Origin of the sequence: Methanothermobacter sp. THM-1, from assembly GCF_009914355.1 — an archaeon.
GTDB classification, from domain to species: domain Archaea; phylum Methanobacteriota; class Methanobacteria; order Methanobacteriales; family Methanothermobacteraceae; genus Methanothermobacter; species Methanothermobacter wolfei.
Genome location: NZ_CP044013.1, coordinates 774,842 through 832,512, shown reverse-complemented (window position 1 = coordinate 832,512; position 57,671 = coordinate 774,842). Strand labels below are relative to the sequence as shown.

The 57,671-nt window shown below is 47.1% G+C and carries 44 protein-coding genes and 1 pseudogene (2 of these 45 running past the window's edge); 28 read left to right on the top strand and 17 right to left on the bottom strand.

Annotation, left to right across the window (positions count from 1 at the left end; all coding sequences use genetic code 11):
* The 3 genes in view from FZP57_RS04340 to FZP57_RS09725 are tightly spaced (at most 57 nt apart) and all read right to left on the bottom strand, a layout consistent with a single transcriptional unit that may run on beyond the window.
* Positions 1-315 carry the start of a 2-oxoacid:acceptor oxidoreductase subunit alpha gene (locus tag FZP57_RS04340; RefSeq protein WP_202879481.1) on the bottom strand. It extends 1,359 nt beyond the left edge of the window, so only the first 315 of its 1,674 coding nucleotides appear in the window; the start codon lies at positions 313-315; the stop codon falls past the left edge of the window.
* Between the two features lie 57 nt (positions 316-372).
* Positions 373-864, bottom strand: a complete 492-nt coding sequence (gene msrA / locus FZP57_RS04335; protein WP_074358941.1) for a peptide-methionine (S)-S-oxide reductase MsrA — start codon at positions 862-864, stop codon at positions 373-375.
* Positions 865-867: 3 nt separating this feature from the next.
* On the bottom strand, positions 868-1,434 hold the full coding sequence (locus FZP57_RS09725; RefSeq protein ID WP_074358940.1) for a class III signal peptide-containing protein: 567 nt from the start codon (positions 1,432-1,434) through the stop codon (positions 868-870).
* A 47-nt stretch (positions 1,435-1,481) separates the two neighbouring features.
* On the opposite strand from FZP57_RS09725, the gene FZP57_RS04325 reads away from it, so the two are divergent.
* The 5 genes from FZP57_RS04325 to FZP57_RS04305 are packed head-to-tail and all read left to right on the top strand — an operon-like array spanning position 1,482 to position 7,726.
* On the top strand, positions 1,482-1,709 hold the full coding sequence (locus FZP57_RS04325; protein WP_074358939.1) for a hypothetical protein: 228 nt from the start codon (positions 1,482-1,484) through the stop codon (positions 1,707-1,709).
* Positions 1,710-1,723: 14 nt separating this feature from the next.
* On the top strand, positions 1,724-2,953 hold the full coding sequence (locus tag FZP57_RS04320; RefSeq protein WP_074358938.1) for a Mur ligase family protein: 1,230 nt from the start codon (positions 1,724-1,726) through the stop codon (positions 2,951-2,953).
* Positions 2,954-2,976: 23 nt separating this feature from the next.
* Positions 2,977-5,928 carry a Mur ligase family protein gene (locus tag FZP57_RS04315; protein ID WP_238337999.1) on the top strand — a complete coding sequence of 984 codons (2,952 nt, stop codon included), beginning with the start codon at positions 2,977-2,979 and terminating at the stop codon, positions 5,926-5,928.
* Positions 5,906-7,075 (top strand): hypothetical protein, encoded by a 1,170-nt coding sequence (locus tag FZP57_RS04310; RefSeq protein WP_191216551.1) that lies wholly within the window; start codon positions 5,906-5,908, stop codon positions 7,073-7,075. The genes FZP57_RS04315 and FZP57_RS04310 overlap by 23 nt, the downstream gene beginning before the upstream one ends.
* A 9-nt stretch (positions 7,076-7,084) precedes the next feature.
* A complete protein-coding gene (locus FZP57_RS04305) occupies positions 7,085-7,726 on the top strand; it encodes an NTP transferase domain-containing protein (protein ID WP_191216550.1) in 642 nt (213 codons plus the stop codon).
* Between the two features lie 425 nt (positions 7,727-8,151).
* Here FZP57_RS04305 and FZP57_RS04295 read toward each other — a convergent pair whose 3' ends face one another.
* From FZP57_RS04295 to FZP57_RS04270, 6 genes are all read right to left on the bottom strand, one after another.
* The gene (locus tag FZP57_RS04295) at positions 8,152-8,838 is read right to left on the bottom strand and encodes a DUF169 domain-containing protein (RefSeq protein WP_074358935.1); all 687 of its coding nucleotides are present in this window, start codon (positions 8,836-8,838) and stop codon (positions 8,152-8,154) included.
* A gap of 9 nt (positions 8,839-8,847) precedes the next feature.
* The gene (locus FZP57_RS04290) at positions 8,848-9,030 is read right to left on the bottom strand and encodes a hypothetical protein (RefSeq protein ID WP_074358934.1); all 183 of its coding nucleotides are present in this window, start codon (positions 9,028-9,030) and stop codon (positions 8,848-8,850) included.
* Positions 9,031-9,188: 158 nt separating this feature from the next.
* Positions 9,189-9,647 carry a hypothetical protein gene (locus FZP57_RS04285; RefSeq protein ID WP_191216549.1) on the bottom strand — a complete coding sequence of 153 codons (459 nt, stop codon included), beginning with the start codon at positions 9,645-9,647 and terminating at the stop codon, positions 9,189-9,191.
* A gap of 70 nt (positions 9,648-9,717) precedes the next feature.
* Complete coding sequence (locus FZP57_RS04280) at positions 9,718-10,032, bottom strand: DUF4064 domain-containing protein (protein ID WP_074358932.1); 315 nt, start codon at positions 10,030-10,032, stop codon at positions 9,718-9,720.
* A gap of 10 nt (positions 10,033-10,042) precedes the next feature.
* Positions 10,043-10,453, bottom strand: a complete 411-nt coding sequence (locus FZP57_RS04275; RefSeq protein WP_074358931.1) for a hypothetical protein — start codon at positions 10,451-10,453, stop codon at positions 10,043-10,045.
* 51 nt (positions 10,454-10,504) lie between these two features.
* The gene (locus tag FZP57_RS04270; RefSeq protein ID WP_074358930.1) at positions 10,505-10,711 is read right to left on the bottom strand and encodes a hypothetical protein; all 207 of its coding nucleotides are present in this window, start codon (positions 10,709-10,711) and stop codon (positions 10,505-10,507) included.
* A 464-nt stretch (positions 10,712-11,175) separates the two neighbouring features.
* On the opposite strand from FZP57_RS04270, the gene csa3 reads away from it, so the two are divergent.
* The gene (gene csa3, locus FZP57_RS04265; protein WP_255477830.1) at positions 11,176-11,757 is read left to right on the top strand and encodes a CRISPR-associated CARF protein Csa3; all 582 of its coding nucleotides are present in this window, start codon (positions 11,176-11,178) and stop codon (positions 11,755-11,757) included.
* A gap of 20 nt (positions 11,758-11,777) precedes the next feature.
* Positions 11,778-12,647: an AAA family ATPase gene (locus tag FZP57_RS04260; protein ID WP_191216548.1), complete on the top strand. Its 870-nt coding sequence runs from the start codon at positions 11,778-11,780 to the stop codon at positions 12,645-12,647.
* A 38-nt stretch (positions 12,648-12,685) separates the two neighbouring features.
* Here FZP57_RS04260 and FZP57_RS04255 read toward each other — a convergent pair whose 3' ends face one another.
* Positions 12,686-17,143 carry a cobaltochelatase subunit CobN gene (locus FZP57_RS04255; protein WP_191216547.1) on the bottom strand — a complete coding sequence of 1,486 codons (4,458 nt, stop codon included), beginning with the start codon at positions 17,141-17,143 and terminating at the stop codon, positions 12,686-12,688.
* Positions 17,144-17,347: 204 nt separating this feature from the next.
* Here FZP57_RS04255 and FZP57_RS04250 point away from each other — a divergent pair, with 204 nt between their 5' ends.
* The gene (locus tag FZP57_RS04250) at positions 17,348-20,362 is read left to right on the top strand and encodes an ATP-dependent DNA helicase (protein ID WP_191216546.1); all 3,015 of its coding nucleotides are present in this window, start codon (positions 17,348-17,350) and stop codon (positions 20,360-20,362) included.
* A 52-nt stretch (positions 20,363-20,414) separates the two neighbouring features.
* Here FZP57_RS04250 and FZP57_RS04245 read toward each other — a convergent pair whose 3' ends face one another.
* Positions 20,415-21,197, bottom strand: coding sequence for a potassium channel family protein (locus FZP57_RS04245; protein WP_191216545.1), 783 nt, complete (start codon positions 21,195-21,197; stop codon positions 20,415-20,417).
* A gap of 213 nt (positions 21,198-21,410) precedes the next feature.
* Here FZP57_RS04245 and FZP57_RS04240 point away from each other — a divergent pair, with 213 nt between their 5' ends.
* Together FZP57_RS04240 and FZP57_RS04235 are read left to right on the top strand one after the other, a co-directional pair.
* Positions 21,411-22,436, top strand: a complete 1,026-nt coding sequence (locus FZP57_RS04240; RefSeq protein WP_191216544.1) for a H(2)-dependent methylenetetrahydromethanopterin dehydrogenase-related protein — start codon at positions 21,411-21,413, stop codon at positions 22,434-22,436.
* Between the two features lie 12 nt (positions 22,437-22,448).
* A complete protein-coding gene (locus FZP57_RS04235) occupies positions 22,449-22,796 on the top strand; it encodes a roadblock/LC7 domain-containing protein (RefSeq protein ID WP_191216543.1) in 348 nt (115 codons plus the stop codon).
* 420 nt (positions 22,797-23,216) lie between these two features.
* Here the strand turns inward: FZP57_RS04235 and FZP57_RS04230 are convergent, their stop codons facing one another.
* From FZP57_RS04230 to FZP57_RS04220, 3 genes are read right to left on the bottom strand one after another with little or no spacing between them, the layout of a single operon-like run.
* Entirely contained in the window at positions 23,217-24,923 is a 1,707-nt protein-coding gene (locus FZP57_RS04230) for a DUF2357 domain-containing protein (RefSeq protein WP_191216542.1), read from the bottom strand.
* Between the two features lie 5 nt (positions 24,924-24,928).
* A complete protein-coding gene (locus FZP57_RS04225) occupies positions 24,929-26,218 on the bottom strand; it encodes an McrB family protein (RefSeq protein ID WP_238337997.1) in 1,290 nt (429 codons plus the stop codon).
* The gene (locus FZP57_RS04220) at positions 26,199-27,014 is read right to left on the bottom strand and encodes an MrcB family domain-containing protein (protein WP_191216541.1); all 816 of its coding nucleotides are present in this window, start codon (positions 27,012-27,014) and stop codon (positions 26,199-26,201) included. The genes FZP57_RS04225 and FZP57_RS04220 overlap by 20 nt, the downstream gene beginning before the upstream one ends.
* A 115-nt stretch (positions 27,015-27,129) precedes the next feature.
* On the opposite strand from FZP57_RS04220, the gene FZP57_RS04215 reads away from it, so the two are divergent.
* The 5 genes from FZP57_RS04215 (at position 27,130) to brxL (ending at position 38,395) form a co-directional block, all read left to right on the top strand.
* Positions 27,130-28,488: a hypothetical protein gene (locus FZP57_RS04215; protein ID WP_191216540.1), complete on the top strand. Its 1,359-nt coding sequence runs from the start codon at positions 27,130-27,132 to the stop codon at positions 28,486-28,488.
* Between the two features lie 513 nt (positions 28,489-29,001).
* Positions 29,002-31,257, top strand: a complete 2,256-nt coding sequence (locus FZP57_RS04210; protein WP_191216539.1) for a DUF4007 family protein — start codon at positions 29,002-29,004, stop codon at positions 31,255-31,257.
* On the top strand, positions 31,257-34,613 hold the full coding sequence (locus FZP57_RS04205; protein WP_191216538.1) for a hypothetical protein: 3,357 nt from the start codon (positions 31,257-31,259) through the stop codon (positions 34,611-34,613). The genes FZP57_RS04210 and FZP57_RS04205 overlap by 1 nt, the downstream gene beginning before the upstream one ends.
* Positions 34,610-36,958 carry a BREX-4 system phosphatase PglZ gene (pglZ, locus tag FZP57_RS04200; protein WP_191216537.1) on the top strand — a complete coding sequence of 783 codons (2,349 nt, stop codon included), beginning with the start codon at positions 34,610-34,612 and terminating at the stop codon, positions 36,956-36,958. Before FZP57_RS04205 ends, pglZ begins: the two co-directional genes overlap by 4 nt.
* A gap of 12 nt (positions 36,959-36,970) precedes the next feature.
* Positions 36,971-38,395, top strand: a complete 1,425-nt coding sequence (gene brxL, locus FZP57_RS04195; RefSeq protein ID WP_191216536.1) for a BREX system Lon protease-like protein BrxL — start codon at positions 36,971-36,973, stop codon at positions 38,393-38,395.
* 493 nt (positions 38,396-38,888) lie between these two features.
* On the opposite strand, the gene FZP57_RS04190 is transcribed toward brxL, so the two are convergent.
* Positions 38,889-39,395, bottom strand: coding sequence for a thermonuclease family protein (locus tag FZP57_RS04190; protein WP_238337996.1), 507 nt, complete (start codon positions 39,393-39,395; stop codon positions 38,889-38,891).
* Between the two features lie 225 nt (positions 39,396-39,620).
* Between FZP57_RS04190 and FZP57_RS04185 the strand changes: the two are divergent.
* The 9 genes and pseudogenes from FZP57_RS04185 to FZP57_RS04150 all read left to right on the top strand — a co-directional run bounded on the left by FZP57_RS04185 (position 39,621) and on the right by FZP57_RS04150 (position 51,155).
* Positions 39,621-42,094: pseudogene (locus tag FZP57_RS04185) on the top strand (DEAD/DEAH box helicase).
* 33 nt (positions 42,095-42,127) lie between these two features.
* On the top strand, positions 42,128-43,057 hold the full coding sequence (locus tag FZP57_RS04180) for a ribonuclease H-like domain-containing protein (RefSeq protein ID WP_238337993.1): 930 nt from the start codon (positions 42,128-42,130) through the stop codon (positions 43,055-43,057).
* 30 nt (positions 43,058-43,087) lie between these two features.
* Positions 43,088-43,402 (top strand): hypothetical protein, encoded by a 315-nt coding sequence (locus FZP57_RS04175; protein WP_191216535.1) that lies wholly within the window; start codon positions 43,088-43,090, stop codon positions 43,400-43,402.
* A gap of 135 nt (positions 43,403-43,537) precedes the next feature.
* Entirely contained in the window at positions 43,538-43,717 is a 180-nt protein-coding gene (locus FZP57_RS04170) for a hypothetical protein (protein ID WP_191216534.1), read from the top strand.
* 108 nt (positions 43,718-43,825) lie between these two features.
* The gene (locus FZP57_RS09375) at positions 43,826-46,528 is read left to right on the top strand and encodes a DUF4011 domain-containing protein (protein WP_238338012.1); all 2,703 of its coding nucleotides are present in this window, start codon (positions 43,826-43,828) and stop codon (positions 46,526-46,528) included.
* Positions 46,529-46,557: 29 nt separating this feature from the next.
* Entirely contained in the window at positions 46,558-48,615 is a 2,058-nt protein-coding gene (locus tag FZP57_RS09370; protein WP_238337992.1) for a DUF3320 domain-containing protein, read from the top strand.
* A 4-nt stretch (positions 48,616-48,619) separates the two neighbouring features.
* Positions 48,620-50,578: a histidine kinase dimerization/phosphoacceptor domain -containing protein gene (locus tag FZP57_RS04160; protein ID WP_191216533.1), complete on the top strand. Its 1,959-nt coding sequence runs from the start codon at positions 48,620-48,622 to the stop codon at positions 50,576-50,578.
* Positions 50,579-50,598: 20 nt separating this feature from the next.
* Complete coding sequence (locus FZP57_RS04155; RefSeq protein WP_074358914.1) at positions 50,599-50,883, top strand: hypothetical protein; 285 nt, start codon at positions 50,599-50,601, stop codon at positions 50,881-50,883.
* Positions 50,880-51,155, top strand: coding sequence for a hypothetical protein (locus FZP57_RS04150; protein WP_074358913.1), 276 nt, complete (start codon positions 50,880-50,882; stop codon positions 51,153-51,155). Before FZP57_RS04155 ends, FZP57_RS04150 begins: the two co-directional genes overlap by 4 nt.
* 36 nt (positions 51,156-51,191) lie before the next feature.
* Here the strand turns inward: FZP57_RS04150 and FZP57_RS04145 are convergent, their stop codons facing one another.
* Positions 51,192-51,890, bottom strand: coding sequence for a hypothetical protein (locus tag FZP57_RS04145; RefSeq protein WP_191216532.1), 699 nt, complete (start codon positions 51,888-51,890; stop codon positions 51,192-51,194).
* A gap of 142 nt (positions 51,891-52,032) precedes the next feature.
* On the opposite strand from FZP57_RS04145, the gene FZP57_RS04140 reads away from it, so the two are divergent.
* Positions 52,033-52,302, top strand: a complete 270-nt coding sequence (locus FZP57_RS04140; RefSeq protein WP_074358911.1) for an ATP cone domain-containing protein — start codon at positions 52,033-52,035, stop codon at positions 52,300-52,302.
* A 20-nt stretch (positions 52,303-52,322) separates the two neighbouring features.
* Here the strand turns inward: FZP57_RS04140 and FZP57_RS04135 are convergent, their stop codons facing one another.
* On the bottom strand, positions 52,323-54,944 hold the full coding sequence (locus FZP57_RS04135; protein WP_191216531.1) for an HAD-IC family P-type ATPase: 2,622 nt from the start codon (positions 54,942-54,944) through the stop codon (positions 52,323-52,325).
* Positions 54,945-55,195: 251 nt separating this feature from the next.
* On the opposite strand from FZP57_RS04135, the gene FZP57_RS04130 reads away from it, so the two are divergent.
* The 3 genes from FZP57_RS04130 to FZP57_RS04120 all read left to right on the top strand — a co-directional run.
* Complete coding sequence (locus FZP57_RS04130; protein WP_074358910.1) at positions 55,196-56,071, top strand: substrate-binding domain-containing protein; 876 nt, start codon at positions 55,196-55,198, stop codon at positions 56,069-56,071.
* Positions 56,072-56,216: 145 nt separating this feature from the next.
* Positions 56,217-56,903: an ABC transporter permease gene (locus FZP57_RS04125; protein ID WP_191216530.1), complete on the top strand. Its 687-nt coding sequence runs from the start codon at positions 56,217-56,219 to the stop codon at positions 56,901-56,903.
* Positions 56,904-56,976: 73 nt separating this feature from the next.
* On the top strand, positions 56,977-57,671 hold the 5' portion of the coding sequence (locus FZP57_RS04120; protein WP_074358908.1) for an ABC transporter ATP-binding protein. 358 nt of this gene lie beyond the right edge of the window; 695 of the gene's 1,053 nt are visible here — the first part of the coding sequence; the start codon lies at positions 56,977-56,979; its stop codon lies beyond the right edge, outside the window.

The window sequence follows — 57,671 nt, the reverse complement described above, 5'->3', positions numbered from 1 at the left end:
TGCCCCTTCAATCCCGTACCCATCATCTGTAACTATCAGGGTGTCCCCTATACGGTCCCCGAGGTGCTCCACAGCACCCCTGCTCAGTGCAAAAAGCACATCGATCCTTTCTGTGTAGGCCCTCACGGGCCTGGATGAGACCCTTATGAGGGTTGAGTTCTCACCTCCCCTGACACGTGACATGTACTCCTTTGAGGAGAATATATGGTAACCCGTGGCCTTGAAGGCCCTTATCAGGAGAGCCTCGACCGTCTGGATGCCCTGCCCTGCCTCACCACCAAGGACAAGGGCAGCATCACCTTCTATCTTCATCATAAACACCCCTTTGCATTTCAGATGGAGTTTTTCCCGCATCCCCACAGAACATCCTACCTAGAACATTCTTCTTATGTAGCATCTTCTCTGGGGGTTCTTCTCAAGGTACTGCTGATGGTACTCCTCTGCCTCATAGAAGGTCCCTGCAGGTTCAATGGCCGTGACTATCTCCCTGCTGAACCTCCCTGCCCTTCCAACTTCATCCCTTGACCTCAGGGCCAGCCTCCTCTGCTCCTCATCATGGTAGAATATCACGGAACGGTACTGCTCACCAACATCAGGGCCCTGCCTGTTAAGGCTCGTGGGGTCATGGATGCTCCAGAAAACATCAAGGAGGTCGCTGTAGCTTACAATATCCGGGTCGAAGGTCACCTCAACAACCTCTGCATGACCGGTGAGGCCGGTGCAGACATCCTCATAGGTCGGATCTTCCATGTGACCCCCCATGTAACCAACCCTTGTGGATACAACTCCATCTATCCTTCTGAAGGCATCCTCAACACCCCAGAAGCACCCGGCTCCAAAGGTTGCCTTCCTGAGTTTTCCCATGATTCATCCTCCTGAGACGTTACCCCTGACCCTGAGCTGGTCGGCGCTGAACCTGAATGGAGAACCTTTACCACCGCTTATCGAGAACGACATGATCACACTGCCCGTTGGGTTCTTCCTGTAGTCGTAGGGACCGTTTATTGTCCATGAATATGTCTGGTTGCCTATCCTGAGGGTCCAGAGGCCCCTCTGGCCTATACCCCTGAGGTCATCTGCACCCCGCCTGGGGTCACCCACACCCCCCTCAATGGTGAACGATGTCCCCGCCGTCATCCGGCCAAGGCTGAAGGTGCTGCTGGCACCTGGCTGGAGCAGGAAGAACCTGTTACCAGGGTTGCCTGATGATATATGTCTGCTCCCGCCGCCCGTGGTATTGTTGGCCTCATATATGAATAAGCTCTTCGAGGGACCGGTATTCGTGATGGTGAGGGTAACATCCACCGCTTCATCACCGGAGATCCTGAAGTAGGATACGTATATGTAGAGGGCTGCTATGGCTATTACTATGATGGCTCCAAAAAGAAGTATGTACTCAGCACCTCCCTGACCCCTAAGATCCTTTATTATCATGTAATGTATATATTGTGTTATTATTCATATAAAATTGAGGTGTCAAGATGGGACCCGGTTCAGGTACAGAGGCTCCAGTGGTAAGTATGGAGGTTATCATAACGGTCATCATCCTCACAGCAGCGGCAGCGGCCGCCATATTCATCATCATATCCCTGGGGAAACGTAAAAGGAAGAAGGAAGAGGAGAAAAAACCAGTTAAACCCCAGGTTTCAAGGGATGCTGTGGAGCAGCTCAGGGAGGAGTACGGGGTCAGGGAAGACGAAGAGGACTAGCTGACGGTGAAGCAATGAAGGTTGCGGTTCTGGGACTTGGTGTTGAGGGCTTAAGGGCAGCTGAATCCCTTAAAAGGAGGGGTCACAGTGTATATGCCAGTGACATAAGGGAGGATGTCAATGCTGACCTTGAGGGAGTGGATGTTGACCTTGGATTCCATGACATGGAAAGGATAGAATCCGCGGATGCCGTTGCCCTCAGCCCCTCAATGATGGGGACAGAGATCGCCGAGAGATTCAATAAAAAACTCCTATGCAAGGTACTTGATGACCACAGGAGGATCCCCACGGTACTGGTGACCGGGACCAACGGTAAGACAACAACGGCATCCATGATAGCCCATGTGCTGAGGGAGTCCGGTAGAAGGGTTCTTCTCGGAGGAAACGCAGGCGGAGGTTTCCAGGGCTACACAGAGATATTCCTCAGGGCCTCGGAGGAGAAATTCGACTACATTGTGGTGGAGGTCTGTGACATGACCCTTGAATTCGCATCAAGGTGCTTCAACCCATCCCTGGTTGTCCTTACGAACATCGGCCAGGACCACATGGACTTCCATGACTCCCTTGAGAATTACCGGAGGTCGGTTCAGAAATTTTTAAGTGGTATGAATGTTATAATCAGTGCAGATGAACCCCACCTTGAAGAACTCACGGCGGATGCGTCATGGGTCAGAGAGTACCGTGATTACACCGGCGAACTCCTGCTTGAGGGAAGATTCAACAGAAAGAACGCGGGGGCCGCTCTGGAGGCTCTGAGATTCCTGGGAGTCCCTGAAGATGCCCTGAGGAAGTACCTTGCTAATTTTAAGCCTGTGAAGGGTCGGGTGAGGTCATTCACCATCAACGGTTCAAAGGTCACCATCGGGAAAACAGACAACCCCCACGCCCTGAGGGCCGTCCTCTCAGAGGGACCCTTCGATGTGATGTTCATAGGAACCCCCAGGAGGTCAGAGACATGGAGGTTCAGGATACTGGATGAGGTTCTTTCATCACCACCGGAGGTCCTGGTACTCTTCCCAGGCCTTGAGGACACGGTTGACGAGGCCATGGAGTACCTGGGGGACCCTGGCAGCATGCGGGTCCTGAGGGTGGATGATGCAGGAAGGATCCCTGAAATGATCCTTGAATTCTCAGGAAAGTACAGGAGGATACTTGTGGGTGGGAACGGCCAGGAAAGGATAACGGCCATCCAGGAGGAACTTGAAGGATTAATGGATCATGATCTCCCTTCCAGTGATTGTTAAATAAAGGATGATGGGTGCATAACTTGATCAGGAACATGAACGTGCTTGTACTCGGAGCAGGAAACGCAGGAAGACCAGCAGCAAGATTACTCAGACACCTTGGCAATGAAGTGCTTGTCAATGACATCAGAAGATTCGAGGAGCTACCCCCCAAGGCAAGGAAGAGGATACCTGAAATGGAGGCCGAGGGGATAAGGTTCAGGCTTGGAGGCCACAGCATCCAGGACATACTGGAGGCAGACGCAGTATTCATCTCACCGAACATACCCCGGGATGCCCATGTACATGGACTCATCAGGGAGGCCGAGAAGGAGAAGGACATAATCAGGATCACAACATCGGATATAGGCAGGATCCTCAATGAACTCATAGTCATACCCATGGTTGGAATCGCAGGTACCGACGGGAAGACCACCACCACCAACATGATAGACTTCATACTCTCATCAGAGTACAGGACGGTTTCATTTTCATCCCTCCAGGACTCCCTGGTGATAGAGGGCCTGGTGGACCTTGTTGTGAAGGGTGAAATCACAAGGAGGGACATGGCGGTCTTCGAGTTACCGCACGGGACCATAAGGATGGCTGACGGCCTTGAGCTCTGCTCGGGTGTCGTGACAAACCTGACCCCTGATCATATGGATGAATTCAGGGACCACAACGAGTACATTGAGAGGAACTTCTCAATAAAGGACCTTATAGCCCCTGGCGGGGTCCTGGTGCTCTGCGGCAACGACCCGGTGGTCAGGGAACTCAGCCGCGGCCTTGAAGTGGAACATGTTATCTATGGAATCAGGGGTGATGATGGAGGGGAATTCCAGGTGGAGGCTTCGGACATAGAACTCATGGGCCTGGATGGCTCAAGGTTCACCCTCAAAATCTCAGGGGTCCCTGCAGCCTCCTGCAGTAAGGGAGGGGACCTTGAGGGACATGTCTCAACAGAGATAAGGCTCAGGGTCCCGGGAATATTCAACATAGAGAATGCCCTTGCAGCCATAACGGTGGCCCTGGCCCTTGGCATGGACCTTGAAGATGTTAAGAAACGTATAGAGAACTTCAGGGGGATAAGGGGCAGATTCGAATTCATAGACGAGGTTGATGGCGTCAGGGTCTACATGGACGCAGCCCACAACCCTGAGAGCATGGAGAAACTCCTCGAGGGCGTTGAAACAGGGGGGAGGCTTATAATAAGCCTTGACAACCCCGACACCCTCACCGTGAGGGACAAGTACAGGATAGGGAAGATACTGGGTGAAGGCGCGGATACTGTCATTGTAAGTGGAATGAACGAGACAACCGAGGAACTGGACATGTCAGCCGCCGATGAGGTGGCCCGGGGTGCCGGTGAGGATAAAACCATAAAGACCCGGAGCGTCCATGAGAGCATCCTCAGGGCACTGCAGATGGCAGATGAGGGTGACATAATACTCCACATAGGCCCCGGGGTTGTGAATGCCTACGGTAAGGTCAGGGAAGACGTTGAGAGGGCCATTGACTCCTTCAGGAACTACACGGTTGTCCTCGGCGGATGCGGAAACGTGGGGAGCCTCATGGCAAGGAATCTCAGGGCCAGGGGGAACCGGGTCATCGTGTCAGATATCAGCGACGAAACACCCCTTGAGGGCGTCTTCAGGGCTGAGGGGATTGAACTGGACCTGGGCGGCCATGACCCTGAGGTTCTGAGGAGGGCGGGGACCATCGCAGTGACCCCATCCCTTGAGAATAACAGAAAAATCCAGGGACTCCTTGAGGGATTTGAAGGGGAGGTTATCGGTGTGGAGGACGTCCTCAACCTCTACCCCCCAGAAAAACCCGTTATAGGGATTACAGGGACCAACGGGAAGACAACCACCACAGGGATGCTGAAGTCCATCCTCAGGACAGCCGGCATGGATGTCCCCGAGCACCACCTCAGAATACAGGGTAACACGGAACTCGTCCCCGCACTCCAGGCAAGGCTGCCAGGGGATGTTGCTGTTGTTGAGATAGGCACCTTCGGGAGGAGGGGTGAGATCAGGAATTCAGCCCTCCTATCGGAGGTCTCCACAGGGGTTATAACAAACATTTCACGGGACCACCTCTCCGGCGGCAGGAGCTTTCAGGACTATGTTGAATGTAAGAGGGAGATCCTTGAAGTTGCAGACACATTAATACTTAATGCGGATGACCCTGTGGTGGCATCATTTGCGGATGAACTCCCGGAGGACAGAACGATTCTCTATGGCATCCAGAGCATGGAATCCGACAACGTCATCCCTGAGGGAAGAGAATGCCCCCACTGCGGTAACAAATTAAGGTACCTGAAACGATACATGGGCCACCTGGGCGACTACAGGTGCTTATGTGGATACAGGAGGCCCCAGCCCCAGGTCATGGCCGTGGAGGCGTCCCCTGAAGGATTCAAACTGGTTATAGGGTCCAGGATGAGGGAGGTTAAACTGCCAATTCCTGGCATCTTCAATGTCTACAATGCCCTTGCAGCAGCGGCAGCGGCATGTAGGATGGGCTTGGGGATTGATGAGATCGTTAAGGGCATAGAGTCCTTCAGCGGTGTCAGGGGAAGGTTCCAGGAGATTTCAAAGACTCCAAGGGTCATCCTTGACTATGCACATAACCCTGCCGGTGTGAGGGCGGTCATGCAGACACTTGGTGGAATGGATGGAAGGCTGATCGTTGTTAACACGGTCGCCTCAGAGAGCGGGATTGATGGTGACAGGGAGATAGCATCAATCCTCTCAGATGCAGATATCGTTATCCCGGCCTCATACGCTGCAAGAAGAGCATCAGACATGATTAAAACAGAAACCGTTAACATTGAATCGAGCAGGAGAAGGGCAGGGGCCGGTACACTTGGAGCCAGCAGGGAACAGGTAATTGAGGCTGTGAAGAAGGCCCTTGAAATCGCGGGTCCTGATGATACCGTGCTCATAATCGGTGAAGGAGGATTCAGGTATGCTGAGGAAGCGTTCAGTTAGGTGCCTTTCAATCATAATCCTCATTACTGTACTGGCAGCCGCAGCAGGCCTCTACCTTGAGGATAGTATGGAGCCCCAGAACCCGGAGGAGATAGCGGCCTTCCCTCCTGGCAGCACCGTCCTTGAGGGTGATGATGTCATCGACGAGTCAGGGGTGAGGAGCGTTCCCCTCCTCCTGCACCCCGATTACCTCCTTGACAGCTTCAACTACATGGACCCCGGCAACCTCCTCATGGCGCTCCTCACAGGCGCTGTCCGCACACCGGTCTCTGAGATGACCGGTGGAATAGACCATGAGGGCAGATCAACCGTTAATGGCCCCGGGGTAATCAGGGTCTCGGGGGATAAACTTGTTGTCCAGGAACCCCCCGCATTCCTCTGGGCCTACAAGACGCCCTACACCTATGGTGTCAGGAGAGGGGATGTTCTTGAGATCATTGAAAATGGCAGGAAGATTAAAGAGGTCCCGGCTGACAGTATAAGTAACAGCACCGTCCCCCACAGGTATAAATCGGCTGAAAGGATAAAGAGGTGGTTTAAAAGGGCTGATGATGGGGACAGGATAGTCCTGGACTATCAGCTCTCAGGTTTCACTGATGGGAGGCTTCCAGTACCCCCTGAACGGATAGAGGAGCTCTTCGGTGAGGAGGTAATCACCTACATGGAGAACTATCCATCTGGCTCCCCGGTGATGGTCTACATGAAGGATTACCGTAAGGTGCAGATTTCGAGTGCGGTAAGCTACCTTGGATCCTATCCTGAATACGATGACAACAAGAGGGCATTCAATGCAAGGGCCTTTGCAGCTGCATGGAATGGGACCATAATCCCTCCTGGTACTGAGGGATCCGGGAAGGAGACCGTGAGGTTCACAGCGTCCAGGGACCCTGAGGCCCCCGGTGGCTATGCCTCCCACGGGTCCTGTCCACCCGCAAGGGCCCTCAGGGCCGTTGTTACAGGTGCAGGGATGCCCCTCCCCAGGGGGATGACCTGGGAGTTCCATGCCGTGCTCTTTGGATTCAACCCTGCAACAGGAATAAAGGTGAAGAATACGGGTAAGTACCCTGTCCTCATCGAGATGTGGACCACCGGTTCAGGTGCGGGTACAAAGATATATGCAAGGCTCTATCGCCTTGAACCTGTATGAGGTAACCCCATGATATCGGCGGTTGTAACGGCTGCAGGCCGCGGTAGCCGGATGAAGAGGGATCTGGCTGAACTTGGACTTGAGAGGGTCCACAAGCTCCTCCTGCCCCTCAAAGGGGGGACGGTGATTGAGCATACGTTAGCCGGGGTGCTTGATGCAGGGGTTGATGAGTGCATAGTGGTAACCGGCCACCACTTCAGGGAGGTGGAGGAGCGCATCAGGGGCTTTAACGTTAAAACCGTGAGGAACAGCCCCCCGGACGTGCCCCTCTCCGAGTCCCTCCTCAACGGTGTCAGGGCCTCAGGGGGTGACATGGTGCTCTGCGCAGCAGGGGACCAGCCTGCGGTTTCCAGCAGAACCTACAGACGCTTGATTGAATATTCAGGCGATGACAGAATATCCATACTCGCCAGGAGGGATACAGGGTGGCTTCAAGGTGCAGAGGGCCTTGGAATGCCATTTGCGGCTCCAAGGAGGATCCTTCTGGATTACCTCCCCCATGGTAGCGGTAACATCAACCCCCTCCTCTGGAGGATGGTGGAGGATGGTGTGAGGCTCTACGGTGTTGGGGCTGAAGATCCGGTTGAACTCATAAACATAAACCACTACAACGATTACCTTGAGATAAGGAGATACTTCGGTTCTCGGTGAGGTCTTTGGGTATGGGTTTTTCATAACAAAAAATGGATAAGGAGATACTTCGGTTCTCGGTGAGGTCTTATTCATCAAATGACTGCTAGCAGGTGGGGGACTGCAGTTACACTCCATTAAAAAAATGGATTTAACTGGTTCAGCATGAAGTTCGATAAAAAAAATCCTGTGGCTGAATAGAGGGTCAGCCACGGTATCAGAATTTCTTCTTCTCGATCTCCTCTTCAAGGAGGTCAAGCCTCTCTTCAATTTCCTCGAGGAGCCTGCCAGCACCTTAAGTATTTCAAGGGTGTCGTAGATCCAGTTTATAATGAGTTCCTGGTCTGCTCGTCCTCGTACTTCTTTATCTTCTCTTCAAGGTCGGCCACGTCCTCAAGGATCCTGAAGGTCTTTGTCTCAACCATTCTATCACCCCCCTCATGTTATCAGCTTATTGCCTCAAGGGCATTCACAACACAGCCTATGTTCTCACCATTAAGGCCAACGATGAGTTCATCATCACGCACACCGGCGTACTGCCTTGAGCCACTGCACCCCATGGTTATGTTCGGCCTCTTGCGGAGGTAGGGCCCGGCGACGGCGTCTGCGCAGATTGACTGTATACCCGAGAAGTCGGCCTCCACACGTCCGCCCAGGGTGTAGAGGAGGGCCTGGGATATCTTCATGGCCTGTGCAGGGTTGCAGATGATCACTATGACGTCCGGATCAAAGGTGGCCTTCTCCAGGGGTGCGTAGACTGCAGCGTAGAATTTAAGGTCTATTGATGGTATCTCATCGAAGGTCCTCTTTGCTGATGCGAAGCTTGCAAATCGTCCCAGCTGGTAGTAGAATTCACCTGTCTTCACCTTGGCAGGGGCCTCATCGATTCCAAGGGCATCCGCACCACCTTTACATGCCTGCGAATCTGCCGGCGCATAGAATGATTCGCCTGCAGCGGCCATCTGAACCATTTCACAGTGTCTTGCAGGTTTATCAATCTTCTCAATACCCTCAGGGAGGTCCTCCTCCCTCAGGACGAGTTTAACTGCAACAGGGGACTTTTCAAGGCCCAGAAGGGTCCTGAATTTTTCTGATATCACATCGTATCCATTCACCTGGCATTCATCAGCCATCCAATCACCTCAGTCAATAATCTTAACGGGTCTTCCGTACTGTCTCTTCTCGATATGACCGCAACTGGTGCATCTGTAGAGGACCATGATGAAGTTTCCTGATTCCGGGTAGGTCTCCTCTACCTCCTCGGCCGTACCACCGCATACACTGCACTTAACCCTTTCCGGCTGGTCCATTCTGTAGTGTATCATTGTAATCCAGTAATAATATCTGTGGAAGGGAGTATAAATAACTTTTCAGTTATGAAGGGAGCATTTTTAGCTGCAGGTGGATGCTCTCTACAGGTAATAATCAGCCCAATAAAAAGAAGAAATGTATTAATGAAATATCAGCTCTCAAGGATTGGTATTTAGTTGTAGTAGTCGTAGAACATCATGTCCAGTTCGTACCTGTCAAGGTACCAGTCACCATCTTCATCATAGTTCATGAAGAAATCTGTTATTTCCGCTGCGTCTGAGCTATCCAGGCCTGCTGTAACAGCCCAGGCTATAAATTCTTCCTCTCCATCGGGGTAGTCACTGTCCTCGTCCAGGAATTCTATTTTCCCATCGTAGTTATAGTCATACAGGCTTAGAACTTCCTTTACATCCTCGGGGTACATGAGATCTGAGTAATCATCCGATTCTGAGTATGATGCGGTTTCTGTTTCTTCTGTTGAGTTTTCTGTTTCTTCTGGCACCGTATCTTCAACAGTATTTTCATTATATTCAACGTATTCTGTTTCTGATCCGCCGGTAATTGCACCTGACATGAATAAGATCAATATGAATCCTATCCCAAGGACTGCTATCAGTGTAGATGTATCCATTTATTCACCTCTTTTAATGATTGACATGTTATGCAAGGGTTTTCTTCCAAAAAAAAAATAAAAGGATGAATTATCTTAAGAGGGCCAGGACTCCTGCAAGACCCAGAAATACTGTGCCTGGAATTGCAAAGGCAGATATGCTTATCAGTAGCCAGACTGCACTTACAATGAGCAGTACTCCTCCATTCCGGGGGTTGTTTCTGACATATACTGATCCAACGATTCCCAGAATGGATGCAAGGATGGCGCTGATACCTAACCATAGAATATCCGTGGCGAACACTGAAAACACTAGTGCGGCTAAGCCTCCGAGCAGCCCGAAGACCCCTCCAATTATTCCAAGGACAAGTTCAAGTGTCCTTGATTTCTCTACAGTTTCGCTCATTCTTAATCACCTAGACCTTTATGGTGTTGTTGTAGATCAGGTCGCTTTCACTTCCCCCGAATGGTGTTCCGTATATCAGTATTTCAACCCTTGCGGGTTTCCCTGTGTCAATGTAATCTTCGGCTTTGAATTTAATTGTCTGTCCTGTTTTTGCATTGTTGGTGTTCCATGCAAGTGGGTTTTCATATAGGAGATTCCCCTCTGAGTCGTACCAGTTAAGGTGCATCTCAAGGTAGCCATAGTCCTTTAGCGCTGTTATCTTCCCACTCACGGAGTAGAGGCCATAACCCTCTGAAACGACCTTGAGGTCTGTTACGTTCACCGTCTTCTCTTCCTGTGGGGCTGTGTCTGAGACACAACCTGAAGCGAATACAACTCCTACAAGGAGGAGAAGTATTCCGGCCATGTAGGTCTTTTTCATGTTCTTTCACCTCCTTTTTATTGAAGCGTGATTTCAGATGAGTATCATCGCTCAGTAACCTGTGACTTCAGCCATCTCAATATTATTGCTGTACTCCATGGATGTGTGGGAATCTGGATGATTGCCGCGTTTCTTCAGAGAATATTTTATAATTTCTATGAATACATAACTCCAGATCGTTATTAATACATTTTTAATGTATTCATATACGTTAATTGACATGTATGACCCATATTTTAATGGACCTTTAATTTTCATTCTGAAATCACCATATCCAAACGTAATGTTGGTTATGTATACTATAAATTATCTTCTAATATATAAATGTATATGTTTTTCATTTACAAAAATGGTCTGGTCCGGGATATGCTGGAGGCCAGCCCCAGTAAAATAAATATTTAACCATTTAAGACTTTACCCTGAAATTCATCCAAAATTCCCTGAATCCTTTAAATGATTATCTGAAGATGGACAGGATTCTGTGATCGAACTTTTCTATTTCATATAGAAAACCATGAACCATTGTAATGTAAAGGAGATACTTCAATGAACCGGAACTCCTCCATGAAATAGACACTTAACTCTGGAAAAAGGAGTTTTGAATGGCACAAAATATATATAGAATGGTCAGTAGAGAATACTATTATATTATATGGATTGTTCATCCTGAACAAGTTTTCAGGATGTGAAAATGGGATGGGAGTGATAATATAGATACCACTTTGATATCCACCATATACTCACTTGAACCGGTGATGATCTGCATAACACAGTTCTCACCGAAGAAGGTGGTCTTACTCAAGGAGGACAAGGCTCCGAAGGAAAAGGATCAGGTTGAACAGGTCCTCAGGGACACCCTCGGCAACTTCATGGAGATCACAACATGTGAAACAAGCCTCTATGACGTTGTGACCATTGCAAGGGACATGGTTGAAATCATCGATGAGGAAAGGGCCAAGGGTAGACGTGTGGTTGTAAACATAAGCGGGGGCAGGAAGACCCAGGCCTTGGGGGCCCTCTTCGGGTGCTATGCAAGGAACCATGACGTCCAGCGCATAGTCTACGTTACAGAGGAGGACAGTGAACTCATAGACCTACCCATACTCAGCTTCGGGATCTCCAAGACAAAGAAACAGGTCCTTGAGGAACTCAAGGCAGGTGAGAAGTCAGTCAAGAACCTTGCAGTTAAGATAGGAATAAGCCGGGGAATGACCTACAACCACATAAGGGAACTCCGTGACATGGGATTCATCGACAGGGAGAAACTCGAGATAACCTCTGCCGGCGAACTGGCAGTACTATAATTTCTTATTAAGTGCCTTAAATGCCCATAATCCCCCTGAATAAAATTGAAGTGTTTTATGGAAGGGAAAGGGAACTGAAGAGACTGAAGGAAGCCCTTGAAGCCGGCGGTCCTGCCGTGGTTACAGGACCCATGGGCTCAGGAAAAACAACTCTTTTTAAAAGATTTCATGCCGAAAACCCTGGAAACACGAGCCTCATGGATACGAGGTGCGGCAGCTGGAATCATCAGGAATCCGGGCTCCCGGGTAAGATTGTGATGACAAGGACCATGAACTGGTACCTCCTGATTGATCATGTATCCCCTGATGGATCAGTCCTTGAAGGGATAAGGCGTATGGTCTCCGCCGACTTAAAAGTGGCCCTTGCAGTGACTTACAGTCAGAAGGTTATCGGTGAGATCCATGATAACTTTCCTGAGGCAGAAATAATCGAATTAAAACCCTTCATCCTCAGGAATTTTGAGGAATACCTGAAGATTAAGGCACCGGAAATCAGGTTCACCAGGGATGGTATCGAATACCTCCACAGACTCACAGGGGGCAACCCCCTCTTCACAGACTGTTTCCTGAACGTGCTCTCAGACGGACCCATATACGGTCCATCACTCCTTGAGGCACACTTTGAGGCTAAGTTTCAGCAGATAGGTTTCAGGTGGCTGGCTGAGATTCAGTGTTTAAACGGTGTCAAGCGAGGGATAATCTCCCTTCTATACAGGAAATCAATGGATGAAGATGAAATAGAAGAGGAAACAGGGAGAGATGTCCGTAGGGAACTTGAGGAACTTGAACTTGCCGGGTTCCTGGTTCATGATAATGGTAAATGGAGTGTGAGTGGAGAATTCCTTAAACGTATCCTTGAGTTACTGGAAAAACAGACAGGGTGTATATAGAATCCTTAGGGATCAGGAAAAATAAAAAATAAGAGGGGTTATCTGGCCCTGAAGTATCCGATTCCAACAAGCGCAACGAGGCATATTACCCCGAGGATGGCGTACACCGGGACCTGGCTTTCTGATGATCCGCTTTCAGTGGCTGCTGAAACCTCATAGGCCTTTCCTTCTTCTCCAGAAGTTCCCTCCTGAGGTTCAGCCCCGGGACCGGAATTCCCTGAAGCACTGGAAGCAGTGACCTGACTTCTTCCTTCACCTGATGATCCACGGGATGGTCTTCCTGCTGTACCCGTACTCTGACCCTCACCGTAATTCCCTGGCTGGTTTGACCCGCCGGAACCTGGAACATCGATGCTCATGCCGGTTGCAGCCGCCATGGCTGCTGCGAACTTCTGGAGTGATGCCCTGTCAAGTGAGGATAATTTCACAAGCCACTGGTTGAAGACCATGTTTGCGCAGGTGTGGTGGCAGCAGACAACACCGTACTGGTTTGCGAGCTGGATGTAGCGATCCGCAAGCCCTGAAAGTATCCTTTCATCGGCGTTCCAGAAGTTCCTCCTTGAGGCCTCAAGGAGCCATGCTATCATTGACTGTGTTGCAACACCCTCATAGTCCTTTGTAGCCCTGAACCTGTCTGATAGGAGGTTCTCTGCCATGAGGTTCCAGAGTTCATCACTGACGGCGCCGGTTGTCACGGCAACACCGAAGACGTTCCTGTACCTCTGGGCGTATTCAAGCCATCCGCTGGGTGAGTTCAGGAGTGAGTCCATGTACCTGGGGTTCAGGAGCTGTGACCTTATCTCCAGTTCAATCTCCTCTGCAACGGTGCGTATGCTGATGCTGTTTTTGTTCCTCATATCAACCAGGGCCGTGTCAGGGTTTCCTCCAAGGTGTCGTGATGCAAGGACCATTCCACCGAACCAGTCATAGTAGTCATCTGTGTCCATCAGCCTCCATGTACTGTCAAGGTTCTGTGTCACCAGGTTAACGTTCTTGAGGAGGTACTGGAATACTCCACGGTTCTGCTGGATATCAACGCCGCCCGGCCCGGACCTCCATGCATAGGATACCCTTGAGAGGTAGACGTCTGCAAGTTCACCGGTGGCATTCCACCTTGATGTTGCTGGTGTAAGGTCAGAGACACCCGTACCCTCAAGTACAAGGCCCATCAGTCCAAAGACCCTGTCAAGGGATCCGCACTCATCGTAGTGTTTCCTGATGTAATTCATGGTGTCATTGGCCTCTGCAACCATTTTAACCGCCTTATTCATGAGGTCTATCCATAACTGGTTCCCTGTAACGGCAGTTACAAAGACGTCTATGCGTGGCCTTGGAATTTCAACGCCATTGATGTTTATCTTAAGTTGGGATGCGTCCATAAGGACCGGTTCTGGTTTAACATCACCGTTGGGGTTCCATTCAGGTTTAACTCCAAGGAGGTAGAGGAACTCTGCTATGGCTATTCCATCGGTCCTCAGGAGCTCGGTACCCCACATCACCATACCCACGAGTTCAGGGAAGCTGCCGTGTTTGAGGTAGTAGTCTGCGAGCATACTGTCCACCACCTTCACGGCGGTCTCCCAGGCGGCCCTTGTCGGCATCTTCTTAGGGTTTGCGGCGTAGAAGTTCACTCCCGTTGGCAGTACGTCGTTCCATGAGGGGTCCCCTGCAAGGCCCGGCTTTATGAAGCCGCCTGAAAGTGCCTTCAGGATGTTCTCCCACTCCATGTTTGCCCTTATCTTCTGTACAGTGTCGTTGATGAATTCAAGGTCTGTCAAGTTTATGCCTGCAGGGACTGTCCCGTTTATGATTGAAACGATCCAGTTACGTGCAGTGGACTTTATACTGTCAATTTCGGTCTCATAGATGTATGTTTTTCTGATCATCTCACTGTATGCTGGAAGGTCAGGGTAGAGGGTCCTTCTGATGTTTTCAAGTAGCTCTGTCCTTGATGATGCGATGGTCAGGACCTCCTCAACCAGTTCCTCCCCTGTGAGCACCCTGCCAAGGCTGTGGAGTCCCAGGGGTATGATGTCGTGTTCGATTTCATGGAGCTTGAGGTGGAGCCTTTCAAGGGCCTCGGTGAAGTTCCCTGACATGTTCATGCCCATGGAGGCTGCCCTGGCCCTTATCTGGGACTCGAGGCTCGGGAGTATCTGGTAGTTCCCCACCTTTATGGCGTTTTCATACTGGTGTATGAGGTCGTGGATCTCGATGAGTTCACCGTAGAGTCCGCTCTGGACCATGGCAGGTGTCATATGGTCTATGATGAGGGCCCAGCTGCGGTCCTTTGCAACCATACCTTCACCAGGGTTTGATACGATGTAGGGGTAGATGTTTGGTAGGTCTGTTAGCTGGAAGGACCAGTCATCCTCCATGAGTCCTATCATGCGACCGGGAAGCCATTCAAGGGTTCCATGTGTTCCAAGGTGGATCATTGCATCTGCCCCGAAGACGTCCTGGATCCAGCGGTAGAATGCTATGTACTGGTGGTGGGGCGGCAGGTAGGGGTCATGGTAGTCGGTGACCTCATCCCAGCCACGTGCCGGCTGCACCGTCAGGAGGATGTTTCCGAGGACCATGCCGGGTATGACCAGTGAACCGTTCACCGTCATTATACTCCCTGGAGGGGAACCCCACCTGGATATAACCTCTGATCTGAGGTTCTCTGGGAGCCCGTTGAACCATTCAAGGTACTTTTCAGGGTCTATTAGCTGTCGGTTTGATTCAAGGGCGGCCCTGTTCTCTGAGACGTATTTCTCAAGGAGAGGCTGGGCCCATGTGCCCTTATTCCCGAACTCCGATACCAGGGTGTAGAGTTCCTCAGCATCGGGGATCCTGTCTCCAACACTGTAACCTGTCTCGTTGAGCTTCACCAGCAGGTCGTGGAGGCTCCTGAAGACATCGAGGTAGGATGCTGTGAAACCATCCTTACCTGGCGGGTAACTGTAGAGTATGAGGGCTATCTTCTTCTCTGTGTTGCTGAGTTCCGAGAGCTTCGCCCAGCCATCTGCCAGTTTCACTATCTTCCTGACCCCTGAAACCAGGGGCACCTCGCTTCCTGAGTCGTCTGTGCAGGATACAACCACGGGTGCGAAGACACCCTCAAATCCTGGAATCGTAACCTGCCAGGTCCACTCGTACTGTGCACCCAGGGGGTTTGTCAGGCTTGAGCTGCTGTCGAGCTGGACTCCCTTGATGACCGGCACGTTTATCCGTTCAAATTCCTCAAGGGCACCGCCACTGGGGAGGTTGGGATAGTTAAGGGACCATGAGTATAGGGATATCACGGCGCTGATCTTCCTCTCCATCGGGCCCTTACCTTCAACTCCGAGTACAAGTTCCTCAAGGAGTCTGCTTACTGGTGGATTTGTGGCTCCCTGGTAGAGGTTGAAGGCTGCCCTGCCCTGAGACTCGGCCTCCCTTATTATGGCGTCAACCGTGGCTGATGGTCCGTAGCTTACGACCACAATGAAGGGGCCTGTCAGGTTCTTGGCTGCACCGTACCATTCCTCGAACTGCCTGTAGATGTCTGCCCTCATGTTCTCTGCCCATGCGCTGAAGTTCTGGTCTATCCACCGTAGACTGTCGTAGGGTGGTATCAGGCCGGGATTGGTCTCTATCCACTCCTTTATCCTGGCCCTTGAAGCCGAGACGCTCATAATACCGGCGTCGGGGTGGTAGAGGCCCCAGTCAGGTGCTGCCATCACGGGTCCCTCGTCGTTCTCCACTGGGTTGTATGTGGTCTCACCCAGGAGGTAGTATATGTACCTGATCATGTTTTCAAGGTTCTCCCTGGCTGCTGGGCCAGAGGCGAGGGCGTAGTAGCTTGCGATGTATGTGTTCTCTATGGTGTTGGGGGTGTCATTGTCGGGTGTTCCGCCGAGGAGGTGGAGTCCGGTTCCACCCCAGGGGTCGCTGTCGGTGTCGGTGGGATACCCGAAGGCGGCTGCTATCATGTTCCTCTGGTTTGCGGGGCTTCTGAGGAGGTAGGGGTACCATGAGTCTCCCCATCCGGTCCCTGGCATTGCCATGTCAAGGTATGCGAAGTTCACGTGCTCCATTATCCAGTCATCTGCTGCAGATGCAGGGTTCCACATGTCATGGTAGATTATACGCCTGTTACCCATTGATCTCAGTACCTGTCCCTTCTCGGGGACCGAGCTTATGATGGCTATATCAGGCATGAAGGTGTGGTTGATGATGCATGATCCGTTCAGGGTGTAGGTGGCTGTCCTGTAGGTGTGGTAGCTTATCCTGAGCTCAACAGGGGACTCTGAAGTGAATGTGAGGTGGTATGAACCGTCATCCAGTGTCAGTGTCTGGTTCAGCAATGTCCCGTTTCCGAGTACCTGTACCGTGGCGTTCTTCACGGGTATGGCGTTCTCCAGTGTCGTGTAGGTTCCTGATGATTCGTTGTATATCTCCTTAACGTGACCTGAGACTTCTGCTGCGCTTGCTGTTGCTGTCAGTGAAGCCAGAAGTATCACTGTCACGAGAGGTAAAAGTCTCCTAATAATTTCACCTCCTTTTAATTTAATTCAGGTTTATTTTAACAAGAAGTAATATTTAAGTTTTTCTTTAATTATATTAAAATTAATTTTAATTATTAGGTGGTTGCACCCAAAAGACCTCGTTATCAATCAAAAAACTATAAAAGTAAACAGTAAACATAGATTCAGAACATTGAGGTGTACTCCATGCAGGCCGGCAGGATTGAACTGACAGATGAACAGAAAAAGGCTGTTGAACACTTCAAGGGGCCGATGCTTGTTGTGGCGGGACCCGGAGCCGGGAAGACGAGGGTTATAGTTGAAAGGGTTGTTAAACTGATTGATGAGAGGGGTGTTCCATCAGATTCAATCGTTGTTATAACCTTCAGCAATAAAGCTGCAGATGAACTCAAGGAAAGGATAATAAAACGGATAGGACCCCGCGGCGAAACAATGCAGATATCAACCATACACTCCTTCTGTAACCGCATCCTCAGAAACCATGCGGATAGACATTCTCTGGGTTCGCGTTTTGACATTCTTGAGGAAGAGGCACAGCTAATGTTCATATTTGAAAAACGTGAAGAGCTGGGACTTGGAATCGTGAACGAGCTTGCATTCAAAGATATACAGGAATTCTTCAATGAATCTCAGGAAAACATGGTGTGCCCTGATGAACTCATGGATTACTATAAAAAATTTGGTGGCTCAAAGAAAGAGAAAAGAGCTGCCATGGCCTACAAGAAATACCTTGAACTTACAGAGGAAATGAGACTCCTTGACTTCTCAGGCCTGCAGTGGAGAGTTATAAAGCTTCTAAGGGACAACCCTGACGTTCTTGAGGATCTGAGGTCCCATTACAGATTCATCATGGTTGATGAGTACCAGGACACCAGTCCTGTGCAGGAGAAGTTCATAGAACTTCTTGCAGGTGAAGAAAAAAACATCTTTGCAGTGGGTGATGAGGATCAGAGCATATATGGATTCAGGGGGTCAACACCCCAAAACTTCCTTAACTTTCAGAAGAAGTACAGTGCAGAAACTGTTATCCTCAATAAGAACTTCAGATCTGTTCCAGGTATAGTCCGGGTGACTCAGAAATTTATTGATGAACACAGGATGTACCCTAAAAAGATAGAGCCCGTAAGGGACTCAGGTAACAGGGTATTCATCCTCGATAACCACACCCATGCTGATGAACCCTCCAATGTCGTTGGAATAATAAAGGACCTTGAAAGATACGGTATAATTCCACATTACGGATACGTCACACTGCTCTTTAGAAGCGTCAAAAAGGATGTGACTGAAATAATCAATGAACTCAAAAAAGAGGGAATCCCCTTTAATCTATGGGGCGATTCAGGATTCTTTGATAGGGAAGAAATAATCTACATCCTTTATATTTTCCATTACCTGAGGGATGAAGATAAAAGAATACTCACAAAGACCCGTGGAACGGGACTTGAATATCTTGAAGGAGAGGTGCTTGAAATCAGTGAGGAAACAATAAAAAGAATTATGGAGATAGGCGAAAATGAGGTCAGGAAGTACAGGCACCATAATGAGTTCCTTAAGGCTGGCTTTAGTAACAGAGAAGATATCAAGAAACTGGTATCTCTTAACAGGCTCATGGACACTGAGATGAGTCTCCTTGAGAAGTATTATGAAATCCTTGAAATATCAGGATATCCTGAAAAGCTGATTTCCAGGTATGACGACTTCTCAAAGGAGAAACTCTACAACATAGCAAGATTCACTTCAATCATCAGGGATTACACCACAGTATCAAACGATGCAGACATAGATGGCTTCCTTAAATTCTTGAGGATGGCCAAACTGAAAAAGACCTATGATCAGATAATTCTTGAAAACCCATACTCAGTCAACATAATGACCATGCACAGATCAAAGGGACTTGAATTTCCTGTGGTCATAGTCTGCTCCGTTTTCAACGGCAAAGTACCATTAAATTTCAAGTCATATAAAGATGTAGAGCTCCCCGACTCCTTGAAGAAATATAAAGTTGATTCCAATCTTCTGGAGGAGAGAAGGCTGTTTTATGTTTCAATGACGAGAGCACAGGATCTCCTTATAATATCCGCCACAGAGAACCACAGGCAGAGGATCGGCTACTCCCCATTTATAGAGGAGTTAAAGGGAAAATCTGGACTCATGCCAGTGGATGCTAATGAGGCCCCTCTTATAATAAAAAACCGATGCGAAGTCAGGGACACGGAGATTCCAGACACGATAAAGATAAGCTTCTCTGAGGTCAAAAAATACCTCAAATGCCCCTTCCTTTACATGATGGAATATGAGTTTGGTTTTGAAGTGCCCCCAACACTGAATCAGCTCTTTGGTCTGGCAGTCCATGATTGCCTTAGAAGAATAAATATCCGCATGATGAAGAACATGGAGATAACCGATGACTACATTAAAAGGTTAACATCCGAGTGTTTCAGGAGGGTTGAAATAAGTCAGGAAAGTCTAAAGACTATTGGTAAACTCCTCAGGAGATACGCTGAAAATATAAGGTCCAGGGCCGGGAGGATTGTGTCCGCTGAGAAACCATTCAGCATACTTAAGGATGGAGTTCTCATAAGGGGAAGGACAGATCTTATAATTGAAAATGATAGAGGGGAAATGGAAATAGTGGACTTCAAGGTCACGACCGTTGATTCACTGGATATTGAGGAACTTAAACTCCAGCTAGGAATTTACAGGCATTCACTTGGATATAAATTTGCCGCACACTGGATTTACACGTTTCTGGATTCCTCATGGGTACTGGTTGATCCTGCAGAAAATATTGATGATATTCTTTTAAAGGTTACATCTGGTATAAGAATGGAGGATTTTGCACCGAAAGAAAGTGATCTATGTAGATGGTGCATATTCTCAAGTTTATGCGGTATCTGGAAGGCGGAACATGGTTCTCCAGTTGCTGATGTCTCTTCTGCTGGTGATAATAATGAGCATGTATCTGAAGATCTTCATGGATCTGGAGATAATATCAAGAGGATCTACGGTGATTACAGTACCTTGAATAAACAGTTGAAGCATTACATTGAGCAAGACCTTCAAAAGATCGAGGAAACTGAAACACCGATCTCCGGAAAAAGATACATTTATCCAGATAAAAATACTCCAATATATTCAGATAAGAATTCTCCAAAAACAGAACGAAGACATGGGAAGATAGAATTAGTAAATGGCTCATGAATAACTTACCACAGGACAAATATGAATAGGTGAATCCAACTTTTAAAGTTTTTCAATCCTTTTTCATGATGTCAACAAGGTCCCTGGTTAATTTTTCAATCCTTTCAAGACGACCCTCAAGTTCATCAATCCTCTTCTCGAGTAAACGAAAAGCCTCCTTCCTCTCTGACATCATCCGCTCCTGCTCCTCACCTATCTTCTCCATGAGGGTTGAGGTTGCGGAGGCTGTGACAAGACTTGTGGTTGCAATGGCACTCAACATTAGAAGGATGCCCGCAAGCCTCCCAGGGAAGGTTACAGGAATTATGTCACCGTAACCCACGGTTGTGAGGGTCTGGAGGACGTACCATAGGGAATCCTCATAGGTTGACACCGAAGGATTAACAGGGCTCTCCGCAAGGTAAAATATAACCGTGAAGAGGAAGAGGGATCCCATAAAGAACCCCAGCCCATAACTGAGACGACTCCTCCTCAGAAATTCACCAAGGGACCCTGCAAGCTGCACCAGGGCAATTGAAAGACCTATAACCTTGATGAAGTTCAGTAAACGAAGTAAAGGCGAATACTGAGCCATGCCAAGGATTGAAAACCCTATAAAGTAGAATGGAACAGCCACAACCAGAATATTCAGTGAACGACTGGTGAAATTTCGCCTCAGAAGATAGGCGGCTGCAAGGATCAGGGAGGTTAAAAGATCAAGGGCGATGATGTTACTGAATGTACCCGGCTTCACAGGAAGGAATACGGTTACTGTGAGAGCGAATGCATCGACACCAATCAGTATAAGGAGGAGGGCCTCTGATAACAGTCTGATTTTTTCTCGAAGGTCATCCATAAACCGAGCCACCGTGTCATTTTAATGATATTTTTCTGTTCATAGGATTATTTATAACTTTCATGACACATACCCTTAAAATTTTCAGCATATCCCTTAGAACGGTTCAATGATCTATAAAACCATTCCCAGGGCTCCTTTGAAGATAAAACTTTAATAGGATGAGTTACAATAATGAAATTTTCCAGTTATAAACCCATTTGAGTGATAACAATGAAGGTAACGGTTTATGGAGCAGGTAATCAGAAGCTATACATTGAAAACCTGAACCTCCCTGAAAAATACGGTGGGGAGGCACCATACGGTGGAAGCCGGATGGCAATTGAATTTGCAGAGGCAGGACATGAGGTCACACTTGCAGAGCCAGCTAGGGGAATCCTTGATGATGACCACTGGAAGCTGGTTGAGGAGGCGGGTGTAACCGTAACTGATGATGATGCAGAGGCCGCCGGTGAGGCGGAGGTGGCAGTTCTATTCACACCCTTCGGTAAGAAGACATTTGAGATTGCAAAGAACATACTCCCGGAGCTCCCTGAAAACGCGGTGATAGCAAACACCTGCACCGTATCACCCGTGGTACTATACTACGTCCTTGAGAAGGAGCTCAGGATGGAGCGAAGGGACATCGGGATAGCATCCATGCACCCTGCAGCCGTACCAGGCACACCACAGCACGAACACTACGTCATAGGAGGACACGCAACAAGTGACCTTGACATTGCAACGGATGAACAGATAGCAAGATGCGTTGAACTTGCAGAGAGCTCAGGTAAGAAGGCATACGTGGTCCCTGCAGACGTATCAAGTGCGGTTGCAGATATGGGGTCCCTGGTGACCGCAGTAGCCCTGTCAGGTGTCCTGGACTACTACTACGTCGGTACAAAGATCATAGGGGCGCCTGAGGAGATGGTTGAGAAGCAGATACTCATGACACTTCAGACAATGGCATCCCTGGTTGAAACTTCAGGCGTCAGGGGCATGGCATGGGCAATGAACCCCGAGCTCCTTGTAAAGAGCGCAAAATCAATGCACCTCCTTGATGAGCAGGAGGAACTCGACGCAGCCCTCAGGAAACTCTCAGACCTCAATGAGGATGTTATGAAGTGGATAGATGGTGCTGATGTTAATCACACCGACCTGGTGGCTGCCCAGGCACTCACAGCTGAACTTAAAACCGTTATGGGTGAAAGGGCGGCTGAGGGAACAATAAGAAGATGCATGAGGAAGATGTTTGAATAGGTGGTGTTAGGGTTGATAGAGAGGATACTCAAGGACCTTGGAAGAATAAACGGTGTTAACGGATCCCTGGTCGTTGGTAAGGACGGTCTCATAATTGAAAGTGAAGTGCCAGGTGACATCGACGCGGAACTCGTGGCTGCAATGGCATCAGCGGTCTTCGGTACAGCCGAAAGGTCCGCAGAGGAGATCAGACACGACCCCCTGGAGCAGGTCATGATAGAGGGTAAAAGGGGTAAGACCCTCATGATAGACGCCGGTGAGGGGATCCTTGTTGTTATAACAGAGGTCGATGTGAACCTCGGTATGATAAGGATAGAGATGAAAAGAAGTGCCGAGAGGGTTGGTGACCTTTTAGCCTGACTATCTTAAAATAAGATTTAAATTAATTCTAAACTTTAAATATTTTCATTTTTTTTCAATTTTTTTGTTATGGTTTTATTTCTTAGCTAGATTTTTGAGTTAGATAGCTGTCTATGGGGAACCATAAAATCTCAAAGTAGGGCGTGGACAGTAGTGGACTTGAATGATAAAAGAACAGCTCACTGAATCCATATTCTTTAAACTTTTCTCTTATGAGTCTTCAAGGTGTTTCTTGTCTTCTATTGTTAATTCTCCATGGTGCACATCATAGTACTCTAGTTCTTCATCAAACCATAGTTATCTGATATAAGGTTACTTGTCTTTGAAGAATAATTCTGGTGAATTAAATTCATCTGATATAGTTATTAACGTCATTCGTCTCCACCATGATACTGATAATCAGAGATTTGATGTGACGGGTTAATTCTTATATTTCATAAGCTCTAAAATAACCGCTTCAAGGAAGTCCCTGAGCTTCCCCTCCTCATCCTCACTTCCACCAGGATTCAGGGGAAACGCACCCACGGATGGAACCTCATGCCCGTCATCCTCCTGGAACACCACCTCCTCCGAGCCAGGGTAGAGTATATAGGCGCCCCTGCTGTGGAGTATGGCGTCCTTATAGGTGTGCATCTTGTAGACATCACCATCCCGGTAGTCCCTTTCAAGCTCCTCCCTCCTGTCCCTGAGGTCAACATCCTCATAGAAGTCCTCCAACTTCACGGTGGAACGGTACTTAGCATCAAGGTGTATGAAGTAGGTGCACTCACCCACATCCACGAGTATCGAGTAGTCCGGTCTGAAGGGAAGGGAATAGGACCTGCAGCCAGTATCCCTGGTGAACCTCCCGTTGTATGATAGCAGAATCCTCACATCATCCATCCTGAAACTTAATATTGAGTTACCCCTCCTTATGCTGACCTTCCAGTCCCTCAGATAGAATATTTCAGAGGGATCCGCCCTGTCCCCTGTTATATCCTCCAGGATCCTGATTATCTTGAAGTAGCACCAGTACTCGTAGAGTTCACTGAGCCTCCTCTCAAAGCCCTCTAGGGCATCCTCGAGTTCATCCCAGGTGAATCTCAGTGAAAGGTCAAGCATGAAGAAGTATCTGAGGATGTCCCTGTATCCCTCCCTCTTCTGGAGTACCTGGGAGTTCAGGGGGAGGCTCCTCAGGGTCCCCACTTCCCTGAGCCAGCCAGCGGAGAGGAGGATGTTCACTTCATCCCTGAAGCCCATGAGTGAATCCTTTAGGTAACCCTCAGGGGCGGTTTCAAGGAGTTCAAGGATGAGATCCTCAAGGTTCTCGAGGAAGTACCTGTAGAAGCGGTTCTCGGGGGTGTCAGGGGTCTCCCTGAGGTTTACGTGGGGGAGGTTAAGGGGTGTTCCACTGGCATCAATGCTGGTCGGGTCCGAGATGACCATGGGAAGTTCATCGGCATCCACTGCGGATGCAAGGGCAGCGGGCACCACATCCACTTCACGTTCAAGGCCAGAGTAGAAGTTATGGTTTATGTATTCAGCCGCGGCAGGAAGGTTCCGGGGCCGGAAGATGTGTTCAAGGAGGAGGAAGTCCTCATAGAGGGTCTTTTTCTTCCTAGCCTCAGGGCTGAAGAACTGGAAGGTGGATGAATCACTCTCAAGGATGATGGATGTTATCTCCTCTGAGAGGTCAGCCAGCATGGCAGGGTACTGTTCATGGTAGTTTATCTTTTTTGACCTCACCTCCACGGGTATCTCCTCTGTGCCATGCCATGTTCTGATACCCAGGAAGGACTTGCCTGCATAGCTTTTGAAGTTCAGTATCCCTGCGGTCTTACCCTCAAGGTCAAAGCGCATCTTCCTGAAAAGGTTTCCTGAAGAGGGGGCGAACTCTGCATCGGGGGCTCCCTCGATGAGTACCTGGTATTCTGTCTCCTCCAGGAGCATGATCTCACTCAGGTTATCATAGTAGGGGCAGTATTCAAGGCTTTCAATGCCCGGTCTATCCACCTCCGGTACGTTTATGAGTCTCACGGTGTAACCGTTCACTTCAACTTCCCTTTCAGGATGTTGGGTTGTTGCCGGGCCCCCGTTGATCCTCAGGGTTCCCTGTCTGAATTTGATGATGATCTCCCGGTCCATCATCCCATCTACCTTATGAATGAGACGTACCTCTGGATTTTGAGGGTTTCTATCATTTCATTGAGTTTTCTCTCCGAGGCGGGGTATTTTCCGCTGCAGTGGTCCCTGAGATCCTCCAGCGTCCCCTTAAGGAGTCTTTCTGGGCCGTGGATCTTGGGGAGGATCTTCTGTTTTATCTGGGCGTCCATGTACCGTTCCCAGCCCCTCCATGGCTTCGGGCGTCCCTTGTAGATCCAGGCTGCATGCATGAATCTGAGCACCTCCTCGGTGACCCTGAATCCGAATTCGAATCCTGGCTCCTGGAGTGCATTGTGGAAGAACTGGAGTTCAGAAACCAGGCTGTCCCATACAAATTCAAGGTCGGATCTTATCTTTTCGATTTGAGGTTCGTGGTGATTGAGGGGGTCTTCGAGGAATTTGAGGTCACCTTCCGGGTTTTCATGTTCCCATCCCCTCAGGTATTCCTCGGGTGCTGTGGTTTCGAATTCGATGGTGTTCGCCCGGTCAAGGACCTTGGGTGAGAACATGTAGGTTGTCTCATCCACGTTCACGGTGCCGACCACAAGGAGGTTTCTTGGAATCTCAACGCTCTCCGGGAAATCACATTCACTGTTATGAAGTGGTACTGGCTCGCCGCTTTCAATGGCTGAGAGGAAATCAGAGAAGTAGCGTTCAACGTGTGAGAGGTTCATCTCATCAAGTATGAGAAGGTAGGGGTTCTCCTGGTCCTCTGATGCATTCATGATGAAGTCCAGGGTCGGTGTGCTCTGATATTCGCCGGTCATGATGTTAAGGTATCCGAAGATATGCCTCTTCTCGGTCCAGTTAGCCCCAACAGGAACGACAAGGTACCTTTTCTCCCCTTCAGAGAGGTAACGGCCATAGAGCTGGGCAAGCCTGGTCTTACCGGTCCCTGAATTACCTGTCAGTATAACAAAGTTCTTAACCTTAAGGGCAAGGAGAAAGTTCTCAACAAGTTCGGGTTTAAAATAAAAACCATGAGAAGTTAAATAGTCGTAGAATGAAGCTTCTAATGATATTCCTTTCCCACAGGGAGGTTTTTCAATGTTTTTGAGAGAATCATAGAGTTTCAGGAATAGTTTCAGGTCTCCTTCAATTTCTTCCTCTGATGGAAGGGCTGATGCGGGATAGTACTTTGCGTATATATTTCCTGCCTCATAGAGGGGTGCAAGACCCCTTTTTCCGAGTGAAATTTCCTCAAGCAGACCTTCCTGATTTATCTGTCCCCTGAATTCCTCTGCCATGGCCCTTAGTGTTTTATTTGCCCTTTTTTCCACCGTATTCCTTATTTATATCGCTGACGCCTTGGTGTAATGATAGGTATACTCCCTCCATATCCTCCCTGAAGAGGTAGACGATGCAGGGGCCATTCCTGGTTGTGTCTGTTATTTGGGGATCCATTACTGCGATCCATGGTATCGTGGCCCAGTTTCCCTGGCCTGCAGATCCCCTGACCAGGTATCTTTCATCTCCAGTAATCCTTTCAAGTTCCCTGGGGATTTTTCTGCGTATTAGCTTCGCCAGGGGGTGGCCTGTGAATGATTCATTCCTTGCATTGGAGTATTCCTGAAGGACCTTCAGTATCATGTCCCGTAGGTTTGAAGAATCTTCTTTCATTCTTTTAACTTCATATACAAAGTCCCTTATCTTTTCAGGGATGCTTTCATCTATTTTACCTATAACCACAACCTCTGATGTCTGATTACCATCGATGACCTCTGTCCACTCACCCCTGTATTTCTCAGTGAACAACTTTTTACTGTAGTTCCCGCCAAGTTTTCCTCGATGCACAAGGTAATAGTTCCCCAGGGGGTCACGTGCAAAGGCACCCCCTATCCTCCTGTTTATACCCTCAGGCGGGGAATTTATTTCACATATTATGGTCCTGTTTTCTCCCTCTTCAGGTTCATCGGTTCCAAAACCGTTCCAGTGGCGACTGCCCTCAATGAACCTGTACATGTACCATATTCTAAGATCGGAGATCCAGTAGACCTTTCCTCGTTCCTCACCTCCCTGAAAGCCGGCACCACCTTCAACTACCTTATCGGCCCTGCTTTTTAAAATACTGCTCATTTTATCCTGAGCCTTCTTTATCTCCTCCCTGCTAGATACTATTGAGAGATTAACATATTTTATAACCAGATTACCACCCCAAAATTTTATTATTAGCCTCATTCAATTATAGTTTATGATAATGCCTCGCGGCGGTATTGACAGATACTCAACCTTCGGTCTGCGGGATGAATGGCTTCCGACAATATTCACCTATGAGGATGAATGGATTGAGAGGAACAGCTTTGGACCTGTCCAGGTTAAAGCCGTTAAGAACTGGCTCCTGGATGGAGGACTCATAGATAAAAATGGGATAACTCCTCTTTTCAGAAGTATACGTGAAATCTATTTCCATGATCCGGAATCTGCCTGGCAGATCATATGGACAGAATTCTATTACGGTTCACCTGCTGTTCGCTTATTCTGCGATGAAACCGATTTTGAAACCGAACTAAGCGGGGATGATCTTGTTGAAATATTCAGTAAAGCATTACCTGGTCTTAAAGGGACCACAATTAAAAACCCGGTCTCAGCAGTCCTGAACATGTTTAAACTTTCACGGCTCGGAGTGCTTGTTTCAGATGAGGGGAATGGTAGGGAAATCAGGAGGATCCACCTTAATTCCATTGAGCCCCATGTCGCTGCATACTCGGTAATCAGATTGATGGAGGAGGAGGGGCTCCGGGAGATAAGGATAGGGGACCTGTATCATAAAAACGCCGGTGGGGGTCCCTTCAAACTTTTTGGCACCGAAGAACCCCGCCTCAGGAACCTGCTCCATGATGCCGGTCTTCTCATCTCCCCTGAAGATGATGTTGTAAGGTCCTCGGATATCAGCTCAAAGAAAATCCTTGATGATTTCACAGATCATCTCTTAAATTATGCCCCTGAAAGGCCGGAGCTCGATGCTGAGGCCAGTGAAGTTAGGAGAAAATTGATTGAATCCATAAAGAATAAACCTGGTGAGCTTTTTGGCGATGAAATAGACACACTCAACGGTTTCCTGGCCGGCTCATCCCTCAGGGACCTAAGAATCCACCACATAACCAGGGAGGATATTTACAATTCAGAGCTTTTCAGACCAGGGGATAACTCCATAGACGTGGCCCTGGTCTATGGGAGAATTGAAGATAGCATCAGTGATGGTGTTCAGAATGTTCTTTACGTCTCCATGGAATGGCAACCTGACGTGGATGAGATGGAACTCCTTGCAGACTGCAGGGCGCAGGGTGAGGTATCCGGTGCCCCTGGGGCTGCCAGGCGCCTATCACTGAAACTTATAGGTGAAATGGTGGAATCCGGTTTCCACTGGTACGTTAACGGCGAATCAGGATACGGTGAGAAACTCTACCACCTCAGTGAAATCATAAATAACAGTCTTTCACTCAGGATCTTCACCAGCGGCCCTGAAACCCTTCCATTCCATATAGGATTTCTTTATGGTAATATTATCCCCGTAATCGAGCATGAGGGATATGAAGATGTTTCTGAATGATGTGTAGAACCCATGTTCATCAACGATCAGTTCCTTTCCCTTAAGATCCTCTTTTCCTGAGATATCTGCCTTCAAACGTCTGATGGACTTTTTCCCGGGTTCCTTGAAGAACAAGTACCTCCCAGGGGGAAGGAATATACCCCGACCTTCATCATCAGTTATAAGAACGGCCCTGCTTCAGTTTTTCAGTGTCACTTTTTATTTAATTAATCCACAGTTATTAGCTCATCATAACCCAATAAATAGTACTGTATTTGCTCTTTTATAGTAATAGAGGCTTTCTAATTTTTATTGTAAATATTTTTCTAAAATTTTATGATAGTAACTGTTATATTAAATTAATAGAATTAATTTAATAAAATGGTAAGAATTTTAAAGTGTGAATAATTTATCCGAACTTATAAGGGGTGCATTTAAATTTATAATTTAAAGTGGAATATTAATGGAAATTTTCCAGTATTAACTGAAGCTTATCATAGTGTTAATGCTCCAAGGCCGGTGTTTTTTGAAGAGATGGATCTCTTAAAATTGTATGAATATCTTGAATACCCTAAATGTGAAGAGCCTTTATTATGGGCTATCGGCCGTACCTATTACTATAATGGTGAGCCCATCTTAAAAGTAAAGGGTGGTGCCTTTTTCGAAACTCCTAAAATTGAGTTGATTAAAGACATTAAGGATGAAAAATTGGAAATAAAGCCTGTTAACATGAAAAACCTGATAAAGGTAAATGAAAAACAGTTATTCATCCTGGAAAATGAGGCGATGGATTTCATTCATGGCCTCTATGATAACTATGAGGATAAATCTGTTTTCACTGTGTCTTATAGTGGTGGTAAAGATTCTCAAGCAGTCTTAGATTTAGTAACACGAGTAATTCCACCTGATAAACTTATAGTTGTATTCTCAGACACCACACTTGAAAGCAAGTTTACATATGAGAATTTAAAGAAAACCAGGAGCCATTATTTAAGTAAATACCCTAACCTGGAATTTAGAACTGCTAGACCAGCTAAAACCGCTATAAAATTGATGGAATATGCTGGTTTACCCAGCAGGTTCAAAAGGTGGTGCACTGACGCTTTGAAAACAGCACCCTTTAATAATCTTCTTCGGAGCATTTCCCGTGAACATGCTAACGTCATCGTTTTTGAAGGGGTTAGGTCTGAGGAAAGCTCTAAGAGATTAAACTACTCTAGGATTGAACATGGAGTTAAACATTCAGCTAGTATTAATGCCAGGCCTATCCTTGAATGGAACATCACTGAAGTCTACCTCTATATATTTTATCGAAAACTGCACTTAAACAGGGCATATAGATGGGGTTTAAACAGGGTAGGGTGCATAATATGTCCCTACGCATCTTCCTGGACCGAATTTGTTAACTCCAAAATCGATAAAGAATCAATAACTCCTTACATTTCATTCATTGAAGACTATGCAAAAGCAAGAGGTGTCCCTCAGAAATCTATAAAAAAATTTATTAATAACGGGGAATGGAAAAAAAGAGCCGGCGGGATGGGATTAGACTTAAAATCAAACATAATATTCTCCGAAAAAGAAGACAAATTAAAAGGAATCCTTGAAAAACCAAGAGAAGATTTCATGGAATGGTCAAAAGTCCTTGGTGAAAGAATCTATAAGGAACACAACGGGGTTATTGAAGGAGAAATAAGAATAGATGAGCACAAGATAAACTTTAAATCCGAAAATTTCAATTCAGGGAAAAGAAAAGTAATCGAATTCTCGAATATAAAAAATTCATCCATTAAATCCAAGATTAGAAAAGTATTATATAAAACAACCTTTTGCGTGAATTGCGGGATCTGTGAATCTGAATGCCCTAATTTCGCACTGAAATCAATAGGCGGTGTCAAAATTAACCCTCATCTTTGTGAAAATTGCCATAAATGCTCATATTTTTCAAAGAATGGCTGTATTGTAGCAGCATCTGTCTATACTTCTGTTGGTGGGAAAATGAAAAAGAAAACTAGTGGGATCGATAAATATTCAACCTTTGGACTGCGTCAGGAATGGTTAAATGAATTTTTTGTTTCTGGTGAAGAATGGTTATCTAATAATACTCTTGGCCCAAAACAAGTCCCTGCAGTTTTAAGATGGCTTATCGACGCAGAAATCCTTGATGGGACTAAAAAAACAATCACAGAACTGGGCCATCAATTATTAAAGATTTATGAAAAGGACAGGTCTTTAGCCTGGCTTATCATCTGGAATAACATGTACTACAACTCAGCCGTGGTTGAATGGTATCTAGATAAAAACCCATGGAAAATTACAACTAATAAACAAGACCTCAAAGAAAGAATCACCCAGGATTACCCAGGATACAGTAAAGGCACACTAAGCAACCCAATAGATGCCATGATTAACATGTTTGACAATTCACCACTCGGCAGAGAACTTGGAATTGGAATTATAGAAAAAAAAGGAAGAGCAGTTAAATCCATCACCAAAGCCGGAGTAAGAAACATAGAACCATATGCAGTAGCCTACTCCCTATACAAACTAGCAGAAAACACCTCAAGAAGAAACTTCACCATCACAGAACTCTTTAACGAAGAAACCAGAGGAGGACCATACAAGATATTCGGATTACCACAAGAAGAACTTGAAAAAACACTAAGAGGATTACAAGAAAGAAAAGAAAGAACCTTAAACGTTGAACTAGCCGCCGACCTAGACAACATACACTTAAGAGACGATCTAACCCCAAAAGACATACTTAAAATATACTTAGGTGCCTTATAATGAAATACAAGGACATAATAACCCTAAACGAAAGATTCCAACCAGCCTACGACCTCGAAAACGAAATAGAAGACCACTGGAAAACATTCATCCCAACAGATAAATTTCGAGAAGTTTTATCCAAAACCCTAGATTCACTCACCACTAACCGAATCGAAGACAAACAATCCATATGGATCCAGGGCACATACGGAACCGGAAAAAGCCACGCAGCCGCAGTCATTAAACACCTCCTCACAGACGAAACCAACATACTTAACGACTTTGACATTAAAAACCCACAACTTGAAGCCAAATTAAAATCTTTCAGAGAAAAAAAGAAAATCTTCCCAATCATAATCAAAGGAACATCAGGAATTAGCGACGCCGGAGAATTCCGACTACAAATACAAAGAGCCGTTAAAAAATCCCTACAAAAAGCAGGACTCGACTTCAGGACAAAAACAGACTTTCAAACCCTCATCGAAGTCCTAAACGAAGGACACCTAAACTTTGAAAGCCTCTTTAAAGGAACTGAAATAGAAAAATTATATGGAGACAAAGAAAAAATAATAAAATTACTTGAAAACGAAGACATAAACATCCAAAGAAAAATCGAAAAAATCCTCTTAAAAAACGCGATTAATATCAACTCAACATCAAGCATCCACGAATGGCTTAAAGAAATCAACAATGAACTCAAGGAAAGAGGCATTGCTGACAGTTTAATCATCTTCTGGGACGAATTCACCGGAATCATGGACTTAGAAAACATCAGTCCAATCATCACAGAAGTCCAAAATATAGCAGAACTATCCGCCAAACACGACATCTACCTCTTCATAATCTCACATAGAACACCATACCACTTAAAAAACAAAGGAAAAGACGAAGACCTTGAAAAAATACTCGGAAGATTCAAACTCATCGAATACTCCATGGAAACCATCACAACATACCACTTAATCGAAAACAGCATAAAAAAGAAAAACCCCCAAAAATGGGAATCCCTCAAAAACAATCACCTACCACAAATAAAAGACATCATAGAAAAAATCTCAGGACATGAAAACAACACCACACAATCACTCGAAAATATCTTCCCAATACACCCATACACAGCCTTCATAGCAACCATAATCGCACGCAACATCGGATCAACAGAAAGAAGCATATTCAAATTCTTATACGATGAAAAAAAAGGATTCAAAAAATTCCTAAACTCTAATATCAAAGAAAAACCATTCCTAACAACCGATTACCTATGGGACTTCTTCTTAACCGATTTTAACAGGATAGAAAACGAAAAAGTCTACTCTGTCATGGAACGCTACAAATTATATAACAACAAACTCAAAAAATCCGGAGAAAACTACACAACCGTCTTCAAAACCATCCTCCTCCTAAACCTAATATACCGTCTCGTTGAATTAAGCGAAACCAGCATCCTAAAACCAACCACCAAGAACATCTCCAACATTCTCAAAGGACACCTCAACGAAAAAAAAGTAGAAGACATCCTAAACCATATAGACAAAAACAAAATAATCAACAAAAACCCTGACGGACTATTCATCATCTCCAGTTCCTCACTACCCCCAGAAGAGATAGAAAAAGAAAAAGAAACCCTTAAAAAAATCTATAACAAAGTCACAAAAATACTAAACTCCGAACAGGAAAAAGAACTAAAAAACAACATAAATGCCCTGCGCGAAATAGAAATCAAAATATTAGATGCACCAAGAAACACATCAAACCTAAAATCAATCCTAGAAAAAAAATTCAAAAAAGACTACGCAGTCCCCATAGCCCTATTCTTAAGCATAAACAACTTCGAAAAAGAAAAAATCAGAAACCAACTATTAGAAACTTCAAAACACATTAAAAACAAACTACTCATCCTAAGCGACAAAGAACTAGGCGAAGACGGATTCAACAGATTCCTAGATTACAAATCAAGAAGCATCATAGCAGGCAACCACAACTACAATGACGAAAAAGAAGAAAACGAAGATCACGCCAAAAAAACAATAGACAAATGGATTAACGAAATACTAAACACTTCAGTCACCTGCTTCTTTAACGGAGAAGAAAAAAAACTCCTATTCCGAAAACTTGGAAAAGAAATAGAAGAATACTTCTCACCCAGAATATTTAACCAGGGACTTGAAAACATCAAAATCAACCAGAACAAAAACGTCTGGAAGCCAGAAAAATCAAAAAAAGCAGCCGAAATATTCCTATTCTCAGAAAACAGATCAGTAATAGAAGAAAAAGCCACAGGCATTGATAAATACCTCCTATCAATACTAAAAGACAACGACGGAAGCTACATTGTAGACACCAACCTCAACTTAAAAAAAGACATAATCAACCACCCACTAAAACAGATGCAAGAAGAAATAAAAAAAACCATCGAAACCCAAACCGACAACAACTTCAACCTAGGAGATGAACTAAAATTCTTATCAAAACCCCCATATGGACTATACAAATCCAAAATAAACATCGCAGCACTCTCCTTTTTAATGCGCCAATATATAGATAACTTCTTCGACTCAGGAACTGGAATCCAATGGACCAAAGAAAGAATGCGAGATAGAATCCTCGAAATATTCAATTACTGGGAAACCAACAAAAACCGCAACAAACTCCACATCAGGAAAGGCTCAGAAGAAGAAACAAGAATAATAGAATGCATCTCAAACATCTTTAACTTTAAAGGCTTAGAAAGCTTAAACGACACCAAATGGGAAATCAAAAAATGGGTTGACAAAGAAGAATTCCCCCTCTGGCTCTTCAAATATACAACCAGGGCCAATGAAAAAACAAGCCAAAAATTCAAAAAAATATTCGAATTCACAAAAATGAACGACAACGAAATAAACCCTGAAAAACTCAAAGAATTACTTAACGAAATAACAGACTACGAAATAGACCTCAAATCCATTATAATACAAGAAACTAAAAACAAACCAGAAACCTGGAAAAAAGCATTCTGCAATTGGGCCGCAACACTCAACATTGAAAAAGAAACCATTTCAGAGAAAAGCAACGAAATATTAACTTACCTTAAAAAGAACATGCAAGAATCTATCAGTCACTGGGATGAAAAAGAAACAGAATCCAAATTTAAAGATTGGATTATAAACCACACACCCAGCACCCCACATGAACCAGTACTAATAAAAAATCCTAAAGAAACCAGGAATCAAATTGATAAAGACATAGAAGGATCCGGTAATGAGGAAACAGAGAAACTGAAAAATAAAATAAAAAAATCAGATCGCGAAAAACTGGAAAAGATCCTGATAAAACTCATAGAAGACAACCCTTACATCACTGAAGAAATAAGAAGGTTGATGGGGAGATTATGATTTCTTCAAATATAAAGGAGTTCAACTCCTTTAATAAACTCTTTTTAGAGATGGAAAACGATCTACAGACTGACAATAGGTATCCTGTTAGATTTATTTTTCTAAACTCATTTGAAGAACTAAAAAAATTTATGGAATATATTGGGGAGATTTCTAAAACAGTTTCTTTAGATGGCATGCTAGATGGAAGTGAATGGCTGTCTTTTGATAACATACTGAAAAATATAAAAGAAGCCATTAAAAAGGATTCAAGGATATGTGTTGTCCCTCTTTCGGAGTTTCTAAGGTTTTCACCTAAAAAGGATTTTTATGCTCTATTAAAGGGCTTATCTGAAATAGAAACTAATGATAAGACCAAGATATATATTCCACTTGTGGGGCTATACAAGAGGTTTTCAAATGAATTCATGGAGGAATTTTATAGGAAAGATGAGTGGGCTCCCATATGGTGTTTAAATGGAACTAGTGATCAACTAACTATTTATCATGCAGATTTTGATTTCGAAGTAGAATTAGAATTAGAGGAATTTGAAATTATTAGAAATACACATGATTGGTTTAATTTATGGAAAAAAACTTATTATAATGATAGATTTTTATCATTTTTACCCGTAATTTCATTTTTTCACGAAGAATGGCTTCCTGATGAAATATTTAATTTGAGGATTATTAAGAATCAGAAGGAATTCCTCAATGATATAATGAATATAAATGTTGAGATACATTTTGATGAAAAAGAGTCTCTATATTGGAATAATCTAATTAAAGAGTTCAATAAAAAGAGTAGAACTGGAATAAAAAGTGTATCTTCCCTCATTAAAGATTACCTGAATGTACAGGATCTTAGAAAATTGAAAGGATCTCATTTTGTCAAATCATTTCTGAATGAAAAGAGCGATTTTTATAAGTGGCTAATTAAATCATATTTTGTGAATTTAAAGGACAAGTCTTATTTAACGCATTGTTTTAAATGTATGAAAACTCTTGAGAATAGTGAATTGATTGAAATCCTCTGGCTTGAAATATTTAACGCAGATAACATTGAAGAATTTTATGAGGAAAGAAAAGAAATATTGAAGGTTATACCGTTAATAGAAGATTTTAAAATCAAAAATCAGCTTGAAAAGCTTGAAGATTTGTCATGGGAAAAAATTGCAAGGTTTATCACGGGAATTCTCGATGTTGAGAAGTCATTTATAATTAAGAAAATAGAAAATCTTGAGGTAGATGATTTAGAAAACATCAGGCCTTACTTGAAAGATTGTTTCACTGACCTATATTACTATACTGACTGGGATAACATAAAATATAATTTAGAAACTGAAAGTTGGATATTAGACTATTTTAAGGAATATAATATCTCTAAAATCAGGTACCAGTTTTCAGAAAATTTGAAAGAAATAATTGAAGAGAAAAATAGGGATGAAGAATCATTTTCTAAATGGTTTTATAAAATTGAAGAGCCTGAGATTATTCCAGAAGAACTTGGGGTGTTTAATTGCTGGATTGATGGTCTGGGTGTTGAATGGCTTCCTTTAATATTTAATTTGATAGCGGAGCATTTTGATGATGAATATGAAATAAATGCATACATTCGGCGTGTTGACCTCCCGAGTACTACTGAGTGTAACAAGTACGAATTCCAAAAATTCAGGGAACTGGATGAATACATCCATAAAGAACATTACAAACACCCCGAGACCCTAATAAACGAACTCAAAATAATAAGAGATATCATAAAAGAAATTTCTAATAAATCCATTTCAGGTTATAATACAATAAACATCTACTCTGACCATGGTTTCAGCTTTTTAACATTGAGAAAATTTAATAATAAAGCCCTTGGTTTTGACGAAGCTAAGCATGATGGACGATATGCCTTTATTGAGGATAATAAAAATTTAAATGATGAATATTATATTACTGTCAGCTCTAAGTGTAAGGATAATTCTAATGTTTTGGTTGCTCTAAAACATGCTTCTCTATCCAAACGACCCTCAAAGGAAACTCATGGAGGAGCAACACCAGAAGAGGTTTTGGTACCCTATATCAGTCTATCAAAACGTGAAGAAAAAATCATATACCGTCTAAAAGAGTCTGAAATTGAAGTTGAAATAAGTGAACCAAAAGTACCATTTGAAATATACCCCACACCAACTGAGACTCCAAAGGTATTGCTGAATGAGAGGGAGTTAAATATTAAAACTATTGGTAAGGGATGCTATGAAATTGATGTGTCTGATTTAAAGGCTGGAGAATATAATGTCAAGATAAACCTTAAAAAACAGTTTTTAGACTTAAAAATTAATTTGAAGGCCGGGTTCAGGGAAACAGATCTCTTTTAAAGGGTGAAAAGTATGGAACTTTTAGACTACAAAATAAAGGAAGAATTTCCAGTGGAGTCCGTTCTAAAGAAACCAGAGATGTATGGTATATTTACAGGGTATAATTTACCCTCCTTTGTCAAGGACTGGTTGATCCAAATGAATACCACAACTGAAGGAAAACTTGATGAACACAGTTTAAAGTTCTTTTTGGATCAGCATATAGCTCAAAAAAATAAGAACATAAAGGGCACTTTAATTAATGATCTTAGATCCCTAAAACTGCTGGCCAGAATTATAATAGAACCAGATATAAAAAGCGGTATTTTAAAATTCGCAATCCCTGATCTTGGCATCGGTTCAAATGAAGGAGTGGTTCCCAACTATATCGCTGAAAAGTATCCTGAATTAAAGGGTGGTGAAATTTGGGGGGTAGTCAAACTTTCATATAATCCGCCCGATAATGGAAAAAATGGATTTATAGAAATTGCAGATTACAGATCATTTAAACCGTATTCTGTTGACTTGGATTACTTTAAAGAAAAAAGAGGAAAGTTTACCATTGAAGAATGGATCGATCTGTTAATTAGATCAATGGAGTATAATCCTAAAGGTTTTGAAAGTTTAACCCAAAAGATGCTGTTTATTGCAAGGCTATTGGTTTTTGTTGAGCCGAACCTTAATATGTTTGAATTGGCTCCAAAGGGGACTGGTAAATCATATGTTTTTAACAATCTAAGCAAGTATGGATGGGTTATAAGCGGAGGTATTGTAAGCCGGGCGAAACTTTTGTATGACATATCCCGGAAAACACCAGGTTTACTCACTCTTTATGATTTTGTTGCCATGGATGAAGTCGAGACAATTAAATTTACGGACGAAAGTGAACTACGAGGAGCTTTAAAAAATTATTTAGAATCAGGAACATTTTCAGTTGCTAATTACAAAGGTGAATCATCTTCTGGCCTAATAGTTCTTGGAAACATTCCACTAACAGAAGAAAAAACACCTATCTCTAAAAAGTATTTCACTAATTTACATAGGTTCTTCAATGATCCCGCCCTTTTAGATAGATTCCATGGGTTTATTGAAGGATGGAAGCTTCCAAGGATGAGGGAGGACCTTATTATAAAGGGTTACGCATTAAACGTTGAATATTTCTCTGAAATTTTACATGAACTAAGAATGGAGTCTCAATTTAGGAATGTCGTAGAAAAAATGTTATATATACCAAAGGATGCAGATACAAGAGATAAAAAGGCCATAATTAAACTAGCAACAGCCTACCTTAAACTCATTTTTCCGCATGTATCAGGCCCCGAAGATATCGAAAACCAAGAATTCAAAACTTTCTGCCTTGAACCAGCAATCAAGATGAGGAGCATCATAAAAAAACAAATATCATATATAGATCCAGAATTCTCCGAGGAGGTCCCTGATATCAGAGTAAAAGAATGATTAAAATCATCTTTGACTAATATAAGAGCTAATATATATGCAGAGTCAAATCAGAAAATTAGTTTGAGGATTGTCGGATGACCATTGGCACCCCTGTGTGAACCAATAAAGATCATGTTCTGCGCTGAAGATTCTTAAAAAGATGAGGATAGTATACTGTTGGTGTATATGCCGGTGCACCGTAGATAGAGAGGGAAATAGCACCCCTACCCTGGAATGTCCTGTTGGGTCTTCTATGAGAGAGGCTGATCCTCATACATGAACACCTTCATTGATCTCTATAACTGGATAACAAGTCATGAACATTTAATCTGAGATTGCAATGTAAAACCAAACCTCGAGTCATAACTGGACGGAGCCTCCTGAATGGGGAGTCCCCCTCTGGACTGATTAAATTCTGGAAAAGGGTGCGGGTTCAGCAGTCAGCAGCCTTTAACTGATGGTTGACTGTGAAGCCCTTATTGAAGCAGAGGGTCCTCTTTTAATTAACTCTTCATGTCCACTCATACGGGTTGAACTCTGATGGCGGTATGTACATGACCTCGGCGTATCCCCTTCTCAGGAGTTCCCTGTTGAGGTTCACTCCATCCACGTAGACCACCGCAAGGACCCTGCCATACTTATCATGTCTCCTGGCATCATCGATGTCCAGCTGGACGGTTCTGCCAAGGCAACTTGATTTTACAAAGTCCTTCGCTTCCCTGTATCCTGACTGCCCCCTCTCCGGAGTGTTAACACCCACGAATCGTATCCTGCCAACACCCTCAACATCGATGGTGTCACCGTCAACCACATGGTAGCAGTAACCTGATGCATCATACTTAACCCCTGATGTATCTGTTGAGTTGTCAGTGGAGTTGATGCTGGAGCTTTGGTTGTCAGGGACGTTCTCAATGGAGGGTGTGTCATTGCCGGTCCCCGTGTAATCGAATTCTGATTCATCAGAGACGCATCCGGCAACCATCACAGCAAGGAGGACCACTAGAATGTACCTTTTCAAATATACCACCCCTTAATTATGATTTCCAGGAGGGATTTATGATCCGCTCCTGAGACTTTAAAGTGTATCATCGGTGTCCATGGACTCCGCCGATGATTGAATCTGTTTTACGCGCCCCTCATGTACCATTAAACCCCCTAAGTATTATTCTGATAAAACTCACAGATAAACCATGCGGCCGGACACCTGAAAAGCATTATATAATACTAAAATCAGAGTTTACTCATGGTTAAAGAGGTCCTTGAGAGGTTCACAAAGTACTGGCGGTTCAGGGACGCCATAGAACATGTTGAGACAATCCCTGCGAGGGAGGCGGAATACTCTGACGTCGATGACCTCCCTGAGAACATCATGGAGTATCTTAAGGGGAATGGTATAAGGCTCTACAGGCACCAGAGGGAGACCCTTGAGGCTGCAAGGAGGGGTGAAAACGTCCTCATAACAACACCCACAGCCTCAGGAAAGACCCTTGCATTCAACCTCCCCATCCTCGAAGCCCTCAGCCAGGATCCTGGGGCAACAGCCCTCTACATTTACCCTGCGAAGGCCCTCTCAAGAGACCAGCTGAAGGTCCTTAAGGGACTTGAATCGGAACTTGGACTCACACTCAACCCTGCAGCCTATGACGGTGACACCCCCCGGGATAGGAGGCCCTGGATAAGGAGCAACTCCAGGATGGTGATAACAAATCCCCACCAGCTCCACAGGATACTCCCATGGCACCACCAGTGGAGGAGATTCTACAGTAACCTCAAATATGTGGTGGTGGATGAGGCCCACCAGTACCGGGGGGTCTTCGGATCCAACGTGGCCTTCCTCATAAGGAGGCTCAGGAGGATCTGCAGATACTATGGCTCCAGTCCCGTCTTCATACTTGCAAGCGCAACCCTCGCAAACCCTGAGGAGTTCGCCCGTAAACTCACAGGACTGGACTTCCATGTGGTGGCGGGGAACAGTTCACCATCGGGGCCAAAGCACTTCGTATTCTACAACCCCTACCTTAAGAGGGGTGAACCATCAGCCCACCTTGAAACCAGCAACATACTCACCTTCCTCGTCCTGAGGAACATCCAGACCCTCTGCTTCACGGTCTCAAGGAAGATGGCCGAGCTTATAACACGCCTGACCCGCCAGCAGCTTGACAGTGAGAACCGTAAACTTGTGGAGAGGGTCACATCCTACAGGGCAGGTTACCGTCCGGAGGAGCGAAGAAAGATAGAAAGGGACTTCAAGAATGGCGACCTCCTTGGTGTTACAGCAACAAACGCCCTTGAGATGGGGATAGATATAGGGTCCCTTGACGCAGTCATCATATCAGGATTTCCCGGGACACTTATATCAACCTGGCAGCAGGCAGGAAGGGCCGGGAGGAACATGAACGACTCCATGGTTGTCATTGTGGCCTTCGAGAACCCCCTGGACCAGTACCTCATGAAGAACCCCTCCTTCCTCTTTGAGAGGCCCCATGAGAACGCCATAATAGACCTTGAGAACCGTTTCATACTGAGGAACCAGACCGCCTGCGCGGCCTCCGAACTCCCCCTCACCCTCAGGGACTTCTCAGACCATGACTTCAGTGTCAGGGTCGCCCGGGACATGATTGATGAGGGGGAACTTGAGGTTTCAGGGGATGGCCTCGGCTGCAGCGGCGAACCCCACTTGAGGTACGGCCTCAATGATGCCTCATCAGATACCTTCACTGTCATCGCGGATGGAAGGGTCCTTGAGACCCTCACCAGGTCCCAGGCCTACCGTGAGGCCCATGAGGGGGCCGTGCTCCTGAACCATGGTAACAGTTACACCGTTGAGGACTTTGACCTTGAGGGGCGGAGGATAACCGTGAGGAGGAAGGATGTTGAGTACCACACCGCCGTCCTCAGGGAAACAGAGCTGAGGATTATAGAGGTGCTGAGGACCCGGAGGCTTGGTGATCTCCAGCTGAACTTCGGCGAGGTTGAGGTCACGGAGCACTACACAGGCTACCGTGTCATCAGCTACAGCCGGGTCTTGGGGAGGAGGGACCTGGACCTCCCGCCCCTCAGGTTCAGGACCATGGCCCTCTGGTTCACAATACCATCCTCCATAAAGGATGATGTAGAGTTCGCCTTCAGTGAAGATGACGCCTTTGAGGGGGGGCTCCATGGAGCCGAGCACGCCCTCATAGCACTCTTCCCCCTCCATGTCCTCTGCGACCGGATGGATATAGGTGGACTTTCAACCCCTGAGCACCCTGACACGGGAGCCCCCACCATATTCATATATGACGGATTCGAGGGGGTATAGGTCTCTCAGAGAAGGCCATGTCGGTCTTCGAGGACCTTCTTTCTTCAACCCTGAGCCATGTATTCGGCTGCAGCTGCAGTGACGGATGCCCCTCCTGCATCTATTCACCAAAGTGCGGTAATGATAACTCACCACTCCATAAGGGGGCCGCAATCTGGATGCTGAATAACCTGAGGCACCTTGCAGGTGGTCCTGTGGAGGATGCTGAAGCAGAGGATGTGGACGACCCCCTCCAGGAGGCTGCGAGGCTGTGCACTGAGGGGAGGTTTTCTGATGCCAAGCTGATGCTCCATGAAATCCTTGAGGAGAGTCCGGGCGACCCGGGGGCCTGCTACCTGATGGGTGCCATCCTGAGGGAGCAGGGGGAGGCCGAGATGGCCGAGTACTTCCATGAGAGGATAAGGGGGGCTAAATGATCTCATGACCTGTTCATGCTTTTCATGGGGGTGGTGCTTATCTGGTACCGTCTGATGGATGAACTCATAGGGGAGTACCGTTACATGACACCCGAGGAGGCCCTTGGCGGGTCCATGGTTGAGTGCGGTGACTCCCTCACACTGGAGATGACAGAGAAGACCGAGATCGAGTTCAGGAGGGCCAGCTCCCCTGATGACCTCATGTGGGACCTTGAACTCGTAAGGGGGGTTGGAGAAAGGAGTGCGTCTGAATTGAGACGCGAGGGTTACCTGACCCTTGAGGATCTCCGCTCCCACCCGGTCTACGGGGCCGAGGCTGCCAGGGTCCATGATCTCCTCCTTGAAGGTGATCTCAGGGGCCTCAGGGACTACCTCAATCTCCCATCATCCCATCCATCCCTTCTCAGGTGCCTGAACCTCATGGATGAGGAGAGGCTTGTGTTCATTGACATTGAAACCCTCGGCCTTTCAGATGAACCGGTTATACTCCTGGGTATGGGGTGGATTGATGGGGGGTCCATGGTGGTGAAGCAGAGGCTTTCTGTTTCCCCTGAGGATGAACCGGGAGTATTTGAACTCCTTGACTCGGTCAGGGATGATGATGTCCTCGTAACCTTCAATGGGGCGAGGTTTGACATTCCTTACATCCATAGGAGGCTGCGGGTCCACGGGCTTAACATGACCCTTGACAACATCAACATTGACCTTTACCATGTCTCCAGGCGCTGGTGGGGGTCCCTGCTGCCGGACTGCAGGCTCTGCACGGTGGAGAAGCACGTCCTTGGAGTGGAGCGGGGCCTTGATGTTCCCGGGGCCCTTGTACCGGAGTACTATTCAGCCTACCTTTCAACCGGGAACCCAGGTCCCCTGGTACCTGTTGTTGAGCATAACAGGGAGGATATAGTGAGCCTTGCAGGGATACTCTCATCCCTTAACCTCCAGCTCACCTCAAAGGATAAATAAGGTTTTTAACATAATAACCATGGTGTTTCTATGGACGTCCTCGTGGCCCTTAACAGGATAGCCGGACTCGTGATGGGGGTCCTCCTGATCTATGCCTGCCTCCGTATACTGGATGAACTCCGGGAGCGGGAGATGGCCATGTCAATGATATTCCTCAGGAGCCGGTCATCGGTCCTTGTATTCGTCTTCTTCTTCATTGCATCCATCTTCACCGTTCTTGTGGGCCTCTCATTCATAACAGGGCAGGATGAATTTGTTGTTGAATCATTCCTTAATCTGAACGCCTTCTTCCTTCTGGCGGCGCTTCTGCTTCTTTCATCGGTTATGGGGGTGCCCGGGAGATGATGTGGCTGAAATGGCTGATACTTGTCCCTCCCTTTACTGGTGTTCTACTTCTCACTGAGGACCCTTATTAACATCCTCAGGTTCCGTGAGGCTTCCCTTGGACTCTTTCTGTCTAAATTGAAGGATAGCACCAGTATGATAGGGCTGCTTGCCCTTTCGATGCTCCTTTTCAGCATCACAAGGATCATGGATATCATTGACATGGTGATTGACCTTCCAATGAACGACACCATAATCGCAGCGGTTATATGGTCGGTGAGCATAATCCTTGCCATCATATTCCACAGGATGTCCAGGATAACCTCACCAGATTGAGGTGCAGGGTATGGTGAAAGGATATAAGTCTGGGGGTATAGATTAGAAGCACGTAAGTTTATTATAGTTAAAGGGTGGATCAAAGTTTTTTAAGAGGGAGAATTGAAGATGGAGTCCCCGGCAAAGGAGATCATTGAAAGAGAATTTGAGCGTTTAAGGGAGAAACTCCTTGACCTCACAATGCGGAACCAGCTCCTGAATTTCAGGCCAAGGTCAAGGACCATCGAGGTTGTAAACCACGACCCATCCCACATCTACAGTTACCTTGTACTGAACGAGAGGAAGATGAAATTCGCTCCAAGGCCCGAGGCGCCTGAGGATGAGGGTGAGGAGGAACTCTGGGAGTACCCCTCCAGTGAGGAAGATGCAGATGGCATCCCCCAGGAGGAGGGGCACCAGGCACATCATAAACCAGATGAGAACATACTCCAGACGGACCTAACAGGCTCGGAACTCCAGAGGAGGCTCTTCTACATTAACCAGAGGGCCAGGACCATGATACAGGAGCAGGGCTACAACATCCTCTACCTCGCCCTCGGGTTCCTTGAGTGGAGGACCCCCGATGAACCCGACATCAGGAAGGCCCCCCTCATCCTCGTACCGGTGCTCCTTGAGAGGAGGAGGGCCGGCTCCACCTTCACCGTGAAATGGGATGGCAGCGAGATCATAACAAACATGTCCCTCCAGGCCAGGCTGAGGGAGGAGGGTGTGGAGCTACCTGAATTCCGAATGCCATCTGACATTGAGGGCGTGAAGGGGTACCTTGAGGATGTTGAGTCCTCGGTGGAATCCATGGAGGGCTGGTGTGTGACGGATGAGGTCCAGCTGGGTTTCTTCTCCTTCACAAAGTTCCTCATGTACATGGACCTTGACCCTTCATCCTATTCCAACTGGGATGAGATCATAGAGAGGCCCCTCCTGAGGTCACTCTTCTCCCTTGAGATAGACCGTGACGAGAACGAGGTTAATATCGATGAGATACCCTACAGGGACCTCTACCATGTTGTTGATGCGGATTCATCCCAGATAGCGGTTATAGAGGATGTTAAGGCAGGTAAGAACCTTGTTGTTGAGGGACCCCCGGGGACCGGTAAGTCCCAGACCATTGTGAACCTGATAGCGGAGCTCATGGCAGCCGGTAAGACAGTCCTCTTTGTCAGTGAGAAGATGGCTGCCCTTGAGGTTGTGAAGAGCCGGCTTGACAGCATCGGCCTTGGGAGGTTCTGCCTTGAACTCCACTCCCATAAGGCCCGGAAGAAGGATGTTCTGAATGAACTTGAGAGCACCCTCATGGATGCCGAGGCAGAGAGGGTGGAGGCTGAGAGGGAGTTCAGGAGGATAGAGAAGCTGAGGGATGAGCTGAATGAGTACAGGAGGGCCCTGCATGAACCCCTCTACGGTATAGGCCTATCCCCCTTCCAGCTCTTCGGGATGAAGGAGAAGGCCGAGAGGCACTTTGATGAGCTCCCCTTCGTAAGGATACCCTCACCCGAGACCATAACCCCAGATGAATGGGATGAGGCACTCATAGAACTCCAGAACCTTGCAAAGCTTGCAGAACTCCTACCACCACTCCCCGAGAACCCCTGGTCCGGGACTGATCCCGGTATGATACTCCCCTCTGATGTGAGGGAACTTGAAATCCTCTTTGACTCGGTGGTGAGGACCGTTGATGAACTCCTGGGGGCCCTGGATGTCTTCCAGGAGAAGTATGGCTTTAAAAGGGTGAGGACTTCAGGGGAGCTCAGGATACTTGAGGAGATAGCATCCGTTGTCGCTGATTCAAGACCCTTTGATCTGGAGGTCCTCAGGACAGAGCTCTGGGACCGTTACAGGGCGGATGCCTTCACGCTCCTTGATAAGCTTGAGGACTACACTCGGAAGAGGGCTGTGCTTGATGGATTCCATGAATCGGTCCATGAGGCGGACATCGAATCCCTCCTCAGGGAGTACCTCAATGAGTCATCAAGCCGTATAAAATTCCTCAGCGGAAGGTACAGGAAGGTTAAGAATCAGATAGACGCCCTTTACATAGGGAAGGCCCCTGAAAATGATTATGAGATCATCGAGGACCTTGAAACCCTTATAGATGTCCTGAAGCTCAGGGAGGAACTTGAACGTTACGGTGAAGTTGCTGAGAAGTTCTTCGGGTCCATGTGGCAGCCAGAAAACCCCCGGATAGATGATTTAAGGGCCACCGCAGAATGGATCGTGAGGTTCAGGGACCTCCACTCAGAGGGCCTTATAACCGAAAGGACCCTTGAGGCCATATCAGAGGGCATAGAGCGGGATGAACTCCTGGGTGAGCTTGAGGAGATCAGGGGCATCCATGAAAGGCTCCAAGAGAAGCTTGAAAGACTCCAGTCAGCCATAAACACCCACGCCCATGTCATATTCAACATGGACCCTGATGATGTCCCCTTCACCCGCTGGAAGACCATAATAGGGGAGTGGGAGGATAAGATCAGCATACTCCCCCTCTGGTCCCAGTACCTTGAGAAGAAGAGGCTCTGCATGAAGACCAGGGGCGCTGCATTCATACCCCTCATTGAATCGGGTATAATAGGCCTTGAGGACATCAGGCCGGCAATGGAGGGCAACCTTGCAGACGCCCTCCTTGAGAAGGCCTTCAGGGAGATACCCGTCCTCTACACCTTCATCGGAGACCTCCATGAGGCCAGGATAAGGGAGTTCAGGGAGCTTGACTCCAGGATCATTGAACTGAACAGGAAGAGGCTCATTTATAAACTCACCAGGTCCATGCCAGGAGTCTTTGGGGGGCCGCCCCTGATTCAGAGGAGAGCATCCTGAGCGGTGAATTCACACGTAAAAGGGGGCACATGCCCCTCAGGAAACTCCTTAAAAGGGCGGGGGGTGTTATAAAGAGGATAAAGCCGTGCTTCATGATGAGCCCCCTTTCCATTGCCCAGTACCTTGACCCCAGGAGCAGCGAACTCCAGTTTGACGTGGTCATATTCGATGAGGCCTCACAGGTCAAACCAGAGGACGCCCTCGGCGCATTTCTGAGGGCCAGGACGGCCGTTGTTATGGGTGATACGAATCAGCTCCCCCCAACAAGTTTTTTTGACCAGATGGTGTCCTCTGAGGAGGACTCTGAGGACGTGGCAAGCGCGGCTGATATTGAGAGCATACTGCACCTCTGCAAGAGGAGTTTCCCTGTGAGGATGCTCATGTGGCACTACAGGAGTCGCCACGAGTCCCTTATAGCGGTCTCGAACCAGGAGTTCTATGATAACAGGCTCCTGGTGTATCCATCACCTGCAAGGGATGATGAGGAACTGGGACTGCACCTCAGGTACCTCCCTGAAACGGTCTATGAGAGGGGCAGGACCTCATCCAATCCCATGGAGGCCAGTGCCGTTGTCGATGCCATAGAGGAGCATTTCATGAGGTACGGTAACACCAGGAGCCTTGGTGTGGGCACCTTCTCGGTTGCCCAGATGAACGCCATCCTCGAGGCCCTTGAGGCCCGCCTGAGGGAGAACCCTGAACTTGAAAGGATAATAAACGGGGAGATGGAGGAACCCTTCTTCATAAAGAACCTTGAGACGATACAGGGTGATGAGAGGGACGTTATATTCATAAGTATAGGTTACGGTTTCGATGAGAACGGACGCATATCCCTCAACTTCGGGCCACTGAACCAGGATGGTGGTGAGCGCAGGCTCAACGTCCTTATAACAAGGGCTCGTGAGAAGTGCGTTGTCTTCACCAACTTCCGTTCATCCGACCTTAAAACAGGCCCAGGAACACCCTTCGGTGTGAGGGCCCTTAAGAGGTTCCTGAGGTACGCCGAGACAAGGGTCCTTGAATCCGATGAATCATACGCTGATGCCCAGGGACTCTTCGAGGACTCAGTGTATGAATTCCTCACAGAGGAGGGCCTTGAGGTTGACAGGGGCGTTGGATGCGCAGGGTTCAGGGTTGACTTTGCCATCAGTGATCCTGATGATGATGGGAGATACATTGCAGGCATACTCACTGATGGTGAGATGTACAGCAGGTCCAGTGTTGCAAGGGACCGTGACAGGCTCAGGGAGGAGATACTCCGCAACCTTGGCTGGAACATAGTCCACCTCTGGTCATCGGACTGGTACCGGAACCCTGAGGAGACCCGTCGCAAACTCAGGGGGACCATTGAGGAGATCATCACCGTGGAGCGGAAGGCCAGGACCCCTGATGATCAGGATTTAATCCAGGAAGAGGCTCATGAAGATGAAGCACGGGAGGAAACCATGGACATGGAAGCCGAAGGTGGTGTGGTTCAGAATGATGAGTCTGATCATGAGGGCTCCGTGAGTCAGGACGACCCTGAGGCAGGTGCCGTGAGGCCCTCCATGGATGATGGTGTAACAGGCTACATGGAATACACTACAGATAAACTCAGGGAACCCGATGACCTCTACAGGAGCTCAACACCTGCCATCTCATCCATTGTGAGTGAGATAGTGGCCATGGAGGCCCCTGTACATGTTGAGGAGGTTATAAGGAGGATAAGGGAGTCATGCGGTCTCAGAAGGGCTGGAAGGAGGGTGAGGAGTATAATAGGATCCGCCATCGAGATGGCTGAGAACAACGGGAACATCAAGAGGGAGGGTGACTTCCTCTTCCTCAGGGAGTCAACCCCCATCACCGTGAGGAAGAGGACCGGGAGGATTGATATTAACCTCATATCCCCTGCTGAGATCGAGGAAGCTGTTAAAATGGCCCTTAAATCACCATTAACGGTGGATGAGCTGACCGTCAGGGTTGCGAGGATGTTCGGGTTCAGGAACACCAGCAGGAAGACCTCTGCAGGTATAAGGAGGGTCATCGATGATATGCTCGCCCGCGGAGACCTTGTAATGGAGGGTGACACGGTGAGGAAGGGGGGATGAACAGATGAACCCCTACGCCATACTCTCACTGGTTGCATCCGTCCTCGCATTCTACACCGCAACCTTCATCTACTACCGCAACCCAAAAAGCAGGCTCAACCTCCTTGTATCGGGCCTCGGCGTTGCGGTCTCCCTCATAGCCTTCACCGAGTTCATGTACCGCATAGTGGAGACCGCTTCAGGTGCCTATCCATGGCTTAAACTGAGCCTCCTCTGGCCGGTTATACTTGCTCTGCTACTGCACATTTCACTGTTCTACTCCGGGAGGCTGAGGCGCTGGATGACCCCGCTGATATACTTACCGGCAGTCATCCTCATACTCATCGGCCTGGGGACCGATCTTCTAATAGCCGGAGCCGTCCACACCTACTATGGGTGGACCTATTCCCTCCCTGAGAACCCCACAGTCTTCCTTGTATTCTCCATCTGGACGGTGATGGTCACCCTGATAGCTGCCGGCAACGCCCTCAGGGAATATGTAAGGACGGAGGGTCCTGAGAGGAGGGAGGCCCTCTACCTCTTCTGCGGTCTTTTCATACCCCTAATAATAAGTTTCTCAACGGATTTCATTGTAAGAGAACTCATGGCCATACCCTTCCCTGAGCTCACCCAGAACATGCTCACCCTGGGGCTCATCTTCATTTCATACGGCATCTGGAAGTACGACTTCCCCCTCCTCACACCGGCACTTGCAGCCGACAGGATAATGGCCACGGTCCCATCATTCCTGATGATAACAGACCTTCAGGGGAGGATAACCGCTGCAAGCAGGAGCGTCCAGGATAAGCTCCGCTACGGTGAAGATGAACTGATGGGAAGACCCGCCCAGGAGCTCTTCAGCCCCTCTGACAGGGAAATGATGACTGAGGTTATGGAGGCTGTTGACTCTGCAGAGTTTGAATCAACCGTAAAATCTGCAGATGGCCGGGAACTTGAGGTTATAGTGACCATTTCACCCATAATGGGGCGTATGGGTGAGGCCATGGGCTTCGTGGTCAGCGCTGCAGATATAAACCTCCAGAAAAGGGCGACTGCGAGGCTCATTGAAAGCGAACTCAGGTTCAGGGGGGTTGTTGACAGGATCTCCGATGGCATCGCACTCACAGATGAATCCGGCACTGTAATCTACTGGAACAGGGCCCTTGAGGGTATAACATCCATAAGGAGGGATGACTCCCTTGGAAGAAATATCCATGATCTGTGCAGGGGCCTGGTGGAGGAAACCGGTGATGGGGAGTTCCTTTTAGGTGATCGAGTTATCTCGGTTTCAGGTTTTGATGTCAGGGCATCTGAAATCCTCCGCTGCCTCCTTGTTAGGGATGTTACCGAGTCCCGGAGCTATGAGGAGTCCCTCAGGAGGTCACTGAGGGAGAAGGAGACGCTCTTAAGGGAGATCCATCACAGGGTTAAGAACAACCTCCAGATAATATCAAGCCTCCTGAACCTTCAGAAGGGGGCCCTGAGGGATGAGGAGGATGTCAGGTTATTTGAGGAGAGCCAGAACCGTATAAGGTCCATGGCAATGATACATGAGAGCCTCTACCAGTCAGAGACCCTCTCTGAGATAAACCTCCGGGAGTACCTCCCAAGGCTTGCAGTCTCCCTCATATCAAGTTACGGTGCCTCGGGTGTAAGATCAGAGGTTGAAACGGATGATCTGAGGCTTGATATTGAAAAGGCCCTTCCACTGGCCCTTATAATGAATGAACTTATAACGAATTCCCTTAAGTACGCCTTCCCTGATGGCAGAGGACTTATAAGGATCAGGATACATAGTGATAAGGGGGAATGTGTCCTTGAGTACTCGGATGACGGGGTCGGGCTTCCTGAGGACTATGACCCTGAAACATCAGATTCCCTTGGCATGAGCCTTGTAAGGAGCCTTGGAGGGCAGCTTGATGCTGAATTCGAGGTTGACGGGAAGGACGGCTTCCGCTTCAGGATGAGATTTCCCTGTACCTGAACGCATAGAGGTGTATTTTCATGGTGATGTATGGAGAGGAATTCCAGATTGCACAGGCAATATCAACCATAATAACAGGTATCAGCCTTATATACATGGTGACAGCTGTTCTGAAGGATGGAAGGTGGCTTAAGATAACCCTTGCGGTCGCGGCCCTCTTCATATCCAGTCTGGCAGGGGTTATGAGGGAATTCTTTTTATTTGATACATTCAGGACCGTAGAGTGGGTCTTCATAGTTATTTCGGGTTTCTTCTTCCTCTATGCAACCATATCATCAAACAGGAGACTGGAGGCAGAGTTATGATAATTCTTAAGGTGATTGCACTGGTATTTTTCACCCTGGCAGCGGTATTCTCCATTAAAAACTATCTGCTTACAAGGTACGCCTCAGGTGTCTGGGGACTTGTTTCAATGGCACTTGTAACTGGGGTTATACTGGTCTCTGTGAGGCTTGTGAATGAGTTTTTCCTGACAGACTCCCTTGAGGTTGTTAAGATCTGCCTTCTGCCGGTCATGATGGCCTTCATACTCGCGGCTTCCTTTGAGCTTAAGAGGGACATTCTAAGACCCCTCTGAATTTAACCTGAGGCCTTAAGTTCTGATTGACTGCCTTTATTCTTCCCTTTTGAGGCCCTCAAGTTCCGCTATTTCAGTTACAAGGTCCAGGCAGTAATTCTTCTTCTCGGCTCTTCTTATTATGAGCACCCCTGCAAGGGCGCCGAATATCCCGCCGGCAAGGTCCGTCATCAGATCAAACATGGTATCATCAAGGGGTGACATGGTGGGGGAGCCCTGGGTGGGGCCTGTTGGCATGAAGTGCTCTATGTACTGGTATAGGAGGTTGTCGTAGGTGTATTCGATGATCTCAAGGAGGGCCCCCAGTCCAAGGGTCACGAAGACTATGAGGAACACCATTATGGGAAGGCTTGTCTTGATCTTCCCGTAGACATAGGCGGTGTACATGAACATCACCCCGATGAGTCCGAGTATGAAGGGGACCGTGAAGTGCATGAACTTGTCATAGTAGTGTATTCTCCCGTAGAACCCGAAGGTGTTCCCCAGTATGTACTCAAGGGTTACAACGGTGAGAAAGAGTATCTCAATCTCCACTGGGATTATGTTCATCCTCATGGGGTGCCTGAGGGCCGGGAGGTATATGATGGCAACTGCAATGAGTGTCATGATACCGAAGACCTTTATTCCCCTGACCCCGAATATGACTATTATTAAACCCATGATTACAAGGCTTATGCGCATGAGGGTGAGGAGTTTCTGCTTCCACCCGCTCTTCGTATCAGGACACGTTTTCATGACTCCAACCTCTCAGGAAGAGGATCATCTCATTATATCCTTTTATCAATGTAACCTTTCAATAAATCAGGTTTTAATGTTTTCATAGTATCAAAAAAGATTTATTCCCCCAAGGATATAACTTTAGTGGGAGGGTGAGAAAATGAAGGTTATAAAGCGCAGGGGTTTTACTGAGGCCTTCGACCCTTCAAAGATCAGGGCCTCACTTGAGCGGGCCACGGTGGATGCAGGTTACACCGTGGATGAGAAGAAGGAGATCATTGATAAGGTCTTAAGGACTGTTACAGAGAAGATTGACCGGGAAGAAGAAATAAGGACAGACACCATAAGGATGTGTCTCCTCACGGAACTTGATAAGTGTGAACCCTACATTGCAAAGTCCTGGAGGAGGTATGAGAAGAAGTATAAGTAGATGTAGGGGTATTTCCAGATTTAACCCTTCAATCTCCTCCTGATTAATTTTTCAATCTCTATCATGATTAATCCAGTTAATGAGAAGGGTATCACGACACCCCACCACTCAGGGGGGAAGGGTCGGGTCCTGAATATGAATTCAAGCTGCGGCACATAGATTATGAGCATCATCATGAGGAGTGTTGTGCCGATGCCATAGAGGATCCACTTATTTGAGAGGGGATTCATTTTAAGCACTGAGTTTTCAACTGACCTTGCTGTTAGAAGGTAGAATACATGGACCATTATAACGGTGGCGAAGGTTACTGTTCGTGCCTGGGTAACTGTGAGGCTCTGCTCTGCAATGTAGAACACTGAAAGACCTGAAAATGCCATGGCCATCGAGACGATACCAACCTTTCTTATGAAGGTGCTGTTAATTATTTTCTCATCAGGGTCTCTAGGGGGCCTTTCAAGGACATCAGCATCACCAGGTTCAGTTATAAGGGGCATGGCAAGAAATATACCATCAAAGAGGTTTATCCAGAGTATCTGGAGTGGGAGGAGTGGCAGGAACCTGAATACAGGGATTAAGGCTGCCATGAAGAATGATGAGAGTATTATGAGTCCCTGGCCTCCGCTTGTGGGGAGCACATAATATATTATCCTCTGTATCCTCTCATACACAGCCCTCCCCTCACTTACCGAGGCCACTATCGTTGCAAAGTTATCATCTGTCAGTATGATGTCTGATGCCTCCTTTGCAACGTCGGTTCCGCTGCCCATGGCAACCCCGACATCCGCCATCTTCAGGGCGGGGGCGTCATTCACACCGTCACCTGTCATTGCAACTATATTCCCGAGGCCCTGGAGTGCAGCTGTTATCCTGTACTTGTCCTCGGGTGAAACCCTGGCGTAGAGATTGTATTCCCTGACGGCCTCCATGAGCTCCTTATCATCCATGGATGAGATCTCACTCCCGGTAAGGGCTCCTTTGGCTGGGATGCCGAGCTTTTCTGCTATGGTCTCGGCGGTTCTTGCATGGTCCCCTGTGATCATTATGGTCCTTATACCGGCACTCTCACACTTTTTGATGGCCTCCATGGCTTCTGGCCTTGGGGGGTCCATCATACCCTGGAAGCCAAGGAAGATCAGGTCCCTGAGGTCACCGTCATCAACTGTCCCATCTGAGTGTTCCCTTGTTGCGAAGGCAAGGACGCGGAGGCCCCTGGAGGTGAGGATGTGAAGTTCTTTTCTGAGCCTCTCCCTGTCTATCTCCATGGGTTCGTCCCTGAGTTCATGGCTGCACATCTCAATTATCCTCTCAGGGGAGCCCTTAACGTAGATCATTCCATCGGCTGTGAGGATCGCCATGTACTTCTTCCTTGAGTCGAAGGGTATCTCATCCATCCTCTCAGCCCTCCTGACAATCCCTCCTTTATAGGCTGATATGATCAGCGCCTTCTCGGTGGGGTCTCCCTGGAGCCTGCCATCGGTCATTGAGGCGTTGTTGCAGTTTAATCCACATTCAAGGGTCATCCTGAGGGGTCCGGGCAGCCCTGAACCCGTGTTTTTTATTTCACCCTCTCTTTCATAACCGGTCCCTTCAACTTCATAGAATTCTCCGCCGGCATAGATGCACTTAACGGTCATCTCATTCTTTGTCAGGGTGCCTGTTTTATCCGAGCATATGACGGTGACGCTTCCAAGGGTCTCCACCGATGGAAGGTTCCTTATTATTGCATTCTTCCCCGCCATCTTTGCAACACCAAAGGCGAGGGTGATGGTTATTATCGCCGGCAGACCCTCGGGTATTGCCGCAACGGCCAGGGAGGTGGATGCCAGGAAGGAGAATATGATGTCATATCCGAATATCAGGGCACCGATAAAGTTAATGAGTGCAATGGATATTATAGCGAGGGCTATGGAGCGTGAAAATTCATCAATCTTCCTGATGAGGGGGGTCTTCACACCTTCACCCTTCACCGTCTTTGATATCTTACCTATCTCTGTCTCTGCCCCGGTTGAAACCACCACTCCTGTCCCGTTGCCCTCTGTTACGAGAGTGCCGCTGAAGAGGGTGTTCCTGAATTCACCCTTACTGATGGCTTCCTCTGAGAGTTTAATGGGAGTCTTCTCCACAGGTACCGATTCCCCTGTAAGCGTTGATTCATCCACGAAGATGTTCTTTGCTTGTATAACCCTTATGTCTGCGGGTACACGGTCACCCATTTCCATCTTAACCATATCCCCCGGGACCAGGAGCGAAGATGGTACCTGTAACTGTTTACCGTCCCTTATGATGGTTGTTTCTGTTTTAACGAGTTTCTGGAGTGCTTCCATGGCTTCATTGGCTTTCCCTTCCTGGATGAAACCTATGAGGGAGTTTATAATCACCACTCCCATTATAACAGCGGTGTCCACCCATTCACCGATGAGGAGGGTGAAGACCGAGATTACAAGCAGTATGTAGACAAGGAGGCTTCTGAACTGCTTCAGGAACCTCAGAATCGGGTTTTCCCTTTTAAGTTCCACTTCATTGTACCCGTACCTTTCAAGCCTTGCACGTGCTTCAGCTTCACTGAGCCCTCTTTTTGAGGTCTCAAGTGACTTCAGAACATCTTTAATTTCCATCTTTGAGAATTCGAACCATTCCGGCAATGTAACTCCCCTGCCCATTTTATGAGGATTTTTAATTTTTTTCAGTGGTTAATCTAGTTATTATTATTTGGAGGAGCTGATAATTATATTTTTTTTAATTGTTTAAGCGGTGTATGTAATTATTATTATCTGAGGGGGTCTATAATCCGATTTTTCAGGGCTCCTCAGACATCTATGATTATTAAGGCACCGATAGCCTTTTATAGGACAATCGAGTTATAGTATTTTACATATCGTTGAGGTGTTAAAGTATGGAAAGAAAATACATGGGGATAATAATACTGGCTGTAATCCTTGCAGCAGCCACATACTACTTACTCGGCACCGATGGAAAAGAAGTGCTGAGGATATCAACAACAACGAGCCTTGAAGACACAGGCCTCCTTGAGGAGGTTGAAGCAGCCTTTGAAGAGAAGTACCCCGACATCGATGTGCAGATAGTATCAGGTGGAACAGGGATAGCACTTGAAAGGGGTAAGAAGGGTGACGCAGACCTCCTCATAGTCCATGATAAAAAAAGAGAGGAGGAGTTCATAGCTGACGGCTACGGGATCAAAAGGTATCCATTCGCCTACAACTACTTCTACATCATCGGACCCCGCGATGACCCGGCAGGCGTAAATGGAAGCAGCAGCGCCACAGAAGCCTTCAGCAAGATACTTAAAGCAGCAGAAAAGGACCCCCAGCATGTTAAATTCGTATCAAGGGGTGATAATTCAGGGACCAACACGAGGGAGATAAAGATCTGGAAGAACATAACAGACTACAACTCAACGGTAAGGGGCTCAGACTGGTACATTGAAAGCGGAAGCGGCATGGGGGACACCCTCAGGCTTGCAGACCAGAAGGGAGCATACACAATCTCAGATTCAGGGACATACCTCGCTTACAGAAGCAACATAACACTGGTTCCCTACATCACCAGCGGCTCAGAACTCCTTAACGTCTACTCAGCAATAGCAGTAAACCCTGAGAAGGTCCGTGGAGTGAATAGAGACGCTGCAGAGAAATTCATAGAATTCCTGCTGAGTGACGAGTGCCAGAAGCTCATATCAGAGTACGGTAAGAAACAGTACGGGACCCCCCTATTCATGACCCTACCCGGAGGCAGGGACCCGGCAGAATAATCTGATTTTCTACTCCCAGAAAGAGGGTCCCTGAAAACCTTTCTTTCTGTAAGAATCACGCGACCCATCCCATCATTTCTTATACCCATTATTATAATATTAACCCTATACACTCAATGAAACCATCCAGTGGCGGCTGATGATCATGAACGAAATAATCCATGGAATAGGAGAGGCGGCTCGCCTTATAATCATCATGGACCCTGAACTCATGGATATAACGGTAAGGACCCTCATGATAGCGATCTCATCAACCATCCTCGCATCACTCATAGCCATCCCCCTCGCACTCCTCATTGACTTCAAGCCCTTCAGGGGTAGAGGCACACTGATAAATATCATACAGACCCTCTACAGCATGCCAACGGTACTTGTGGGACTACTGGTATTCATGCTCATATCAAGGTCCGGGCCCCTGGGATCCCTCAACCTCCTCTTCACACCCCAGGGGATGATACTGGGGCAGACGGTCCTTATACTCCCTATAGTCACGGGTTCCAGTATAACAGCCCTCAGGAGTGTTGGACCAAGGGTAAGGGACCTTGCAAGGGCGCTCGGCGCTACAGAGTACCAGACCATGCTTAAGGTCATGGAGGAGGCAAGGTACGCCATAATGGCGGCCATAATACTCGGATTTGGAAGGGCCATATCCGAGGTGGGTGTTGCCATAATGCTGGGTGGGAACATAAGGGGGTATACAAGGGTTATAACAACCGCAATGTCCCTTGAGACCTCCAAGGGGAACCTTGAACTCTCAATAGCCCTCGGCATAATACTCCTCATCATATCACTGGCAGTTAACACCATCCTCCACCACTTCCAGGAGAAATAAATCATACTTTGAGGGATTCATAAAGTGAAATGTATATCCAGATCCTGCAGAACGAGAACAAGAGGTTAAAGATGTGTATATAATCGAACTCCAGGGAATATCAAAGAGGTACGGTGAAAATGAGGTCCTCAGGGACGTTAACCTCACCGTGGAGGAGGGTGAGGTACTCGGGATCATAGGACCAACAGGTTCAGGTAAATCAACCCTCCTCAGGATAATCGACCTCCTTGAGAGACCCTCAGAGGGCATGATACTCTTCAGGGGGTCTCCTGTGACATCCACAGTGGATGCGAGGAGGATGATGGGAATGGTATTCCAGAACTCCCCGGTCTTCAGGGGCACGGTACTTGATAACGTGCTCTACGGTCCATCGGTACGTGGCCTCAAGCCTGCGGGGGGTGAGGCTGATGACATCCTTGAACTGGTGGGCCTCGGCGGATACCATGATCGGAATGCAGATGAACTTTCAGGCGGTGAGAGGCAGAGGCTCGCCCTTGCCCAGGCCCTCATAAATGAACCTGAAATCCTTCTCCTTGATGAGGCAACAGCGAACCTTGACCCCCTTTCAAGGAGGATGATTGAGGGTGTCATCGACGAACTGAGGGGGGATATCACCGTTATATTCACAACCCATAACCTCCTGCAGGGTCAGATGATGGCCGACAGGATAGCCATACTCAACAGGACGGTGATGCAGACAGGAAGGCCCGGTGAGGTCTTCAGGAAACCTGCAAACAGCTTCGTCGCTGAATTCGTGGGTGTTAGGAA

Excerpts from the sequence above, each read along its gene's own strand:
- msrA (WP_074358941.1), bottom strand. The coding sequence starts at position 864 with ATGGGAAAACTCAGGAAGGCAACCTTTGGAGCCGGGTGCTTCTGGGGT.
- FZP57_RS09725 (WP_074358940.1), bottom strand. The coding sequence starts at position 1,434 with ATGATAATAAAGGATCTTAGGGGTCAGGGAGGTGCTGAGTACATACTT.
- FZP57_RS04325 (WP_074358939.1), top strand. The coding sequence starts at position 1,482 with ATGGGACCCGGTTCAGGTACAGAGGCTCCAGTGGTAAGTATGGAGGTT.
- FZP57_RS04320 (WP_074358938.1), top strand. The coding sequence starts at position 1,724 with ATGAAGGTTGCGGTTCTGGGACTTGGTGTTGAGGGCTTAAGGGCAGCT.
- FZP57_RS04310 (WP_191216551.1), top strand. The coding sequence starts at position 5,906 with ATGCTGAGGAAGCGTTCAGTTAGGTGCCTTTCAATCATAATCCTCATT.
- FZP57_RS04305 (WP_191216550.1), top strand. The coding sequence starts at position 7,085 with ATGATATCGGCGGTTGTAACGGCTGCAGGCCGCGGTAGCCGGATGAAG.
- FZP57_RS04295 (WP_074358935.1), bottom strand. The coding sequence starts at position 8,838 with ATGGCTGATGAATGCCAGGTGAATGGATACGATGTGATATCAGAAAAA.
- FZP57_RS04290 (WP_074358934.1), bottom strand. The coding sequence starts at position 9,030 with ATGATACACTACAGAATGGACCAGCCGGAAAGGGTTAAGTGCAGTGTA.
- FZP57_RS04285 (WP_191216549.1), bottom strand. The coding sequence starts at position 9,647 with ATGGATACATCTACACTGATAGCAGTCCTTGGGATAGGATTCATATTG.
- FZP57_RS04280 (WP_074358932.1), bottom strand. The coding sequence starts at position 10,032 with ATGAGCGAAACTGTAGAGAAATCAAGGACACTTGAACTTGTCCTTGGA.
- FZP57_RS04275 (WP_074358931.1), bottom strand. The coding sequence starts at position 10,453 with ATGAAAAAGACCTACATGGCCGGAATACTTCTCCTCCTTGTAGGAGTT.
- FZP57_RS04270 (WP_074358930.1), bottom strand. The coding sequence starts at position 10,711 with ATGAAAATTAAAGGTCCATTAAAATATGGGTCATACATGTCAATTAAC.
- FZP57_RS04260 (WP_191216548.1), top strand. The coding sequence starts at position 11,778 with ATGCCCATAATCCCCCTGAATAAAATTGAAGTGTTTTATGGAAGGGAA.
- FZP57_RS04250 (WP_191216546.1), top strand. The coding sequence starts at position 17,348 with ATGCAGGCCGGCAGGATTGAACTGACAGATGAACAGAAAAAGGCTGTT.
- FZP57_RS04245 (WP_191216545.1), bottom strand. The coding sequence starts at position 21,197 with ATGGATGACCTTCGAGAAAAAATCAGACTGTTATCAGAGGCCCTCCTC.
- FZP57_RS04240 (WP_191216544.1), top strand. The coding sequence starts at position 21,411 with ATGAAGGTAACGGTTTATGGAGCAGGTAATCAGAAGCTATACATTGAA.
- FZP57_RS04230 (WP_191216542.1), bottom strand. The coding sequence starts at position 24,923 with ATGATGGACCGGGAGATCATCATCAAATTCAGACAGGGAACCCTGAGG.
- FZP57_RS04220 (WP_191216541.1), bottom strand. The coding sequence starts at position 27,014 with ATGAGCAGTATTTTAAAAAGCAGGGCCGATAAGGTAGTTGAAGGTGGT.
- FZP57_RS04215 (WP_191216540.1), top strand. The coding sequence starts at position 27,130 with ATGATAATGCCTCGCGGCGGTATTGACAGATACTCAACCTTCGGTCTG.
- FZP57_RS04210 (WP_191216539.1), top strand. The coding sequence starts at position 29,002 with ATGGATCTCTTAAAATTGTATGAATATCTTGAATACCCTAAATGTGAA.
- FZP57_RS04205 (WP_191216538.1), top strand. The coding sequence starts at position 31,257 with ATGAAATACAAGGACATAATAACCCTAAACGAAAGATTCCAACCAGCC.
- pglZ (WP_191216537.1), top strand. The coding sequence starts at position 34,610 with ATGATTTCTTCAAATATAAAGGAGTTCAACTCCTTTAATAAACTCTTT.
- brxL (WP_191216536.1), top strand. The coding sequence starts at position 36,971 with ATGGAACTTTTAGACTACAAAATAAAGGAAGAATTTCCAGTGGAGTCC.
- FZP57_RS04175 (WP_191216535.1), top strand. The coding sequence starts at position 43,088 with ATGGACGTCCTCGTGGCCCTTAACAGGATAGCCGGACTCGTGATGGGG.
- FZP57_RS04170 (WP_191216534.1), top strand. The coding sequence starts at position 43,538 with ATGATAGGGCTGCTTGCCCTTTCGATGCTCCTTTTCAGCATCACAAGG.
- FZP57_RS09375 (WP_238338012.1), top strand. The coding sequence starts at position 43,826 with ATGGAGTCCCCGGCAAAGGAGATCATTGAAAGAGAATTTGAGCGTTTA.
- FZP57_RS09370 (WP_238337992.1), top strand. The coding sequence starts at position 46,558 with ATGCCCCTCAGGAAACTCCTTAAAAGGGCGGGGGGTGTTATAAAGAGG.
- FZP57_RS04160 (WP_191216533.1), top strand. The coding sequence starts at position 48,620 with ATGAACCCCTACGCCATACTCTCACTGGTTGCATCCGTCCTCGCATTC.
- FZP57_RS04155 (WP_074358914.1), top strand. The coding sequence starts at position 50,599 with ATGGTGATGTATGGAGAGGAATTCCAGATTGCACAGGCAATATCAACC.
- FZP57_RS04150 (WP_074358913.1), top strand. The coding sequence starts at position 50,880 with ATGATAATTCTTAAGGTGATTGCACTGGTATTTTTCACCCTGGCAGCG.
- FZP57_RS04145 (WP_191216532.1), bottom strand. The coding sequence starts at position 51,890 with ATGAAAACGTGTCCTGATACGAAGAGCGGGTGGAAGCAGAAACTCCTC.
- FZP57_RS04140 (WP_074358911.1), top strand. The coding sequence starts at position 52,033 with ATGAAGGTTATAAAGCGCAGGGGTTTTACTGAGGCCTTCGACCCTTCA.
- FZP57_RS04130 (WP_074358910.1), top strand. The coding sequence starts at position 55,196 with ATGGAAAGAAAATACATGGGGATAATAATACTGGCTGTAATCCTTGCA.
- FZP57_RS04125 (WP_191216530.1), top strand. The coding sequence starts at position 56,217 with ATGAACGAAATAATCCATGGAATAGGAGAGGCGGCTCGCCTTATAATC.